Origin of the sequence: Sphingomonas sp. SORGH_AS_0870 (assembly GCF_031453175.1) — a bacterium.
Lineage (GTDB): Bacteria > Pseudomonadota > Alphaproteobacteria > Sphingomonadales > Sphingomonadaceae > Sphingomonas.
Map to the genome: position 1 here is coordinate 3,250,179 of NZ_JAVIYW010000002.1, position 53,467 is coordinate 3,303,645.

The following is a 53,467-nucleotide window of genomic DNA, read 5'->3' on the forward strand; positions in this document are numbered from 1 at the left end:
GGTCATATTGGTTGGACCAGAACCACGGCACCGCGTGATAGGCGACCTCGCGCCCGACCAGCGTCCGCGCCACGACGGTCGCCTGGTCGTTGGCGTTCTGGACCGACTCCAGCCGGATCACCGCCTCGCCCGCAAAGGCATTGGCATGCGCCGCGCAGTCGCCGACCGCGAAGACATGCGGCAGGCTGGTCCGCCCCTGCGCATCGACGGTGACGCCATTGTCGCCCGCCGCCCCCGCCGCGACCAGCGGTTCGACCGAGGGGACGATGCCGATCCCGACGATCGCCATCTGCGCGGGCAGCACCGTCCCGTCGCCCAGCCTTACGCCGCAGACCGCCGTCTCGCCCTCGATACAGGCGACGCTCTCGTTCAGCCGGACGGTGACGCCATGCGCGCGGTGTTCGGCCTCGTAGAAGCGCGACAGCGTCTCGCCCGCGACCCGCGCCAGCACCCGGTCCTGCGCCTCGACGATCGTCACCTGCTTGCCGAACTTGGTCAGCACCGCGGCCGCCTCCAGCCCGATATAGCCGCCGCCGATCACCACCACCTCGCGCACCGCCGGAAGCTCGGCGATCAGGCGGTCGACATCGGCGCGGCTGCGCACGCCGTGCACCCCCGCCAGGTCATGCCCCGCACAGGTCAGCCGCCGCGCATGGCCGCCCGCCGCCCAGATCAGCGAACCATATTCGACCATCGCTCCCGCCTCGGTCGTCAGCAGCCGCGCCTCGGCATCGACCGCGATCACCCGCTCGCCCAGCCGCAGCGTCACCGCGCGTTCGTCCCAGAAGCGTTCGGGGCGGATCAGGATACGCTCGAACGGCTTGTCCCCGGCCAGATACTCCTTGGACAAGGGCGGGCGTTCATAGGGGGGATGGGCTTCCTCGCCGATCATCGCGATCGTGCCGCCAAAGCCTTCCTGGCGCAGTGCGATCGCCGCCTGCGCGCCGGCATGGCCGGTGCCGACGATCACGACATCATAGGCGACGGGCGAAGCGGGCGCGGCGGTCTGACTCATTCCCAACTTCTAGAATGACAGGGGCACCCCTGTCACCTTCCCCCCACCAACGGACATGACAAAGCGTTGCGACGCGAAACAGCATCTTCAATCCGGCCGCGCTTGTCGCTAGGGACAGGCAAACCCCATCAGGAGACACCATGAGCAAGCTGCACCTCGTGTTCGGCGGCCGCGTCAGCGATCCGCAGACCCTCGATTTCGTCGATCCCTCCGCGCTGGAAGTGGTGGGCGTGTTCCCCGACTATGCCAGTGCCGAAAAGGCCTGGCGCGCCGCCGCGCAGCGCACCGTGGACGATGCGGAGATGAAGTTCGTCGTGGTGCACCTGCACCGCCTGCTCGAGCCGACGCTGGGTTGATCCGGGTTGCCGGGCGAGGTCGGGGGCATGGCCTTCGACTTCGCCCAGGCCGATCGGGGGTTGGGCCGCAGCCCCCGCTCCGTTAGCACCGAGCGATGCTGATGCGCGGGCTGGGTGTGTGGCGCATCTACTATGACCAGACTGATTGAGCCCGGCTCAGGCGTTACGGTAGCGCCACAGCAGCAGCGGCTTCGCGAAGACCAGCCCGGCGATGAACCCGCCGATATGCGCGCCCACCGCGATCGCGCCCATCCCCATGCCCGCAAAGCCCAGCAGCAGCTGGATGCCGATCCACCCCGCCGCCAGCCACAGGACATGGGTGAATTCGGCCGACAGCCCGGCAATCCCACGGGTCGCCCGCCGCTGCCCGAAGAGCAGCGCATAGGCACCGACGATCGCCGAGATCGCGCCGCTCGCCCCGATCATCGGCGAGGCGGAACCCGGATCGGGAAAATATTGCGCCAGCGCCGCCGCATAGGCACCGACGACATAGAGGACGACGATCCCCCGCGCGCCCAGCGCCCGCTCCGCCTGCGCGCCGCAATAGACCAGCATGACGAGGTTGAACGCGATATGCGCAAAACCGCCATGGATCAGCGTGGCGGTCAGCGGGGTCAGCAGCGTCGGCACCGCAAAGCCCAGATCGGGGGGCAGCGCCGCCCCCTCGAACCGCAACGGGATGAAACCCGCCCCGATCGCCGCATCGGGCACCAGCCCCGTGACGATCAGCAACAGCGACACGACCGCCGTCACGACCGCGATGGCCGTCGTCGCGCGTGCCGCTGCCCAATTCATCGGATCAGATGAATTCGATCTTGCTGACGAGATAATAGCGGTCGCCCGACGGCACCGTCACCTCGACCTCTTCGTCCAGCTTGCGCCCGATCAGCGCACGGCCGAGCGGTGAGTTGTAGCTGATCCGGCCGGTCTTGGCGTCCGCCTCGGTCTGGCCGACGATCTGGTACTTGACCGGCTTGTCGTCCTCGTCGAGCAGCGTGACGGTCGCGCCGAACACGATCTTGTCGCCCGACAAGTCCTTCGGATCGATGATCTGCGCACGGCTCAGCTTGTCCTCGATGTCGGCGATCGTCGCCTCCACCTGGCCCTGCCGTTCCTTGGCCGCATGATATTCGGCGTTTTCGGACAGGTCGCCGTGTGCACGCGCTTCCTCGATCGCGTCGACGATCAGCGGCCGTTCCTCTTTCAGACGCCGCAGGTCCTGGGTGAGCTTGTCATAGCCCTCCTGGAGCATCGGCATCTTTTCGACGGTCGCCATAATCCTAGTCCCCACTTCCATACGCATTCCCGGTACGGACCGCCCTCCCAACCGGGAAAGCGGTCCGCCAGCACATCATGTTCTCATGTCGGGATCAGTTGTGCGAACGCGAATAGTAGGATTGCAGGGGACGTACTTCAAGACCACGGGTGCCCGCAGCCGCAATCGCCTTGGCCGCCTCGATGCTGGCGGGGGCCGTGGTGAAGTACGGAATCTTCTGCCCCAGCGCGGCTTCGCGGATCGGCTTGGAGTCCTTCAGGCTCTGCCACCCTTCCGTGGTGTTGAAGATCAGGGTGATGCCGCCGTCCTTGATCCGGTCGACGATATGCGGCCGTCCCTGCGCCACCTTGTTGATCTTCTCGACGGTGACCCCTGCGCGGTCGAGATAATCGGCGGTGCCGCCGGTCGCGACGATCGCGAAGCCCGCCTCCGCCAGCATCCGGGCGGCGGGAACGATCTGTTCCTTGTCGCCGTCCTTCAGGCTGATGAAGACCGCGCCGCTGGTCGGCAGGACGGTGCCCGCGCCCAGCTGCGACTTGGCGAAGGCGGTGGTGAAGTCGGGGTCGATGCCCATGACCTCGCCGGTCGACTTCATTTCGGGCGACAGCACCGGATCGACACCGGGGAAGCGCGCGAAGGGGAAGACCGCTTCCTTGACCGCATAATAATCGATGTGGCGATCGATCTGCGGCAGGTCGGCCAGCTTCTCGCCCGCCATGACGCGCGCGGCGATCTTGGCGATGGGGGTGCCGATCGCCTTGGCGACGAAGGGCACGGTGCGGCTGGCGCGCGGGTTCACTTCGATCAGATAGACCTGGCCGTCCTTCACCGCGAACTGGATGTTCATCAGGCCGCGCACGTTCAGGCCGCGCGCCAGCGCCTCGGCCTGACGCTCGATCTCGGCGATGATCTCGGCCGACAGGCTGTAGGGCGGCAGCGAGCAGGCCGAGTCGCCCGAATGGACGCCCGCTTCCTCGATATGCTGGAGCACGCCCGCCACGACGACCTGGTCGCCGTCGCAGATCGCGTCCACGTCCACCTCGATCGCGTCACGCAGATACTGGTCGATCAGGACCGGGGCATCGCCCGACACCTGCACCGCCGTCTGGATATAATCCTCCAACTGCTGGGGCCCGTCGACAATCTCCATGGCGCGGCCGCCCAGCACGAAGCTGGGGCGCATCAGCACCGGATAGCCGACACGCTCGGCGACGATCAGCGCTTCCTCGCGGCTGCGCGCGATGCCGTTCTTGGGCTGGAGCAGCTTCAGCTTGTCGACCAGCGCCGCGAACTGCTCGCGGTCCTCGGCCAGGTCGATCGCATCGGGGCTGGTGCCCAGGATTGGGATACCGGCCGATTCCAGCGCGCGGGCGAGGTTCAGCGGGGTCTGGCCACCGAACTGCACGATCACGCCGACCAGTTCGCCCTTCGACTTCTCGACGTCGAGAATGGCGAGCACGTCCTCGGCGGTCAGAGGCTCGAAATAGAGCCGGTCCGAGGTGTCATAGTCGGTGCTGACCGTCTCCGGGTTGCAGTTGACCATGATCGTCTCATAGCCCGCATCCGCCAGCGCGAAGCAGGCGTGGCAGCAGCAATAGTCGAACTCGATGCCCTGCCCGATCCGGTTCGGACCGCCGCCCAGGATCACGATCTTCTTGCGGTCGCTGGGCACCGCCTCGTCCTCGGGCTCGCCGAAGGTCGGGGCCTCATAGGTCGAGTACATGTACGGCGTCTTGGCGTCGAACTCGGCCGCGCAGGTGTCGATCCGCTTGAAGACCGGACGCACGCCCAGCTTCTGGCGATGCTCGCGCACCTCCTGCTCGGTCACGCCGCCGGTCATCATCTTGACGACCTCATGGATCAGGCCCGAACCGCGCGCGATGCCGCGATCCATGCCGCGCAGGTTCGCCGATTGCAGCGCCAGATAGGCCAGCCGCTTGTCGGAGAAGCCCATCGCCTTCAGGCGGCGCATACCGGCCGCGTCCTGCGGCAGGCCGTTCTGCATCACCTCGGCCTCGGCCGCGACGATCTCGGCGATCCGCTCCAGGAACCAGGGATCGTATTTGGCGATCGCATGGACCTCGGCGACGGTGAAGCCTTCGCGCAGCGCCTGCGCCGCGACCAGCAGCCGGTCCGGGGTCGCCTTGGCCAGCGCCGCCTCGATCTCGGCACGCGGCGCGCCCGCCAGCTGCTCGACATCGTTGAAGCCGCTCAGGCCCGTCTCCAGACCGCGCAGCGCCTTCTGCATCGATTCATGGATGTTGCGGCCGATCGCCATCACTTCGCCGACCGACTTCATCGCGGTGGAGAGGACGGGCTCCGAGCCCTTGAACTTCTCGAAGGCAAAGCGCGGGATCTTGGTGACGACATAGTCGATCGTCGGTTCGAACGAAGCCGGGGTCGCGCCGGTGATGTCGTTCTCGATCTCGTCCAGCGTATAGCCGACCGCCAGCTTGGCCGCGACCTTGGCGATCGGGAAGCCGGTCGCCTTCGACGCCAGCGCGGATGAGCGCGACACGCGCGGGTTCATCTCGATGACGATCAGGCGGCCGTCCTTGGGATTGACCGCGAACTGCACGTTCGAGCCGCCCGTCTCCACGCCGATCTCACGCAGCACCGCCAGGCTGGCGTTGCGCATGATCTGATATTCCTTGTCGGTCAGGGTCAGCGCGGGCGCGACGGTGATCGAGTCGCCGGTATGGACGCCCATCGGATCGATATTCTCGATCGAGCAGATGATGATGGAATTGTCGTTGCGATCGCGCACGACCTCCATCTCATATTCCTTCCAACCGAGGAGCGACTCCTCGATCAGCACCTCGGTCGTCGGCGAAGCGTCGAGCCCGGCGCGGACGATCGCGATGAACTCCTCGCGATTGTACGCGACGCCGCCGCCGGTGCCGCCCAGCGTGAAGCTGGGGCGGATGATGGCGGGCAGGCCGACCTTCTCCAGCCCCTCCAGCGCTTCCTTCTCGGAATGCGCGATCGCCGAGCGGGCCGATTCCAGCCCGATCTTCTCCATCGCGACCTTGAACTTCTGACGGTCCTCGGCCTTGTCGATCGCCTCGGCATCGGCGCCGATCATCTGGACGCCGAACTTCTCCAGCGTGCCGTCATGGAACAGCGCCAGCGCGGTGTTCAGCGCGGTCTGGCCGCCCATGGTCGGCAGGACCGCGTCGGGGCGCTCCTTCTCGATGATCTTGGCGACGACGGCGGGCGTGATCGGCTCGACATAGGTCGCGTCGGCCAGCTCGGGATCGGTCATGATCGTCGCCGGGTTCGAATTGACCAGGACGATGCGATAGCCCTCTTCCTTCAGGGCCTTGATCGCCTGCGTGCCCGAATAGTCGAACTCGCACGCCTGACCGATGACGATCGGACCAGCGCCGATGACGAGGATGGAGGAGATGTCGGTGCGTTTTGGCATTAGTTTTTAAACCTAAATACGAAGCTGTTTGAAGGAGCTTTGATGACGCCGTCGCCGCCAAACAGCCGCGCCACACAATCTAGCTTTGCGTCCCAATCCCCGGGCTTGATGCCAAACGGTGCCTCGATGATCGACGGGCGTCCTGTCAGGAAACTTCCGCCAACCAGTTTGGCACCGTTCAGCTTGCACCGACTTTTGGCGAACGAGAATTCGCCATTCGTCATCGGACTGCCGAAAATAAGCCCGCATCCACCGAGCAGCCCATATAGGCCAACAGCGGATACAAGCCTTAAGCTATTCACCGAAGCGACCCCACGAACCGCTCGAACAGATAGAAGCTGTCCTGCGGCCCCGGCGAGGCTTCGGGGTGGTACTGGACCGAGAAGGCCGGACGGTCGGTCAGTTCCAGACCCGCATTCGACCCGTCGAACAGCGACACATGAGTTTCGCGCGCGTTGGCGGGCAGCGTCTCGCGCTCGACCGCGAAGCCGTGGTTCATGCTGGTGATCTCGACCAGACCGTCGGACAGGCGCTTGACCGGATGGTTCGCGCCGCGGTGACCCTGGTGCATCTTGGTGGTCTTGGCGCCCACCGCCAGACCCAGAAGTTGATGGCCGAGGCAGATGCCGAACAGCGGCTTACCCGTGTCGAGCAGTTGGCGGATCACCGGCACGGTATATTCGCCCGTCGCCGCCGGATCGCCGGGGCCGTTGGACAGGAAGATGCCGTCCGGGTTCAGCGCCATCACGTCCTCGTAAGAAGCAGTGGCAGGCACCACCGACACCTTCGCTCCGGCCTGGACCAGGTTGCGGAAGATGTTGTGCTTGCTGCCATAATCGATCGCGACGACGTGCGGGCGATCCTCACCCTCGGAACCGGCATAGCCGAAGCCCAGCCGCCACAACCCGCCTTCGCGCGTCTCGCCCCAGCCATAATGCAGCTCGGTCGACACGTCCTTGGCGAGGTCCATGCCCTCCAGCCCCGGCCAGGCGCGGGCCTTTTCGAGCAGTGCAGGCAGATCGAACTCGCCCGAAGCCGAATGCGCGATCACGCCGTTGGGCGCGCCGCCTGCACGGATGCGGCGGGTCAGCGCGCGGGTGTCGATGCCCGCCAGGCCGATGCGGTTGTGCCGCGCCATCCATCCGGCAAGGTTCTCCATCGCGCGGAAGTTGGACGGGGCGGTCGGGTCCTCGCGGACGATCATGCCCAGCGCGTGCGGCGCGTCCGCCTCGATATCGTCGGGGTTGGCCCCGACATTGCCGATATGCGGGAAGGTGAAGGTGATGATCTGCCCGGCGAAGGACGGATCGGTCATGATCTCCTGATAGCCGGTCATCGCGGTGTGGAAGCACACCTCTCCGACGGCATCACCCTCGACGCCGAAACCGCGCCCCCATAACACGTCTCCGTTCGCCAGAACGAGAACGCCCGTGGCGCCTTCAGGCTTTTCGGGCATGGCGAATGGCTTGGCGTCGGCCATGATCGGCGGGCACTCCTGCTAAAATGTCTGCAATGTCGCTAAGTGGCGTCCGCTAGGGCCATACGGGCGTCGCGTCAACCGGTTCACGTGATCGGTTCGGGGCGCTATCGTCTCCGCCTTTCAGACAAGACGGACAAAACATGATTCGCGACGACATCAAGGCCGCGCAGGTGGCCGCCATGAAGGCTGGCGACAAGGAAAGCCGCGCGGCGATCAGCCTGATCCAGGCCGCCATCAAGAACCGCGACATCGAACTCCGCACCGGCGAAGCGCCCGCCGATGACGACATGGTCGTGATCGAAGTGCTGCAGAAGATGGTCAAGCAGCGCCGCGAATCGATCGCCATGTACGAACAGGGCGGTCGCCAGGAACTGGCCGACCAGGAAAAGGCCGAGGTCGCGGTGATCGAGCGCTTCCTGCCGCAGACGCTGACCGAGGACGAGACCAAGGCCGCGATCGAGGCGATCAAGGCGGAGATCGGCGCGTCGGGCATGAAGGACATGGGCCGGGTGATGGCCGAACTGAAGGCGCGGCATGCGGCGGTGCTGGATATGAGCAAGGCCAGCGGGCTGGTGAAGGCGGCGTTGGCGTGATGTGATGGGGGAGTGGGGCCGGTGGATCGTTCTGATCGCGAGCGTGGTCCCCTCCCCCAACCCCTCCCGCCTGCGGGAGGGGAGCCTGTCGGGTTTCGTGGAGAGGATTGCGCTCCGCAAAGTCCGCATCCCCTCCCGCAGGCGGGAGGGGACCGAGGGGAGGGCCCCCGACCTTTCCGCGAAAACCGCCCTACGAGGCAGGCGCGAGAACTTCGCCTAAACCCGACCGATGCCGAACGCAGATTGTGGCGGGCCTTGTCGAGACGGCAGGTCGCAGGCGTTCGCTTCAATCGCCAAGTGCCGGTCGGCCCGTACATCGCCGACTTCGCCGCCCGATCGGAAAAGCTGATCGTTGAAGTCGATGGTGGCCAGCACGACGCTCAAGCCGCTTACGACGAAGCCCGGACCCGCTATCTCGACGCCCAAGGCTGGCGGGTAGTCCGCTTCTGGAACAACGACGTTCTTGGTAATCTGGAGGGCGTTGTTGCAATTATTGAGCGCACGCTTGCGGAAAGGCCCTCCCCCAGCCCCTCCCGCCTGCGGGAGGGGAGCCTGTAACGCTCGGCGGAGAGAACTGTCCTCCGCCAAATGTGCTTCCCCTCCCGCAAGCGGGAGGGGATCGAGGGGAGGGCAAACCCGGACCATCCACCCCACCCAGACCCTTGCCAAAAACCCCCTCTTTCGCTACCCATTATAATCGCGCGGACGCCATGAGCCTGACCCCGCAATTCCTTGACGAGCTTCGCGCTCGCACGAGCCTGTCGGCGCTGATCGGCAAGACGGTGAAGCTGCAAAAGGCGGGCCGGGAATATAAGGGCTGCTGCCCCTTCCATAACGAAAAGACGCCCAGCTTCTACGTCAACGACGACAAGGGCTTTTACCATTGTTTCGGCTGTTCGGCGCATGGCGATGCCATTCGCTGGATGACCGACCAGCGCGGCCTGCCCTTTATCGATGCGGTCAAGGAACTGGCGCAGGCCGCCGGGCTCGAAGTCCCCGCACAGGACCGTCGCGCCGCGCAGAAGGCGGAGCGGGCCAAGGGGTTGCACGATGCGATGGCGGACGCCGCCGCATGGTTCTCCGAACAGCTGGGCGGCCTGTCGGGCGGCGATGCCCGCGAATTGCTGACCCGTCGCCGGGTGACGCCCGAGACCGCACGCGCCTTCGGCCTGGGCTTCGCGCCCGACAGCCGGGGCAAGCTGAAGGCCGCGCTGAAGGATTATGGCGATCCGGCGCTGATCGAGTGCGGGCTGCTCATCAAGGTCGATGGCAAGGACCCCTATGACCGGTTCCGCGGCCGGTTGATGATCCCGATCCGCGACGCGCGCGGCCGGGTGATCGCGTTCGGCGGCCGGATCATCGGCGAAGGCGAGCCCAAATATCTCAACTCGCCCGACACCCCCCTCTTCGACAAGGGGCGCACGCTCTACAATCTCGACCGCGCCGCGCCTGCCGTGCGCAAGTCCGGCCGCGTGCTGGTGGTCGAGGGCTATATGGACGTGATCGCGCTGGCCCAGGCGGGGATCGCCGAGGCGGTGGCGCCGCTCGGCACCGCGCTGACCGAGAACCAGCTCGAACGGCTGTGGCGCATGGTCGACGTGCCGACCCTGTGCTTCGACGGCGACGCCGCCGGGCAAAAGGCCGCGATCCGCGCCGCGCACCGCGCGCTGCCCCTGCTCCAGCCGGGCAAGAGCCTGTCCTTCGTCACCCTGCCGCAAGGGCAGGACCCCGACGATCTGGTCCAGGAAAAGGGCGCGGCGGGCTTCGAGGCGGTGCTCACCCGCGCCACCCCGCTCAGCGACCTGCTCTGGCAGGCCGAGATCGCGCAGGCGCAGACCGACACGCCCGAGGGGCGCGCCGCGCTGAAGCAGCGGCTGGAGGAACTGGCGCAGCAGATCCCGCACAAGGATCTGGCCTACGAATATAAGCGCGCCTTGATGTCGCGCTATTTCGACGTCTTCGGCATCCGACGGGTCAATGCGGCGGCACTTCATCAGGCGGTTGCCGAGGCCAACCGACACGTTGGCCGCGGAGTTGACTATTCCCTAAAGCGCGCCTTGTTGCTGGGATTGATGCGGTACCCCCATGTTCTCTATCGATACATGGATGAGATAAGTCGCCTTGATTTGGTTGATCGATATCTTTGCAATTGGAAAAATCATCTCTTGGACATTGCGATTGACCATCCAGCTTGGTCAACAAGAGATTCCAGAGAAGTCGAAAGTCTAATCGAGGAAATCCTAGCGACAACGGACGTCGACCCGATCGACGCGCGCGACTATACCCGCGACCTCGCCTTCAGCTTCTTCAGCAAGATGTCCGACCCCGCCATCGCCGTGCGCGATCTGGAAAAGGTCATCGAGGTGATGCTGGAGGAAAGCGAGACGCGTGCGAACCGCGAGCGCGCGGTCGAGGCGTTCCGCGCCGACATGACCGAGGATCGCTTCGCCGAACAGACGCGGTGCCACGCCGCCCATGCGCAATCGCTGGACCAGCTTTATCGCTGGCTGGAGGCGGCCCGCGACCTGGCGGACAAGCAAGCCGGGGAGGCCGCTTGATACGGCTACCCCCGCGCCCCATATCCGGGGCATATTGGGCGACCCACGCCCACACTGGAAAATTACGCATGGCCCCCTCACCCGCTTGCCAAACCGGCGGCGTGCGTGAAAGAGGCCGGGCATTGAGACCCGAGGGCATTTGATGGCGAAGGCGAATATGGCGGCGGATACGACCGATACCACGGAAACGGGCGATGCGCCGCTGATCGACCTGAACGAAGCGTCGATCAAGAAGCTGATCGCGCGTGCCAAGAAGCGCGGCTACATCACCTATGACCAGCTGAACGAGGCGCTGCCGCAGGACCAGATGTCCTCCGACCAGCTTGAGGATATCATGGCCGCCCTCAACGAGATGGGCGTCAATATCGTCGAGAATGAGGAGCAGGGCGAGGACGGCGAGTCCGAGGAGGAGGCCGACGACGCCGAGGCCAGCGATGGCGACGTCGATTCCGGCCCCCAGCCCGAGGCGAAGAAGAAGGAAACCGTCGATCGCACCGACGATCCGGTCCGCATGTACCTGCGCGAAATGGGCGCGGTCGAGCTGCTGTCGCGCGAGGGCGAGATCGCCATCGCCAAGCGGATCGAGGCGGGTCGCGACACGATGATCCTGGGGCTGTGCGAAAGCCACGATCACCTTCAACGCGATCATCGACTGGTCGACCGCGCTGAACGAAGGCACGATGCAGCTGCGCGAGATCCTCGATCTCGACGCCATGCTGTCCAAGGACGCCGGCCCGGAAAATCTGGGCGAGGAGGACGAGGACGACAATGGCGAGATCAGCGCCAAGAACGCCGGTCCGCAGTTCAAGGAAGAGGAAGAGCCCGAGGAGCCCTCGATCGACGAGGATGACGAGGGCGGCGAGCGCCGTGGCCCGCGCGCCGAGGACGAGGAGGAGGACAACACCCTCAGCCTCGCCCAGATGGAGGAGACGCTCAAGCCGCAGGCGCTGGAGAAGTTCGCCAACATCACGAACATCTACAAGAAATTCTCGAAGGTCCAGCAGCAGCGCCTGGAAGCCATGGCACTGGGCGGCGAGCTGTCGGCGGCGGACGAGCGCAAGTATCACAAGCTGCGCGAAGAGCTGACCGCCGAGGTCGAGAGCGTCCAGTTCCACAACGCCAAGATCGAATTCCTGGTCGACCAGCTCTATGCCTTCAACCGCCGCCTGACCGCGCTGGGCGGCCAGATGCTTCGCCTGGCCGAGCGGCACAAGGTCAACCGCAAGGACTTCCTCGACCGTTATCTGGGTCACGAGCTGGACGAGAACTGGCTCGACACGGTGCGCGGGCTCGACAAGAAGTGGGGCAATTTCGCGTCCAACGAAGCCGCCACGGTCGACCGCATCCGCAGCGAGATCGCCGAGATTTCGCAGCAGACCGGCATGGCGCTGACCGAATTCCGCCGCATCGTGAACATGGTGCAGAAGGGCGAGCGCGAGGCGCGTATCGCCAAGAAGGAAATGGTCGAGGCCAATCTGCGCCTCGTCATCTCGATCGCCAAGAAATACACCAATCGCGGCCTGCAGTTCCTGGATCTGATCCAGGAGGGCAATATCGGCCTGATGAAGGCGGTCGATAAGTTCGAATATCGCCGCGGCTACAAGTTCAGCACCTATGCGACGTGGTGGATCCGGCAGGCGATCACCCGCTCGATCGCCGACCAGGCGCGGACCATCCGCATCCCGGTCCACATGATCGAGACGATCAACAAGCTGGTCCGTACCAGCCGCCAGTTCCTGCACGAGCAGGGCCGCGAGCCGACCCCGGAAGAGATGGCCGAACGCCTCTCCATGCCGCTGGAGAAGGTGCGCAAGGTGATGAAGATCGCCAAGGAGCCGATCTCTCTCGAAACGCCGATCGGCGACGAGGAGGATTCGCACCTGGGCGACTTCATCGAGGACAAGAACGCGGTCATCCCGGTGGATGCGGCGATCCAGGCCAATCTGAAGGAAACAGTCACCCGCGTCCTGGCCAGCCTGACCCCGCGCGAGGAGCGCGTGCTGCGCATGCGCTTCGGCATCGGCATGAACACCGACCACACGCTGGAAGAGGTAGGCCAGCAGTTCTCGGTCACGCGCGAGCGTATCCGCCAGATCGAGGCCAAGGCGCTCCGCAAGCTGAAGCACCCCAGCCGCAGCCGCAAGATGCGCAGCTTCCTCGACCAGTAAGGTCGGACGCCACGAAACGGAAAAGCCGTCGACCACCCGGTCGGCGGCTTTTTTGTGGACCATTGCCTGCCGCCCCCATCCGGACCGCGATAGACTGCCCCCATCAGCCGTCTCGCACGCTGGACCCAAGGGACTGACATGGAAATTCGCCTCGACGATCCGACCGCGCCGCATGTCGCCGATCTGCTCGCCTATCACCTGCGCGATATGCGCGGCGAGGCGGAGGAATTTTCCTTCGCGCTCGACGCCTCGGCGCTGGCCGATCTCGGTATCTCCTTCTGGACGATCTGGGACGGCCCCGCGCTGGCCGGTTTCGCCGCGCTGAAGCAACTGGACACCCGGCATGGCGAAGTGAAATCCATGCGGGTCGCGCCCGACTTTCTGGGCCGGGGCATCGGCCGTGCGCTGCTCGACCATGTCATCGCGGAGGCGCAGCGCCGCGCTTATGATCGGATCAGCCTGGAAACGGGAACCACGCCGCCCTATCAGCCCGCCGTCGCGCTGTATCGCAGCGCGGGCTTCCGATCCTGCGAGGCCTTTGCCGATTACCAGCCCAGTCCGCATAACCAGTTCTTCACGCGCGATCTGACCGCCTGATCGGGGCCGCCATTCGGCGCATCTCATGGGTTTGGGCTCCACAATCGCGGCCGGGGGCGATAATCCCCGGCGGATGAAATGCCTGCTCCCGCTGGTCGCCCTGCTGGTCGCCGCCGCGCCCGCCAACCAGAATGTCCCCCGCCCCGGCTATGTCCGGGTGCAGATCAACACCTCCGAAGGGCCGATCGTCGTCGCGCTCGACACGCGCCACGCGCCCGCGACGTCGAAGAATTTCCTGGCCTATGTCGATGACGGGCGATTCGACGGGACGGTCTTCTACCGCACCGCGCGCGACAAGCGGAACCCGAAGGAGGGCTTCGTCCAGGGCGGCATCCGCACCGACGCGCGGCGCATCCTGCCGCCCTTCCCGCTCGAGACGACGGCGAAGACCGGGCTCAAGCATCTCGACGGCACCATTTCGATGGCGCGGGGGCAGTCGCCGGACTCGGCGGGCGGCAATTTCTTCATCACGGTCGGCCCCACGCCGGGCATGGACGCGCGTCCCGGCTATCAGGGCTATGCCGCCTTCGGCCGGGTCGTGGCGGGCATGGACACGGTGAAGAAGATCCTCGCCAAGCCCTCGGGCGGCGGGCTGGACGCCATGAAGGGCCAGATGATCCTGAAGCCCGTGCGGATCATGACCGCCAAAAGGCTGGACGGCACGCCCCGGCCCACCGGCGAGCCGAAGATGTGGCTGTACAATTTCGGGGGGTAACGCCCCTTACCCATCCCCCCGTTCAGCCTGAGCGAAGTCGAAGGCCAAGGGATGCCCTTGCCCCATGAGGTGGCGAGCATTGAAGCGTGGCCTTCGACTACGCTCAGGCTGAACGGGGGGCGGTATTCTGTCGGGCTGAACGGTCATTTGGCACAAAGAAAAAGGGCGGCGGCACCGTGGTGCCACCGCCCTTTCCTGTCGAACCGCAAGCGGTACGCCGCACCGATTACTCGGCGGCAGCGGTGCCCTTGGCCGGACGCGGATCGCGACGCTCGGCGATACGCGCCGACTTGCCGGTGCGGCCGCGCAGGTAATAGAGCTTCGCACGACGCACGGCGCCGCGACGAACCACTTCGATCGAGTCGACGTTCGGCGAGTAGAGCGGGAAGACGCGCTCCACGCCCTCACCGAAGGAGATCTTGCGGACGGTGAACGACGAGCCCATGCCCTTGTTCGCGCGGGCGATGCAGACGCCCTCATAGAACTGGACGCGAGTGCGCTCGCCTTCGACGACCTTCACACCGACCTTCAGCGTGTCGCCGGGGCGGAATTCGGGGATCTTCTTCGTCTCGTTGAACTTGGCGATCTGCTCAGCTTCGATCTGCTGGATCACGTTCATGACACTATTCCTCAATCGTCGCCGCGCGCCAGAGGGCGACCGACCCGAACGCCCTCATGACGTTCCCAAAGGTCCGGCCGCCTTGACCGTGTATCCTCGCAAGCCCTGGCATGACGCCATTTTGCGATTTTCGCATGATCCCCCGATCGCAGCACTTCAGGGATCGTGCGCCCTTCCCACTCGGCGGGTCGGGTATATTGCGGATATTCGAGGAGGCCGCTTTCGAAGCTTTCCTCGACTCCACTGGAAGCCGCGCCCATTACGCCGGGAAGCAGCCGAACGCAAGCGTCGAGCAGCACCAGCGCCCCCATCTCGCCGCCCGACAGGATATAGTCGCCGATCGACACCTGTTCGATGCCGCGCGCCTCGAACAAGCGTTCGTCGAACCCCTCGAACCGGCCGCACAGCACGGTGACGCCCGGCCCCGCCGCCAGTTCGCGCACGCGCGGCTGGGTCAGGGGGCGGCCGCGCGGCGTCATCGCCAGCACGGGGCGGTCGTCGGCGACCGAGTCCACCGCCGCCGCCAGCACATCGGCGCGCAGCACCATGCCCGCGCCGCCGCCAGCGGGCGTATCGTCGACCGAGCGATGCTTGTCGGTGGCGAAGTCACGGATCTGCACCGTCTCCAGCGCCCAGCGATCCTCGCGCAGCGCCCGCCCCGCCAGCGAAGCCCCGAGCGGTCCCGGAAACATCTCCGGATAGAGTGTCAATATCGTTGCGCGAAAGGTCACAGCGTCCAATTCTCGATGGTCAGGCCGGGGATGTCGGCGAAGTCGGCCTCGTTGTTGGTCACCAGCGTCAGCCCGGTCGCCAGGGCATGCGCGCCGATCAATCGATCGAACCGCCCCCGGCGGAATGGAATCGTCGCATAGGCAGATGCGGCACGCCGGTCGAACGGCAATATCGGGACACGCTCGAAAAAGCGATCAAATGCCGCAATCGCCTCCGCGCCATGACGTTCCAGCCCGCGCATGATCTCGGCATAAGTGATCGCCGATGCCACCGCACTGCCGGGCTCGCAGGTCGCCAGATGCTGTGCGGCCCGCCCCCCTGCATCGCGCAGCACATAGATGCAGATATTCGAGTCGAGCAGATAGCGCGGCTCAATCACGGCCGAGCAGCTTTCCGTCCCAGTCCAGCTCGCGCGGTTCCATTTCGCGTTCCTCGCGCGTCAGCGGCTCCAGCCACGGCATCGACCCCGCAATCCCCGTCAGGTCGATCGTCTTGCGCGGCGCCTGGACGGGCTCGAACACATAACGCCCCTGTTCTTCGCGCAACGTCATCTCGGTCCCCTCGGTCAGGCCCAGCGCGGCGGGCAGGCGCAGCGCGAGCGAGTTGCCCGAGCGGAAGACCTTGGCCTGATAATCCTTGCCCATATCGCCTCCGTATATACACCGCGTATATACATCAAACCGCCTTTCCCGCCAAGGAACGTTGCGCCGCGTGGCGCTTTGGCTGCGCCATGGACGATTGCATCATCATCGGCGCGGGGCCTGCCGGGCTGACCGCCGCCATCTATCTCGCGCGCTATCATCTGCGCATCCGCCTGTTCGACAGCGGATCGAGCCGGGCCGCGATGATCCCGTGCACCCATAACCATGCCGGCTATCCCGACGGGATCAGCGGCAAAGCCCTGCTCGCCCGGATGTACGAGCAGGCCCGACGTTACGGCGCGCATTGCATCCCGCACCGCGTGACCGGCATCCAACCACAGGACGAGGGCTTTCGCGTCACCACCGACGGCGCGACCTATCACAGCCGCAGCGTCCTGCTGGCGACCGGCGTGGTCAATCACCGGCCCCGCCATCTGCTGCCCGAAGTCCATGACCCGGCGCTGGAGCGCGGGCTGCTCCGCTATTGCCCCGTCTGCGATGGCTATGAGGTCACGGACAAGCGGGTCGGCGTGATCGGCACCGGCGATCATGGCATGCGCGAGGCGCTGTTCCTGCGAGGCTTCACCCGTGACGTGACGCTGATCGCCCCGGAGGCCGAGCATGCGCTCGACCCCGCCTGTGCTGAGGCGCTGGACGATGCGGGGATCGCACGGGTCGACGGCCCGTGCGGCGGCTGGGCGGTCGAAGGAGACCAGCTGGCGCTCGACACCGCCAGGGGGCGGATGCGCTTCGATAGCGTCTATCCGGCGCTGGGGTCGCGTATCCGGTCGGAGCTGGCGATCGCAGCGGGCGCGAAGGCGGACCCCGGCGGTTGCCTGGAGGTCGACGACCATCAACGCACCTCGGTCCCCGGCCTGTTCGCGGCAGGGGATGTGGTGAAGGGACTGGATCAGATCAGCCACGCCATGGGCGAGGCGGGGGTCGCGGCCACGACGATCCGCAACATGCTCGACCGGCAACAGCCGATCAGGCGATAAAGGCGCGTTCCACGATCAGACGCTCGCGATCCCATTCGGGCACCGCCTCGACCTTCATCGGCACCATGAAGCGGCGGCCATCGGGTCGTTCGATCTCGAGCACGTCGCCCGCGCCGAAATTCTCGATCAGCGCGACATGGCCCAGCTCCTCGCCATCGCTGGCGATCGCGGCAAGGCCGATAATGTCGGCATGATAATATTCGCCTTCCTCCAGCGGAGGAAGCGCCGAGCGCGGCACCGTCAGTTCGGTGCCCCGCAGCGCCTCGGCGGCATTGCGGTCGGTCACCTCGGCGAAGCGCGCGATCACACCGTTCGAACCGTCACGCGCCGATTTCAGCGTCAGCGCACCGCCGTTGAATGAGCGATAGGCCGACACATCGTCGGCAAAGACCTTCAACCGAACTTCGCCGGTAATGCCATGCGCGCCGATGATGACCGCCAGCGTGACGTGCGGCTCACCCGCTGGGGGAGTCGCTTTCCCCGTTGGGGGTGTCGTCGCCGCCTTCGGCGGGGTCGGGGGCGGAGACGCCTTGGTTGGTCGCGTCGTCATGGTCGTCGGGTGCGGTCCGGGGATCGGGTTCGGTCGGCGGGGTCATGCTCTTCTCCTAAGCCATGGGCTTGGGGGAACGCATGGCCCCGCATTCCGATGCCTGGGACGGGCCCGATCGTGACCGACCGGTGCCCATCCAGGATCAAGGCCGATTAGGCCTCGGCGGTTTCGGCCGGAGCGTTGGCGGCTTCCTGAGCGGCCTTCAGCTTCTCGGCACGCTCTTCGGCGCGCTCGGTGGCCTTTTCGCCGGGCTTCGCCTTGTTCGGGTTGTTGCGCGCGGCGCGCTCACGGACACCGGCGGCGTCCAGGAAGCGGGCGACGCGGTCGGTCGGCTGCGCGCCATTGGCGAGCCAGTGCTTGGCGCGCTCGGCGTCGAGCTGCACGCGCTGCTCATTGTCCTTGGCGAGGAGCGGGTTGTAGTTGCCGATCTTCTCGATGAACTTGCCGTCGCGCGGCGCACGGGCGTCGGCCACCACGATGCGGTAGTAAGGGCGCTTCTTGGAGCCACCACGCGACAGACGAATGCTGAGAGCCATATTTCAGTCCTTGGAGTAAAAGTTCAAAATTACCGGCGTTCCGTCCGGCGCGGGGGTTATTTCTTCTTGAGAAGATTCTCGAAGCCGGGGGGAAGCTTGGGCATTCCGTCGGGCAGCTTGCCGCCGCCCAGACCACCGAGGCCGCCGCCGGGCAGGCCGTTGCTGCCCGCCTTGTTGAGCATCTCGCCCATCTGCGGACCGCCCAGCGCATTGCCCAGGCCGCCAAGGCCGCCCTTGCCCAGCATCGACATCATGCCCTTGATGCCGCCCATCTTCTTGATCTTCTTCATCGCCGTGGACATTTCCTGATGCATCTTCAGGAGCTTGTTCACGTCCTGCACCGTGGTGCCCGAACCCTTGGCGATGCGGATCTTGCGCTTGGCGTTGATCAGCTCGGGCTTGGTGCGCTCCTTGGGCGTCATCGAGGTGATGATCGCATCCATGCGGAGCAGGATCTTGTCGCCACCGGCCTCGGCCAGCGCGCCTTGCGCCTTCTTCATGCCGGGCATCATACCCGCCAGCGCGCCCAGGCCGCCCATGCGGCGCATCTGCTGGAGCTGGCCGCGCAGGTCGTCCATGTCGAACTGACCCTTGGCCATCTTCTTGGCCATGCGCTCGGCATCTTCCTGCTGGATCGTCTCGGCCGCGCGCTCGACGAGGCTGACGACGTCGCCCATGCCGAGAATGCGACCCGCGACCCGTTCAGGGTGGAAGGCTTCCAGCGCATCCATCTTTTCGCCGACACCGGCGAACTTGATGGGCTTGCCCGTGACCGCGCGCATCGACAGCGCCGCACCGCCGCGCGCATCGCCGTCCATGCGGGTCAGCACCACGCCGGTCAGCGGCACCTGCTCCGAGAAGCTGGTCGCGACGTTCACCGCGTCCTGGCCGGTCAGCGAGTCGACGACGAGCAGGATTTCCTGAGGCCGGGCGATGTCCGCCACCGCCTTCATCTCGTCCATCAGCGCCTGGTCGACGTGCAGGCGACCGGCGGTGTCGAGCATCAGGACATCATAGCCCTGGAGCTTGGCGGCCTGCATCGCGCGCCGGGCGATCTCGACCGGCTGCTGCCCGGCGATGATCGGCAGGGTCGCGACCTCGACCTGGGTGCCCAAAGTCGCCAGCTGCTCCTGCGCGGCCGGACGGTTGACGTCGAGCGAGGCCATCAGGACCTTCTTGCGCTCGCGCCCCGACAGGCTGGCGCTCGACAGCCGCTTGGCGATCTTGGCGGTCGTCGTCGTCTTGCCCGAGCCCTGGAGGCCGACCATCATCACGACGGCGGGCGGCGCCACGTCGAGCAGCAGCTCGCTGGCATCCGCGCCCAGCATCGCGACCAGCGCGTCATGGACGATCTTGACGACCTGCTGGCCCGGCGTGATCGAGCGCAGGACGTTCTGGCCGATCGCCTGTTCGGTCACCTTGTCGACGAAGTCGCGGGCGACGGGCAGCGCGACGTCGGCTTCGAGCAGCGCGACGCGAACCTCGCGCATCGCGGTGCGGACATCCGCTTCGGTCAGCGCGCCACGGCCGCGGAGGCGGTCGAAAACGCCGCCAAGCCGATCGCTCAAGCTGTCGAACATCGCCTCACCTCATTACGCCGGTCCGGGGACCGGGGTTCAAACACCAACGCCGCCCGTCCAAACGCAAAAGCGCCGGCGGGCGAAACCTCGCCGGCCAGCGTGCACCCTTGGGCGCTTCTCTTCACGTTCCGCGACGGAACTTCGGCGGGGTCCTTATGGCAAAAGCCGGACGCGCGCAAGCCATGGCCGCCACATCGCGGCGTTAACCTGTTGTACACTCCTTACATGCGAACCATTCGCCATGCGGGGTCCGTCCGACATCACAGCCAAGCCGATGGCCTCGACGCGGTTCTTCGCCATGGCCGTGGCGGGTGGCGCGCTGCTGGTCGCGATCGCCATCCTGCTGATCGAACTCGGCCATGACACACCGGCCAAGATCGTGCTGTTCGCCGCCGCGATCGCGCTGACCATCGTCTATTGGCGATTGCCCGCCAGGCGTCCGAACCGGACGAGCGTGCCGGACCAGCATGACCCGCTGACCGGACTGGCCAACCGCCCCTTCTTCCACGACGCCGGGCAACGGATGATCGCGACGGCGTATCGGCGCCAGCGCGGAGTCGCGCTGCTGCTGCTCGACATCGACCGGTTCCGCGCCATCGCCGGCTCCTTCGGCCATGAAGCGGGCGACGCGCTGCTCCAGCATGTCGCCAAGGTCCTGCGCGACGAGGCCCCGTCCGAGGCGATCGTCGCGCGGTTCGAGGGCGACTGTTTCGGCTGCCTCATACCCGTCGCGCCGCGTGGCCGCGACCGGATCGAAAGGCTGGCCGAGCGGCTCGCGATCCGCCTGGGCCAGCCCGTCCGGCTGACCGACCAGGAACTCGCCCCCCGCGCCGCGATCGCCATGGCGCAGGTCGAGGGGATGTCGGCGACGATCGACCAGCTGGTGCGCAAGGCCGATCTCGCGCTGATCGCCGCCAAGACGCGCGGAGACGGCAAACCGCTATGGTTCGACCCCGCGATGGAAAGCGCGATGGCCGAACGCAACGCGATCATCGCCGACCTGCGCATCGCGCTGGCGCACAACCACATCTGTCCGCGTTTCGAGGCGCAGGTCGATCTGGGCACCGCGCGCCTGACCGGGTTCGAGGTGTCGGGCCATTGGGATCATCCGACGCTGGGCTGTATCTCGGCCGACCGTTTCATGCCGGTCGCCGAGGCGTGCGGGCTGTCGGGCGAGGTATCGCTGGCGCTGATGCGACAGGCCATGGCCAGCGCGCGCGACTGGGACCCGTCGCTGACCCTGTCCTTCCCGCTGGCCGCCTCGCAGTTCCAGGACGCCTGGCTGGCGCAGAAGGTCATCAAGACGCTGACCGAATGCGGCTTTCCCGCGCATCGGCTGGAGATCGAGATCACCGAGCATGCGCTGTTCGCCAATATGGCGCTGGCCCAGACGATCGTGCTCAGCCTGAAGAACCAAGGTATCGCCCTGGCGCTCGACGCGTTCGGCAGCGGCTATTCCAGCCTCGCCCATTTGCGCGCGCTGCCCTTCGACCGGGTGCGGATTGATCCCGACTTCATCCGCAACATGATCGCCGACCCCGATTGCAGCGCGATCGTCACCGCCATCGTCCAGCTGGGCGACAGCCTGCACCTGCCGATCGCGGCCAAGGGCCTGCGCGACGCCGGGACCGAGGAGCGGCTGCGCGAGATCGGCTGCGCGCATGGCCAGGGGCCGCTTTACGGTCCGCCGCTTGATCTGGCGCAGGTGCGCCAGTTGCTGGCGGAGAAGCGGCTGCTGGCCGGCATCGCCGCCAGCACTTCTACCAGCCCGCGTCTGGCTGGCTGAGATAATCGCGCTCCGCCTCGGTCGTCGCCCGGCCGAGCGCCTCGTTCCGACTGGGATAGCGGCCATAGCGCCGGATGACGTCGCGGTGATCGCGCGCGAAGGCGAGATTGGTCTCGCGCCCCAGCTCGGTGAACTTGGCGACGCTCAGATCCTGCATCGCGCGCGACTCGGCATGCATCAGCGGCATATAGACGAACGCCAGCCGTTCGGGCGGGTAGCGATCCTCCCACCCCGCATCGATCGCGGTCAGGCACAGGTCGAGCGCCAGCGGATCGGCGGCAAAGGCCTGGGCAGAACCCCGATGCAGATTGCGCGAAAACTGGTCGAGCAACAGGATCGCGGCCAGCAGCGTGTCGGGATCGTCGCGCCAGCCGATCGCCTCGGTCGCCAGCACCCGGTCGCGCAAGGCTCCGAAGCGTTCGGCGATGATCCGGTCGAGTTCGTCGTCCTTCGCGAAGTGCTTCTCGGGCGGCAGACCGAACCAGAAGTCGAGAATGTCCTGCGTCTCCGCGTGGACACGTGCCTCATCCATCCCTAGATCGGCGGTCATGTCGTCCCTCCCTGGGCCCGAGATCATCAGTCTGGGCTGTCGCCTCAACATCGCCGAAAGCGAAACGATCCGCGCGCTTGCCGCTGGTCGGGGGGACATGGTCGTCGTCAATAGCTGCGCCGTCACCAACGAAGCCGTCAAGCAGACCCGCGCCGCGATCCGCCGCGCGGCCAAGGCGCGGCCCGATGCGCAGATCGTGGTCACGGGATGCGCGGCGCAGATCGACCCCGCCAGCTTCGCCGCCATGCCCGAGGTCGCGCGCGTGCTGGGCAATGCCGACAAGCTGCGCCCCGAAAGCTGGGCCTCGGCCGAACCGATGCTGGTCGCCGACCTGTCGCGCGTGGTGGAGACCGCACCGCATCTGGCCGCCGCCTTTGCGGGCCATGCGCGGGCGTTCGTGGAAGTTCAGAATGGCTGCGACCACGCTTGCACCTTCTGCATCATCCCTACCGGGCGCGGCCCCAGCCGCTCGGTCCCCGCCGGGCTGGTGATCGAGCGCATCGCACGCGCGGTCGAGCTGGGCCACCGGGAGGTCGTGCTGACCGGCGTCGACCTGACCAGCTATGGCCATGACCTGCCCGGCCAGCCCAGCCTAGGCCTTCTGGTCGAACGGATCCTGACCCACGTCCCCGCCCTGCCCCGGCTGCGGCTGTCCTCGCTCGATTCGATCGAGATCGACGACCGGCTGTTCGAGCTGGTGACGGGTGAGGCCCGGGTGATGCCACACCTGCATTTGTCGCTCCAAGCGGGCAGCGACCTGATCCTCAAGCGGATGAAGCGCCGCCACAACCGCGCGCAATCGGTGGCGATCGTCGAGCGGCTGCTGACCGCGCGACCCGATATCGCGATCGGCGCGGACCTGATCGCGGGCTTCCCGACCGAGGACGAGGCGATGGCGGCGGATACACTGGCGCTGATCGACGATTGTCGGATCGTCCATGCGCATATCTTCCCCTATTCGGCGCGCGACGGCACCCCTGCCGCGCGGATGCCGCAGGTGCCCCACCCGCTGCGCCGCGAACGCGCCGCCAAGCTGCGCGAAGCCGCCGCGCGCCGCCGCCGCGACTGGCTGGCGCGCCAGGTCGGTGCGACCCGCGACGTTCTGGTCGAGCGGCCGGGCACGCGCGGCCATGCGCCCGACTTCGCCGACATCCATTTTTCCCCCGCCGCCGAACCGGGCAGCATCGCCCGCGTTCGGATCACGGCGGCGACCGAAACCCATCTGATCGGACAATTGGCATGAGTTCTTCCTCCTCCTGGCACGAAAAGCTGCTCGGCGGTTTCCGTCGCACCTCGGATCGGCTGGTCGGCAATCTCGCCGGCCTGGGCACCGCACGGCTCGACGAGGAGACGCTGGACGAGATCGAGGAAGCGCTGATCGCCTCCGATCTCGGCCCCGAAACGGCGGGCCATATCCGCAACCGGCTGGCCGATGGCAGCTTCGAGCGGAATATGGAGGACCTCGGCATCCGCCTGGTCGTCGCCGAGGAGGTGGAGAAGGCGCTGGCCAAGGTCGCCACGCCGCTGGAGATCGACGCTTTCCCCCGGCCGCAGGTGATCCTGGTCATCGGCGTCAACGGGTCCGGCAAGACGACGACCATCGCCAAGCTGGCGCATCTGTTCATGGAGCAGGATTACGGCGTGATGCTGGCGGCGGGCGATACCTTCCGCGCCGCCGCCATCGGCCAGCTCGCCACCTGGGCCGAGCGCGTGGGCGTGCCGATCGTGTCGGGCAAGGAAGGCGGCGACGCGGCGAGCATCGTCTATGAGGCGGTGAAACAGGCGACCGCGACCGGCATCGACGTGCTGATCGTCGACACCGCCGGACGCCTTCAGAACAAGCGCGAGCTGATGGACGAACTGTCCAAGATCCGCCGCGTGCTGGGTCGCCTGAACCCCGAGGCGCCGCATGACATCCTGCTGGTCCTCGACGCGACCACCGGCCAGAACGCGCTCAACCAGATCGAGGTGTTCAAGGACGTCGCGGGCGTCACCGGGCTGGTCATGACCAAGCTGGACGGCACCGCGCGCGGCGGCGTGCTGGTCGCGGCAGCGGAGAAATACGGCCTGCCCATCCATGCGATCGGCGTCGGCGAGGGCATGACCGACCTGCGCCCCTTCGACGCCAATGAGGTCAGCCGGATCATCGCGGGCATCGAGGGAGGCCGCAAATGAGCGCCCCCGAGAAGGAGGCGAGCGCCGGCCTGAAGGCGGGGATCGAATATGGTCCGCTGGTCCTGTTCTTTGCGGTCAATTTCCTGGCGCCGATAGGACCGCTGACCCGCGTGCTGGTCGCCACCGGCGTCTTCATGGCGGCGACCGTGGTGTCGATGATCATCAGCAAGGTGAAGCTGGGGCGCATTTCGCCGATGCTGTGGCTGTCGGGCGCGCTGGTTGTCGTGTTCGGCGGGCTGACCCTCTATTTCCATGACGAGCGCTTCATCAAGATGAAGCCGACCATCGTCTATGCGATGTTCTCGGCAATGCTGTTCTTCGGGCTGGTGACCGGGCGGCCGCTGATCCAGATGGTGCTGGGCAGTGTCTATTCGGGGCTGACGCCCGAGGGCTGGCGCAAGCTGACCCGCAACTGGGCGATCTTCTTCGCCTTCATGGCGGTGCTGAACGAGGCGGTGTGGCGCAATTCGACCTGGGATTTCTGGGTCGGCTTCAAGCTGTGGGGCGCGATGCCGCTGACGCTGGGCTTTGCCGTCGCGAATATTCCGATGCTGTTGAAGCACGGGCTGAACGCCGACGCCGCCAAGGTGGACGAACCGCCGGTGGAGTGACGATCCTCCCCACTCCCGGCACGACCCCGGCGAAGGCCGGGGCCCAGTTGCGGTGAGTTGGGAGGCGCGGTCAGACTCCGCGTGGGAGGCAATGGCGGCCGGTGGCATTTGCCTCCCCCTCGCCGCTCCAGCACAACCTCGACTTGGTGGCAACTGAGCCCCGGCCTTCGCCGGGGTGGAGCACATTTTTAGGGTACAGGAACCAGAAAGGGCGGCCCCTCGCGGAGCCGCCCTTTCCTTTATCCGAACCGGATAGCCGCGAAATTACGCGACCGCCGCCTCGTACCGGCGACCGGCCTCGTCCCAGTTCACGACGTCCCACCAGGCCTTCAGATAGCCCGGACGGTCGTTCATATAGGTCAGGTAATAGGCGTGTTCCCACACGTCGTTACCCAGGATCGGCGTGCCCTTGTCGGCGACGACGTCCATCAGGGGGTTGTCCTGGTTCGGGGTCGAGGTGACCTTCAGCTTGCCCTCGGCATCCGCGATCACCCAGGCCCAGCCCGAACCGAACTGGCCCGCGCCCTTGGTGTTGAACTCTTCCTTCAGCTTGTCGAGACCGCCGAACGCCTCGATCGCCTCGGCCAGCTTGCCAGAGGGCTGGGTCGTGCCGGGCTTGGTCATGATCTTCCAGAAGAAGTCATGGTTCCAGAAGCCGCCGCCATTGTTGCGGACGACCGCCGGGGCCGACGAGATGGTCGCCAGGATCTCTTCGATCGACTTGCCCTGGAGCGACGAGTCCGCCGCAACCGCCTCGTTCAGCTTGTTGGTATAGGCGGCATGGTGCTTGTCGTGGTGGAAGGTCATCGTCTCCTTGGAGATGACCGGCTCCAGCGCGTCATAGTCGTACGGAAGGGGCGGCAGTTCGAAAGCCATCGTAAATGCTCCTTTGGGGTTTGCCTGTGGCAACGCCGGGCGTCTCAAATGGCTCCCCGAACGGAGTTACGCAACCGTTCCGATCAGATCATGGCGACGAAGCGCATGGCGAAGCTGGTCATAGGACAATCCCAGCGACTCGGCGGTCGCCCGCTGGTTGAAGCGATTGTCGGCCAGCGCCTTGGTCAGCAGCTCGCGCTCGAACCGCGCCACGCGCGACTTGAAGTCGGACGGGCCGACCTCGCATGCCGCCACCTCGTCGCCGTCATTGGGCGGCACGGGGGTGCTCCCCTGCCCCGCCCCCTCGCTTTTCGCGGCGGCGGGCGACTGGCCCTGCGGACGATAGGGCGAGCGGAACGGATCGATCTCGATCGCGTCCACCGGCCCCTCCCGGTCCCAGCGATAGACGGCGCGCTCGACCACGTTGCGCAGCTCGCGGACATTGCCGGGCCAGCGATGCTCCATCAGCGCATCGGTCGCCGCCGCGCCAAAGCCCGGCCAGTCGTTCCAGCCGATCTCGGCCGCCATCCGCCGCCCGAAATGATTGGCCAGCACCATGATGTCGCTCTTGCGCGCGCGTAAGGGGGGCAGCGTCACCACCTCGAAACACAGCCGGTCGAGCAGGTCGGCGCGGAACTGGTGCGCGGCGACCTTGTCGGGCAGATGCTCGTTGGTCGCGGCGACGATGCGGACATCGACCCGCAACGGCCGCGACGAGCCGATCCGCGTCACCTCGCCATATTCGACCGCGCGCAGCAGCCGGTCCTGCGCCGCCATCGACAGCGTGCCGAGTTCGTCCAGGAACAAAGTCCCGCCATTGGCCTCCTCGAACCGCCCCGCGCGCGCCTTGGTCGCGCCGGTGAAGGCGCCCGCCTCATGGCCGAACAATTCGGCCTCGATCAGCGACTCAGGCAGCGCGGCGCAGTTCATCACGACCAGCGGCTGGTCCCATCGTCCGCTCAGGCGGTGGAGACGCTCGGCGACCAGCTCCTTGCCGGTCCCGCGCTCGCCGATGACCAGCACCGGGCGATCGAGCGCGGCGGCGCGGCTCGCCCGTTCCAGCGCATCCAGAAAGGCCCCCGACTGGCCGATGACCTGACTCGTTCGCTCCATTCCCAACAGGTGGCGGAATTTCCCAAGCCTTGGCAAGGGCGCAATCGTTGCCGCGCCGCAACTATTTCACAAAATGTTGATTTTACGCCATTTTTGAAATTGGCACGCACCCTGCAATGCTTCTGGCATCCCGCCACCGAGCGGACCGAAACAAAGATATCAGGGAGTTTCCACCATGTTCGCCACCAACGTCACCCGCCAGATCGCCGCCATCGCCTGCACCGTCGTGATGAGCGCCACCTGCCTGCTGGGCGCCCTCGCCCCCGCGCATGTCGCCACCGCCACGGCCCCGGTTGCAGCGATCGAGACGCCGATCGCATAATCACGCATTCCGCCATCAAGGAGTATCCGATGGGCATTTTCTCCCGCACCCGCGACATCGTCGCCGCCAATTTCGCCGACCTGCTGGACAAGGCGGAAGACCCCGCGAAGATGATCCGCATGATCATCCTCGAAATGGAGGAAACGCTTGTCGAGGTGCGCGCCTCCGCCGCCCGCACGATCGCCGACCAGAAGGAAATCCGCCGCCACATCCTGAAGCTGGACCAGCTTCAGGACAGCTGGACCGAAAAGGCCGAGCTGGCGCTGTCGAAGGACCGCGAGGATCTGGCCAAGGCCGCGCTGATCGAGCGTCAGAAGGCCGCCGACATGGCCGACCAGCTAAAGGCCGAGGTCCAGGTGCTCGACGATGCGCTGCGCGCGTCGGAAGAGGATATCGCCAAGCTGCAGAACAAGCTGCGCGAGGCGCGGACCAAGCAGAATGCGGTCCAGACCCGTCTGGAAAGCGCCAACAACCGCTATCGCCTGCGCGAGATGTGGAACGGCCCCAAGACGCATGACGCATTCAGCCGCTTCGACATCCTCGAGCGCAAGGTGGACGAGGCCGAGGGCCGAGCGGAAGCGCTGGGCCTGGGTGCCAGCCCGAAGACGCTGGAGGAGGAAATCGCCGAGCTGCGCGCCTCCGACCGGGTCGATGCCGAACTCGCCGCGCTCAAGGCGCGCCTGAACAAGGGAGAGTGAGATGGACGACGTCGCTGTACCCTTCATCCTCTTCGGCTCGCTCTTCGTCGCGCTGCCTTGGCTGATCCTGCACTATGTCACCAAGTGGAAGCAGGCGCCGAAGATCACCCATGAGGACGAGCAGCTGCTCGACGAACTTCATATGCTCGCCCGGCGGCTCGAAGATCGGCTTCACACCGTCGAGCGGATCGTCGCCGCCGACAATCCCAACTTCAAACCCGGCCTGTCGCAGTCCGAATGGCGCTCCGAAAGCCGCCTCGGCCAGCACGACTACAGCCTCGATCGGAGGAATTGAGATGACCGCCAGCCGCACCAATTTCTACCTCGACAAGCAGAATGCCAAGTTCAAGGGCGTGTGCTCGGGCATCGCCGACTATACCGGCGTCGATGTGATGTGGGTCCGCGTCGCCGCGGTCCTGCTGACCATCACCGGGGTCGGCATGCCCTGGGTCCCGATCGCCTATATGCTGATCGCCTGGATGGCGAACGCCAAGCCGCTGGGCCTGTACCAGTCGGACGAGGACGCCAAGTTCTGGCAGGGCGTGCGCAGCAATCCGCGCCGCTCGACCGCCGAGGTCCGCTCGAAGTTCCGCGACATCGACCGCCGCCTCGCCGATATCGAACTGCATTACACCAGCCGCAACCGCCAGCTCGCCGACGAGATCGACAGCCTGCGCTGAGCCCGGCCTGCACATCAACTATCCTATGGGAGTATGGATTATGTCTTGGGGAGGACCGGGTTTCGTCCTGGCGATCATCGCGATGTCGACGATCGGTTGGGTCGTCACCACCTGGATCCGTGCCAAGCACGGGTACAGCCTGGACGGCGAATGGGGCGGCATGGTCGGCAAGACCGGCATGGCCGACGAACGCAAGGTCGAACTGCTGACCGCCGAGAACCAGAAGCTGGTCGGCCAGGTTTCGCGCCTCGAGGAGCGGATCGCGGTGCTGGAGCGCATCGCCACCGACCCCGCCGAGCGAACCGCCCGCGAAATCGACGCGCTGCGCGATCGCTGAGGGAGAGCGGATCATGAAGGACATCGTTCCCGTCCTCGGCATTCTGATCCCGATCCTGGGCATCAGCTGCGGCCTGGTCGCCATCATCGGCGGCGTGTTCCTGAAGCCCTGGTTCGCCTATCGCGAAAAGCGGCTGGCCACCGAAGCCTCGATGGTCGCGGAGAAGGCCGCGCAATATGCGGCCCAGACCGAGAAGCTGGAACAGCGGGTCCGGGTGCTGGAACGGATCGTCACCGATCGCGGCCTGGCGCTGAGCAACGAGATAGACGGCCTGCGCGTACCGGGCGAGACGCCCGTCCGCATCGAACACTGACAACAAGAATAAAGGGGAGTTTCCGCCATGTCCGGATCACAGTTCATGGTCGTCATGATCGTCGCGATCGTCATGATCGCCAGCATCTTCAAGTCCAAGCATCGCCGCTCGCCCGGCCTCGACATCGTCGAGCATCTGCGCGGCGAAGGCGCCCGCGACACCCAGGCGCTGCGCGGTGAAATCCAGCAGCTCAAGGAGCGTATCCAGGTTCTGGAACGCGTCATCACCGACCAGCACAAGAGCATCGATCTCGACCGCGAGATCGAACGCCTGCGCGACCGCTAATCCACCCATTGATACGGACAGGGAGCCCGGATCATGACCGACACCAATCTTTACATCGTGATCGCGACCGCAGGCCTTGCGGGGCTGGCGATGATCGTCACCGCAGGGCTGGCCGGATGGCGCGGCTGGTTGCAGCTCAAGAGCCGCGAGTTCGACCGCGCGCACGACATGCCCTACCCGCCCGCAAGCTCCGCCTCGTCGCGGATCGAAATGGCGGACCTGAAGGAACGCATCCGCAAGCTGGAAGCCATCGCCGCAGGCGTCGACCTGTAAGAAGGGGCGCGGGACAAGCGGGAATGGCCCTCCCCTTGCTCGTCCCACCACCGACCGGCGACCACCGGCTTGTCGTCGGCGCATGCACCGGGTAGCGGACATTGCCATGTCCGACCTTGCCGAAATCCGCGACGAATATGAATTCCTCGACGCCGACGATCGCTATCGCCTGCTGATCGATCTCGGCCGCGCGCTGGAGCCGATGCCCGAGGCGTTGAAGACCGACGCGACGCTGGTGCGCGGATGCTCGGCCTCGGTCTGGGTCTATCCGACCAAGGGGGATGGCGAAGGGCTGCACTTTCTGGCGGACTCGAACGCGGCGATCACCAAGGGGATCATCGCCCTCGTCCTCAAGACGGTGCAGGACCGGACGCCCGCCGACATCCTGGCGACCGATATCGAGGGCGAGCTGGCACCGTTCGACCTGAAGAACCAGCTGAGTTCGAACCGGACCCAGGGGATTCCGAACATGATCGCGCTGATCCGGGAGACGGCGGGGCGGTATTGATTTGTGGGTTGGGGCTCGGTGAGACCCCATGCCCTCCCCCATCCCCTCCCGCTTGCGGGAGGGGCGTGCTTCGTGGCTAGCGTTGTTCCCCGCCAACAGAAGCTCGGCCGCCTGACCCCCCGCCCAAGCCTCTGGCCGCTCCCCTCCCGCGCGCGGGAGGGGATGGGGGAGGGCATGGGGTCTCACCGAGCCCCCGCTAAAACCCTAAGCCCCCCGCCCCACTCGCGCCGCGATCGCCTCGACATCCTCGTCCGGCGTCACCACCAGCCATTCGCCCGGACGCCGTCCGTCGACCAGCGTGACCGCATTCTTCGGGCACAGCCCCAGGCACTTGGTCTCGATCACCCCGACCGAGGCCTTGCGCCCCTTGCCGAAGATCCGCCGCAGCGCCTTGGCCAACGGGGTCTTGCCCTTGGGGCCGAAGCCACCGCCGACCTTTTTCGAGCATTTGCCGCAGATCAGAACCGTCGCTTCCCAATCCGCCTTGGCGCGGCGGATCATTCGGGCTTCCAGCTCCGCCGCTCCTCGGCGGCGCGCAGGACCTCATAGGCGGCCTGGACCTGCTGGAATTTCTTCGCCGCGTCGGGATCGTTGGGGCGGATGTCGGGATGGTTGGCCTTGGCCAGCCCCCGCCAGGTCGCGCGGATCAGGTCGAACTCGGCATCCGCCTCCAGCCCCAGCGCCTCGAGCGCGCGCATCTCGTCGCGCGAGCGGGTGCCGTCGCCCGGCCCGGCCCAGGCCTGGTGCTTGGACTGGGCATAGCCCGCACTGGTCCGCCGTTCGGACGCCTCGCGCGCGGCGGCCTCCTCGGCGCTCAGCCCCTGAAAATAGTCCCAGCCGCGATTATACTCGGCGGCATGCGCCTCGCAGAAATACCAGCGGTCGGGGCTGTTGGGCGATTTGGGCGCGGGGCAATTGCCCGGCTGGTCGCAGCCATGCCGGTCGCAGATTCGCACGGGCTTGGCCTCCCGCGCCGCGCCATAGCTGCGCCAGCGAGGAAAGCCCCAGTCATTGGATCGGGTAGAAGATCGCGCCACCCGGCCGATTTAGGCGAGTTGCGCGGCGGTGCAAGCATCGTGGCGCTGCTTTGCGTCATGCACGGCCAAAATCGCCGTGCGAAATGCTTGACCGTCCGACCACGGCTCGTTCATGACACGGACGTCATCATATGTTCACGTCCGTATCGGGCATATGCTGCACCCACTCATTTCACGGAGCGATCGTGGCCGAGCGTCCTTCCTTCCTGGCCACCGCAAGAGCGGATGTGCCGGCCTCGATCGTGGTGGCGCTCGTCGCGCTGCCGCTCTGCCTGGGCGTCGCCGTCGCCTCGGGCGCGCCGCCCTTCGCGGGCATGATCGCCGGGATCGTTGGCGGGCTGGTCGTCGGCTTCCTGTCCAAGTCGCCGCTGTCGGTCGCGGGGCCCGCCGCGGGCCTGACCGTGATCGTGTTCGAGGCGATCGAGCGGCTGCCCAGCTTCCAGGTCTTCCTGCTGGCGGTGGTGCTGGCGGGCGTCCTCCAGCTCGCCTTTTCCTTCACGCGGTCGGGCGTGCTGGCCGAGTTCGTCCCCTCGTCGGTCATTACGGGCATGCTGGCGGCGATCGGCCTGATCCTGATCCTGAAGCAGATTCCCCATGCGATCGGCTATGACGGCGATTTCGAGGGCAGCTTCGAATATGCCAGCCGCGCGGGCGGCAACACCTTCACCGATCTGTGGTCCAGCGTCAGCCGCGACATCGCGCCCGGCGCGGTGCTGATCGGGGCGGTGTCGCTGGCCTTCCTGTTCTGGTGGGATCACGCCAAGCCCAAGCAGGGCCCGTTGCGCCTGCTCCCTGGTCCGCTGGTCGTGGTGGTGATCGGCGTGGTCGGCAACATGGTCCTGGGCGCGGTGCGGCCCGAATGGCAGCTGGCGGGCAGTCATCTGGTCCGCGTCCCGGTCGCCGGCAGCGCGTCGGAATTTGTCGGCCAGTTCCAGCTGCCCGATTTCTCCGCCATCGGCATGGGCGCGGTGTGGACCACCGCGATCACGCTGGCGATCGTCGCCAGCCTGGAGTCGCTGCTCAGCGTCAAGGCGGTGGACGAACTCGATCCGCGCCGTCGCACCACCGACAAGAACTGGGAGCTGATGGCGCAGGGCGGCGGCAACATCGTGTCGGGCCTGCTCGGCGGCCTGCCCGTCACCTCGGTGATCGTACGCTCCTCGGCCAATGTCGATTCGGGCGCGGAGAGCAAGCTGTCGACCATGCTGCACGCCACCTGGCTGCTGATCTCGGTCGCACTGATCCCGGCGGTGCTGAACCTGATCCCGCTGGCCGCGCTCGCCGCCGTGCTGATCGCCACCGGCTACAAACTGTGCAAGCCCAAGCTGTTCACCGAGCGGTACAAGCAGGGGTGGAGCCAGTTCATCCCCTTCATCGTCACCATCCTGGCGATCCTGCGCACCGACCTGCTGATCGGCATCCTGATCGGCCTGACCGTCGGCTTCGTCTTCGTCGTGGCGCGCAATTTCCGCCCGGCGCTGACCTATGCCTATGACGATGGCGACTGCCTGATCCGCGCGCGGCGCAACCTGTACTTCATCCATAAGTACGAGTTGCAGAAGGCGCTGGCCAAGGTGCCGGACGGCGCCAATCTGCTGATCGACCTGTCCTCGACCTCCTATGTCGACCTGGACAATGTCGACATCATCAATGCCTTCATCAAGGGCGCCGATTATCGCGGGATCACCGTGATCGTGCGCAGCGACGTCGCCGAACGGACCGCGCCGCTGATCAAGGCCCCATCGACCGGAGTGCGCTACGCATGAGGGAATATAAGCAGCTGCTGCTCGCCAATAAGGCCTGGGCGACCGAACTGCTCGAGGAGAAGGTCGACTTCTTCCAGCGGCAGACCGTGGGGCAAAAGCCCGATTTCCTGTGGATCGGCTGTTCGGACAGCCGGGTGACGCCCGAGCAGATGACGATGACCCCGCCGGGGGGCATGTTCCTGCACCGCAACATCGCCAACCTCGTCCATGACGACGACCTGAACCTGTTGTCGGTCGTCCAATATGCGGTCGACGTGCTGAAGGTTCGCCATGTCATCCTGTGCGGGCATCATGGCTGTGGCGGGGTTCTGGCGACGCTGAAGGGCGGCACCGAGGGGCCGGTCGACCAGTGGCTGGGCAATGCGCGCGACGTGCTCCACCGCCACCGCGAGGAAATCGACGCCCAGCCCGACGAGGCGGCCAAGGTCAACCGGCTGGTCGAGGTCAATGTCATGGAGCAGCTGCGCCATCTCGCCCGGCTGAACACCATCCAGAAGGCCTTTGCCGAGAAGCGCGAGCTTTGGCTGCACGGCTGGGTCTATGACATTCGCGACGGACATATCAAAACCCTGCTGGAGATCGACGCCGACACCGATCTCGACGGGCTGGAGCGACCGGACAAGGTCCTGGTCTGACCGTGCTTGATCGCGGTCCGGGGAGCGCCTAGCCTCCGCGTCATCCATGGGGGAGGATGACATGCGGTTCTGGTATGGCGCGGCGCTGGCGGCGGCGATGGTGGCGGGGACGGCTTCGGCGCGCGATCTGGCGGTTCCGGCCGACAAGGGCTGGATGCACGCCCAGACGCGGCTGATCGTCCGGTCCAGCGTCGCCGGGCTGAACCGGGTCGCGATCACCGACGCCACCACCACCGAGCATGACATTGCGGTCAAGCTGGAAAGCCCGGACAAGAGCGTCTTCGCCACGCTGTTCCTGTTCCACCCGGCGGTGCCCAGCGTGCCGCTATGGTTCGACCGCTCGCGCATCGCGATCGAGGAGCGCCGGAATTTCGACAAGGGCGCCCCCGCCAGCGCCGATCCGATCGCCTTCGCGCCGAGCGGCTCGGGCCCGGCGGTGGCCTTGCGCCAGAGCTGGTCGCTGCTCAGCAGCCCCTATCGCAGCACCTCTCTGGCGGTCATGCCGATCGGCGAATGGTTGCTGGTCGTGCGGCTGACCGCCGAAAAGCTGACCGCGAACGCGCTCGACGCCAGGATGGACGAGATGATCGCCGCGCTGAAGCCCGCCATCGCGACCACCCCCGCCTATCCGGGCCCGGCGGCGCCGGTCGCCGCTTGCGCGACGCAGACCGACTTCGCGCATCTGCCCAAGGCCAAGCTGGAAAAGTCGAGCAGTTCCAATCCGCTGTTCACCCTCCTGATGAACGCGGCCGTCATGGATCAGGCCGAAAAGGACAAGGCGAACCCCAAGGCCGAACCCGTCACGCCGGCTGCCCCGCTCTGCCGCGACGGCATCGCCACGACCATGTTCGGGGTGTATCGCCGGGAGGGGGAAGACAGCGACGGCTATATGATCGCGCTCGCGGATGCCGGACGGACGGTCGACGTCTTTCCCGACCTGATGAGCCAGATCGAAAAGCGCAAGACCAAGTCGTACACGGTGCGGCTGAACGATGTCGACGCCAGCGCGAGCAGCTATCCCTCGTTCAACGCCCTGCCCCGCCCCGACCAGGTCGTCGACCTGATCGCCAAGGGCTCGCCCACGGCCAAATCGCAGGGCAAGAATATCATCATCAATTCCAGCACGCTGGGCTCCTGATCGGGGCCCGTTCGCAAGGATCAGCCAGAGGGCCTGTAAGCCGGGTTCTGTCCACCGGCCAAGCCGGATGGGCGACCATTCTTCTAGGACGATGCTTGCACATCGCCTCAAGCAACCAACCCGGACAGCGGGTGGGAACACACCCCGACGCCTAAAGGCGCCATGCCGTCCCTATTCGGTCTTGCTCCCGGTGGGGTTTGCCATGCCGTTTCCGTTACCGGACCCGCGGTGCGCTTTTACCGCACCCTTTCACCCTGACCTGGCCGAAGCCGTGGCCGTCTGCTCTCTGTGGCACTGTCCCTGGGGTCACCCCCGCCGGGCGTTACCCGGCACCGTCGTTCCGTGGAGCCCGGACTTTCCTCGCCCCCGGTTTCCCGAGGCCGCGGCCGCCCGGCCCTCTGACTGGGGGTGCGTGTAGCGGGAATGGGCGGGAGGGCAAGGGGTTTGTGGGCGGCGGCGGGGCGTGGCCTTCGACTTCGCTCAGGCTGAACGGCGTTATGTATCAATCCAAAGAGCCGTTCAGGCTGAGCGTAGTCGAAGCCCACGTCCCGGCCCCTCAATCATCCCCCTGCGGCCTGGGCAGCAGCAGCGCGAGCAGGATCATCCGGCACTCCGCATCGATCTCGCCGTCGATCAACTCGGGGCGGAAGCGCCGCTGGAACGCCATGATCGCCGCCATCCGGTCGGTCACGTCATAGCCGAACCGCTCCAGCGCCAGGCAGAAGCCCGCCTCGGTCCACATCGGGTCCATCAGGTTCTTGGTCGGGCGCGGCAGCGCCAGCCGCCGACGGGCCAGCGCACCCCAGGGGAACAGCTCGCCGGGATCGCGCTTGCGGGCAGGCGCTATATCCGAATGACCGACGATGTTGCCGCGCGTGATGCCGTGGCGGCGCTGGATGTCGGCGACCAGTTCCATCACCGCCGCGATCTGTTCGTCGGGAAAGGGCCGATAGCCCCAGTCATGGCCGGGATTGACGATCTCGATCCCGATGCTCGCCGAATTGACGTCCTCGATCGCGCGCCAGTGCGAACGCCCTGCATGCCAGGCGCGCTTGTCCTCGTCGACCATGCGCATCACCGTGCCGTCCTCGGCCACCAGATAATGGCACGACACCTTGGCCTCCGGATCGCGCAGCCGGGCGATCGCCGATTCCGCGTCCTGCATCCCGGTATAGTGCAACACGATCATCGTTACGGGCAGTTGACGCGCGTCGAAATTGGGTGACGGCGTATCGACGATCGTCATGCAACCTCCTGAACAACCCCGCTGGGCCGCCCCTGTTAGCGGCATCGGAGCATCAAGGATATGACTTCATAGGCTCCTTATGGGATCGTCGGGATCGCATTTCTCGTAAACGCCGCGCCCGGCCGGATTGAGCTGGAACAGGTCGGTCTGGCCGATCACCGTCTCGCCCGCGCCCAGAATCAGTCCGCCCGAGGGCCGCATCGCGGCGGCCAGCGTCTGAAAGGCGCGGCGCTTGGGGGCGGGCGAGAAATACAGCATGACGTTGCGGCACAGCACCAGATCGAAGGCGCCGCCCGGTGGCGGGTCGAGCACCAGGTTCATGTGGCGAAAAGCGATGTGGCGCAGCAGGTCGGGCCGCGCGGCGAATTCATTGTTGGGCCGCCCTTCGAACCAGCGGACGAGATGCCGGATCGGCAGCCCGCGCTGCACCTCGAACTGGGTGTAGCAGCCGCTGCGCGCCCGGGCGAGCGCCGCCTCGCAGACATCGGTGGCGACGATCTCCGGCATCGCCGCCCCGCTCACCTGCTGACGCTCGGCAAAGATCATCGCCAGCGACAGGGGCTCCTGCCCGGTCGAACATCCCGCGCTCCAGATCCGCGCGCGGCGGCCGCTGCGCTCCACCTCGGCGACGATCTCGACGATCTGGTCGAAGACATGCTGGTCGCGGAAGAACGACGTCTCGCAATTGATCAGCGCATCGACCACCCGGCCCGCCAGATGCGGGTCGCGCCCGTCGAGCAGCGCGAGGACCAGCTGGTCCAGCGTCTCCAGCCGCCGTTCGCGCATCAGCGGCAGCAACACGGTGTCCACGCGGGTCGAACGGTGGCTGACGATCTGTTGCCCCGTGCGCGCCTCGAGCAACGCGGCCAGGACGGTCAGCGCCTGGCGGGAGGCGGGCTCGGCGGCGGGGTTGGAGCGGATCGGCATCGCGCGGGGGCTGTGGGGCACGGACGCCATCATGGCTGCGCGGCCTTGGCCGCACCCGCGGCCAGCATCGCGCCGATCGCCTCGGGCGGCAGGACCTGATCGGCCAGGTGGCGGCGGACGACCGCGCCGGGCATGCCCCAGACGACCGAACTGGCCTGATCCTGTGCGATGATCCTTCCCCCCGCCGCCTTCAACATCCGCGCGCCCTCCATCCCGTCACGCCCCATGCCCGTCAGCACGATGCCCCAGGCCCGGCTGCCCCACAGCTCCGCCATCGAGGCGAACATCGGGTCGACCGAGGGCAGGCAGCCGCTGCTCGCCCGGTCATGCTTCAGCCGGATCGACGCGCCGCCGTCGGGCAGCCCGACAAAGGTGACATGCGCATCGCCCGGCGCGATCAGGATCCGGCCCGGCCGCAACCGCATCCGGTCCTCGGCAATGTCGCAGGGCCGCCGCGCCACCGCCGCCAGCTGCGCGGCGAAATAGGACATGAAGGACGCGGGCAGGTGTTGGGTGACGACGATCGGCACCGACATGCTGGCGGGCACCCGTTCCAGGAGCTTGGCCAGCGCGTGAATGCCGCCCGTCGACGCCCCGATCCCGATCATCTCGGGCAGCGCCGCACCCCGTGCCGATGCCGGGGCGATCGGCGCGGCGGCGGCGGGCGGCGACGATGCATCGCCCTCCCCCACCCCGGCTCCGGACCCGGTCCCGGCCAGCGCATCGAGCTTGTGCCGCAGGATCTCGCCGAACTCGGCCAGCCTCTGGGGCAGCGGCTTGACCAGCGTGTCGGCCGCGCCGTGCGCCAGCGCCTGCACCGTCGCCGCGCCGCCCTTGGGCGTGGAGGCCGAGACGATGATGATCCGCGCGCCGCGCCCCGCCGCCAGCATGCGCGGCAGGGCGGAGATGCCGTCCTGTCCGGGCATCTCGACATCCAGCAGGATGATGTCGACCCGGTTCTGGGCCAGAAAGGTCAGCGCACCTTCGACATGGGTCGACTGCCCCGCAAGCACGAAGCGGTCATGCCCGGCGATCTGCCCGGCGATCAGCGCGCGCGCGACCGCCGAATCGTCGACGATCAGGATGCGGCTGGCCGGTCGCGGCGCGATATCGGGTTGGAGGAAAGACGCCATGGCGCTGCGCATGGGCGGCCGGTCGGCGGGGCTCAGATGACGCCGACCAGCTGGAGCTTGCTCTCCAGCGTGTCGCGGTCGAACGGCTTCATGATATATTCGTCCGCCCCGGCATCGATCGCCGCGCGGATATGCGCCATACCGTTTTCGGTGGTGCAGAACACGATGCGCGGCCGCCGGTCCAGATTGGCCTCACGCAACGCGCGCAGGAAATCCATCCCGCTCATCACCGGCATGTTCCAGTCGAGCAGGACCACGTCGGGCACCGATTCCAGACAGGCGTCCAGCGCCTCGCGCCCATCGCCCGCCTCGCGCACCTGAAGGTCCAGCGTCTCCAATATATGTCGGGCGACCTTGCGGATCACCTTGGAGTCATCGACGACGAGACAGGTTTTCATGGGGCACGCCTTGTTACAGCAAAGACCCCAGCGGGATCCCGAAGGCCATCTAACCCTGCGAAAGTAAGAGCCGGGTTAATGGCTCAGGCGGCCGCCGCCGCGGGCGGCGGGACCAGCCGGGCCAGGTCGAGCACCAGCAGCGGCTCGCCATCGCGCACCACCATGCCGCCCGCCGCGCGCGACCAGCGCCCCTCGCGCGGCGGCGCATGCGGCATCGGGCGGGTCTCGAACGTCTCGATATCGTCCAGCGCATCGACCAGCATGGCGTAATAATGGCCGTCCTGCCGGGTGATGACCGCGCGGCGGATATGGTCGGCGGTCGGCTCCAGCCCCAGCGCCAGCCGGGTGTCGACCACGGTGATGACACGGCTGCGCAGCGCGGTCAGCCCGCGTACCGACGGCTCGGCACGGGGCACCGCCACGACCTCGCCGATATCGACCACCGAATCGACCTGGTCGGCGTCGAACACCACGCCCTGGTCGGCGATGCGGGCGATCAGGAACAGCGGCATCAGCGGCCTCCCCGGCGCGCATGGCTGGCCAGCGCGGCGATCAGCGCGGGGCGGTCATAGCGATAGACGCTGTCGGCATCGGACGCCGCATCGCGCTCGCGGCGCAGTCGCACCACCGGCGCGCCCGAGGCATCCTCGGGCAAGGGCTCGTCCTCCATCATCAGGCGGACGGCAGGAACCTCGTTGTCCGCCGCCTGAACCGCGCAGCGATAGCCATTGGCCTCCAGCACCGGGCGCAGGAAACGGTCCATCCAGGCCGCCCCAGCCCCGTCGAGCAGGCAGAGGAGCGGGCCATGGTCGCCCACCCCGCTCGCCGTGCCGCCGAACAGCGCCAGCGGGTCGAGGATCTCGATCGGCTCGCCCTGCCACACCGCGACGCCCAGCACCGTGCCGTCCCCAGGCGACGGAGCGATATCGGCGGGCAGCTGAATGATCTCCAGCGCGGCGGCGATCGCATAGGCGCATTCGGCCTCGCCATCGGTCAGGCGCAGCACCTCGATCTCGCCCCCCACGGTCGCGCGGTCGAGCGCCCGGGCATCGACATGGTGCAGCGGCATCGTCGTCTCGCCCACCACCAGCCGGACGCGGCCGCCCGAATGATGGACCGCCGCCGCCTCGGCCTTTTCGACCCGGTCGATCGCGCCCAGCGGCATCGCGCGGCGGCAGCCATCCAGATCGTCGAACAACAGCGCCGGGATCGCCGCTTCGTCGGCATCGTCCTCGCTCGCCGCGATGACCTCGCGGTGGAAACGGAGCCCGGCCGCCTGCGCCAGCCCGCCGCCGTCGAGCAGCAGCATCGGCAGGCCGCTGTCGGGCAGCGTCTGTCCGGCGTAAAGGCCGCTGCCCATCACCGCCGGGGCGGCGGGCTTGACCACCACCTCCTCGGTATCCAGCACATCGTCCACCCCCAGCGCATAGTCGCCGTCGCGGGTCGATATGATGACCAGCGTCATGGGCTCGGCGGGACCGACGCCCAGGAAACGGCCCAGCGGCAGCATCGGCAGACGCCGTCCGCGCACCGTCGCGACCTCGACCGCGCCGACCGGATCGATGCGGACCTGATCGCCGCGAATCTTGACGATCTCCTCGATCGACTGGCGCGCGATGGCGAAACGCTGGTCGCCGACCGCGACGACGATGGTCGACATGATCGACAGGGTCAGCGGCACCTGGATGGTGATCGCCAGCCCCCGGCCCGGCCGGTTGTCCAGCGCGACGCGGCCGCCGACATGCTCGATATTGGCGCGAACCACGTCCATGCCGACCCCGCGTCCCGACATGGTCGACACCGTATCGCGGCTGGACAGGCCCGGCTCGAAGACCAGCTTCTGCTTGTCGGCGGCGGTCATCGCGGCGACCTCACCCGCGCTATGGACGCCGCTCGCCACCGCTTTGGCGGCGATGCGTGCGACGTCGATCCCGGCGCCGTCATCCTCGATCTCGATCAGGATCTGGTTGCCCGACTGGCGCGCGGCGACGCAGATCTGCCCGGTCTCCGGCTTGCCCAGACGGCGACGCTCGGCGGGGGTCTCGATGCCATGGTCGATCGCGTTGCGGATGATGTGGACCAGCGGGTCGCGCATCATCTCGATCATCTCGCGGTCCAGGTCGACATCCGCCCCCTCGATGCGCAGCGCCACCGCCTTGCCCAGTTCGGCGGCGGTGTCGCGGACCATGCGCGGCAGGGCGGAGAACAGCCCGTCGACCTTCTGCATCCGCGTCCGCGTCACCGTGTCGCGCATGTCGGCGACGGTCAGCGACAGCCGGTCGAGCGCCGCCTCGACCCGCGGGTCGAGCACGGAGTCGCGAAGCCGCCGCGCGAGTTCGTTGCGCGCCAGCACCATGTCGGACATGCCGCTCATCATCCGGTCGAGCAGGTCGACATTCAGGCGGATGCTGCGCGGTGCGGCGCGGCTCGGCACCGCCACCCTGGCGACGGGGGCGACCGGCGCGGTTTCCGTCCGGGTCAGCGCGGCGATCAGCGCGTCGTCGTCCGAATCGTCCAGCCCGGTCCCCGTCGCGATCGCCTCGACCACCGCGCCGATCCGGTCGACGATCCCCAGCACCGCATCGACCAGCGCGGTATCGGGCGTCCGGCTGCCGTCGCGCGCCGCCGCCAGCACGTCCTCGGCGGCATGGCTGAGCCGGGCAAGGCGCGGCAGGTCCAGAAAGCCGCAGCTTCCCTTGACGGTATGGACGAAGCGGAAGATCGCATCGAGCCGCGCCCGGTCGGCGGGCGCCGCTTCCCAGGCCACGATCTCGCCGGACAGCGCCTCCAGCGTCTCGCGCGTCTCGGCGATGAATTCCTGCAGCAGATCGTCCATAAATCCCCGAGGGCGCGTCCTTTCCGCTCCCTCTTGCCGCCACAAGATTAAAAGGGCGTTTACCCCGCCCGGATGGCCGCCCCCAGGATCATCGTACTGGGCGCAGGCTCATGGACCAGTGTCATGCCGCCATGTTCGTGGGTCAGCGTATGGACCAGGAATGCGGGTGCGGTGCGCGAGCCCAGCGGCTCACTCCCCTGCCCCTCCATCAGCGTGCGGCGAATTTCGGGGTCGAGCAGGATGCGCGGCCCCTCGATCCGGATCGCGATCTCGATCGCCTCGCGCCCCGCCTCGGCCCCGATGTCGATCGTGCCGCCGCGCGCCAGCGCCTCGGCCGCGATCAGCGTCAGGTTCATCAGGATGCGCACCGCAGGCTTGGGCAGGCTGGGCTGTTCGACCAGCCAGCCCAGCGTCGTGCGGCGATTGTCGACCAGCAGCCCCTCGATCGCCGCCTTCGCCTCGCCCATGTCGACCCGCTCGGCAAAGCCGCCGCCCGCGCCAAAGGCCAGGCGGAAGAATTTCAGCTTGTTGGCCGAGGCGCGCGCGCTGTCGGCCAGCAATTCCATGCAGCGTTCGCGCATGGCGGGGTCGGTCTCGTCGGCCAGCAGCTCCAGCCCGTTATTGAGCGCCCCCACCGGGGACAGGAGATCGTGGCACAGTCGCGAACACAACAGGCTCGCGAAATCCACCGGGCTGACGGTCATGAAAAATCCCTCGACAAACTGGCCCTTTGTGACGTGGGCATTCGCTATGCGCAAGCAAGTGCGAGCGGATCGAACCGGCCATGGCGCTCACCCGCCGCGACCGCGCGCCAGGCGGTGACCCGTCCGCCCCCCGCGATCAGCCAGATACTGCCGTCGGGCGCGGCGTCGGCGGCGTCGCGCGGCGACGGTTCAGCCAGCCCGGTCGGGTGCGAGTGATAATGACCGATCACCGCCGCCCCGCCGCCCCGCGCCGCGCGGTGCGCCGCGATCAGCGCGGCCGGATCGATCTCGAACCGGTGCCAGGGCTCGGCCGCGACATTGGTGCAAGGCACGAGCCGGTCGATGCGATCCCCCTGTCCCAGCAGCAGCCCGCAAACCTCCCGATCGGGCGAAGCGGCGGCGGTTATCAACAGGAAGTCCAGCGTATCGCTTGAAATCGTTACGGTCATGCCCAATTTACTAGGCCATGGACCGGGGGGTTTCCATCATCGATGCGCGGATCGCGCCCACAGCGGATGGCTGGCGGTTGGACCGTGCGCTGGCCGATGCGGTGCCGACCCTGTCGCGCGAACGGCTGAAGGTGCTGATCGCCAGCGGCGCGGTGACGCGCGACGGCGTGATGGCGCGCGACCCCGCCAAGCGGGCGGCGGCGGGCGATCTGTTCCAGGTCGCGGTCCCCGCGCCCACCCCTGCGCATAACGAGGCGCAGGATATTCCGCTCGTCATCGCCTATGAGGACGAGCATCTGATCGTCATCGACAAGCCCGCCGGGTTGGTCGTGCATCCGGCGGCGGGCAATCTGGACGGCACGCTCGTCAACGCGCTGCTGCATCATTGCGGCGGATCGCTGTCGGGGATCGGCGGCGTGGCGCGGCCCGGCATCGTCCACCGGATCGACAAGGACACCTCCGGCCTGATGGTCGCGGCCAAGACCGACCGCACCCATGAGGGGCTGGCCAAGCAGTTCGCGGCGCATTCTATCGACCGCCGCTACCGCGCGATCACCGGGGGCATTCCGCGACCCGCCGACGGCAGCGTGGACGCGCCGCTGGCCCGCAGTCCGCAGAACCGCAAGAAGGTGGCGATCGTGCCGGGCGGCAAGCGCGCCGTGACCCATTACCGCACCATCGAAAAGCTCAACAACGCCGCGCTGGTCGAATGCCGCCTGGAGACCGGCCGCACGCATCAGGTTCGGGTGCATATGCAGTCGCTGGGCCACGCCTTGCTGGGCGACCCAGTTTATGGTAGAGCAAAGGGTGCTCAAAAAGCCCTGCTCGATGAACTCGATTTCCGGCGCCAAGCCCTGCACGCGGCGCATCTGGGTTTCATTCATCCCATAAGCGGCCACGCTTTGGCGTTTGAGAGCCCGATGCCGCCCGACATGCAGGAACTGTTCAGTCGGCTTCACGTATAGCAGAAGACCGCCTCGCGCCCGACGACGGGGCGAAACGGAATGACGCTCCAGAAAGGGAGATAAGGATCATGGCAAAAGGCAGCAACGTCCCGGCGACGATTCCTGCGCTCGGCGGGGAGCAGTCGCTCAACCGCTATCTGGCCGAGATCAAGAAATTCCCGATCCTTGCCCCGGAGCAGGAATATATGCTCGCCAAGCGCTTTCAGGAGCATGGCGACCCCGAGGCGGCGGCGCAGCTCGTCACCTCGCACCTGCGTCTCGTGGCGAAGATCGCAATGGGCTATCGCGGCTATGGCCTGCCGACCTCCGAGCTGATCTCGGAGGGCAATATCGGTCTGATGCAGGGCGTGAAGAAGTTCGAGCCCGATCGTGGCTTCCGCCTCGCCACCTATGCGATGTGGTGGATCCGCGCCTCGATCCAGGAATATATCCTGCGCTCGTGGAGCTTGGTGAAAATGGGCACCACGGCGGCGCAGAAGAAGCTGTTCTTCAACCTGCGCCGGATGAAGTCGAAGCTCGACGCGTTCGAGGACGGCGACCTGCGGCCCGAGGACGTGACCAAGATCGCCACCGATCTGGGCGTCAACGAGGACGAGGTCATCAGCATGAACCGCCGCATGGCGATGGGGGGCGACACCTCGCTCAACGTCTCGATGCGCGAGGATGGCGAGGGCCAGTGGCAGGACTGGCTGGCCGATGACGCGCCGCTTCAGGACTCGGTCGTCGCCGAGCAGCAGGAGGCGGATGTCCGCCACGACATGCTGGTCAGCGCGATGGACGACCTGAACGACCGCGAGAAGCACATCCTGACCGAGCGTCGCCTGACCGACGATCCCAAGACGCTCGAGGAACTGAGCCAGGTTTACGGCGTCAGCCGTGAGCGCGTCCGCCAGATCGAGGTGCGCGCCTTCGAGAAGCTGCAAAAGGCGATGATGCGCATCGCCGGTGAGAAGCGGTTGCTGGCGGCGGCCTGACCATGACCGGCCGCACCGTCGTCATCGGCGGCGGCGCGGCCGGGATCGCGGCGGCGCGGACGCTGCACGATGCGGGGTGCGAGGTCCTGCTGATCGAGGCGGCGGACCGGCTGGGCGGGCGGGCGCAGAGCGTGCGAATGCCGACCGGTCATGTGGTCGATCATGGCTGTGGCTGGCTCCATTCGGCGGGGCGCAATCCCTGGACCGCCATCGCCGAGCAGGCGGGCTTCACCATCGACCGCCGCTCGCCCAACTGGCAGGTCCAGTGGAACGAGCTGGGCTTTCCCGCTGACCAGAAGCGCGCCTCGGGCGAGGCCTATGCCCGGTTCGAGGATGCGGCGATGGCCGCGCTCGACGGGCCGGATCGTCCGCTGTCCGACTTCGTAGGCGATGACGATCCCTGGCGGCCGATGATCGACGCGATCTCGGGCTATGCCAATGGCGCCTCGCTGGCCGAGGTGTCGCTGCACGACTGGGCGGCCTATGAGAATGCCGCGACCGACGACAATTGGGCGGTGGTCGAGGGCTATGGCACGGTCGTCGTGCATCATGCGGCGAATGTGCCGGTGCGGACCGGCGTCACCGCGACGCGCATCGACCATCGCGGCCAGACGATCCGTATCGAAACCTCAGCCGGGACCATCGAGGCGGATCACGTTATCGTGGCCGTCCCCACCCCGGTCCTGGCGGAAGGCAAGTTGACCTTCGACCCGCCCCTCCCCGCCAAGCAGGAGGCCGCCGCCGCGCTGCCGCTCGGGATAGCGGACAAGGTCTTCCTGTCGGTCGAAGGGCCCCTGCCCTGGCCCGCTCATGCGCATCTGACCGGCAATCCGTATAGCGCCTGCACCGCCAGCCACCGGCTATCCCCCTTTGGCTGGCCGATCATCGAGAGCTTCTTCGGCGGCCCCTGCGCCGAGGCGCTGGAGGAAGACGGCGCGGCGGCGGCCTTCGCCATCGACGAACTGGTGGCCCTGCTGGGCAGCGACTGGCGGCGGCGCTTCACGCCGATAGGCGCGACCCGGTGGCGACGCATGCCGCTGATCGGCGGCAGCTATAGCCATGCCAGGGTCGGCCATGCCGATGCGCGGGGCAGACTGGCCGGGTCGGTCGACGGTCGCCTCTTTTTCGCGGGCGAGGCCTGTTCGCGCGAGGATTTCTCCACCGCGCACGGGGCCTATGAAACGGGTACGCTGGCAGGCCAAAGCCTCCGATGTAGCACTGCAAATATATAGTGCTGCAGTCGATAAAAGACGGACATTCCGAGACATAGCGGGGTGATTTAGATGAACAAGTATTACACGAAAATCACCGGCATTACCGAACTAGCGAAGGCAACCGGATCAAATATACAAATAGAAGATAAGTTCTACGAATTATCTTCGAAATTAATAAGCAAGTGCTCTTATTTTCAGAAATTAATGCAAGATGTATTGTATGATGCGCACAAAGAAGACGTATATCGCGCTGCGCAACGGATAAAAGATTTATCAAGCCCCAAGAAGAGGTCAGAATTTTTGAATTCTCATAACAATATTACACACGATAATGAAATTTTATCAATATTTAGATACACTAAAGAAAAATTTATCGAGATATATGAATTTCGGAACTGCTTAGCTCATGAGATTTGGCAATCTAGCTCGCAATTTCCCAATTTACTTCTTCTTTCGAAAATTGATGAAGAAGCAAAGCTCCTTTTCGCCTCTCGCAAGTTAGAGTACATCGAGCAAAATAAGACAGTCGACACCTTTAATTCTATCATAGAATACATCAAGAATGTTAAGCTAGTTTCTATTCAAGATCTATATCGGGCAGATAGCGCCATAGAAATTTGCAATTGGTGCATGATGCAAATATCGTTTTTTCTACGGGAAACAGATCCACAAAAGGCACTCGATTTGAAAGAAGGCTTTTTCATATTTGGTGGCGTTTCCCACCTTTTCCCGGGCAGAGCCAAGCCGAAAGAAACGATGTCTTGGGAATCAAAAAGGGAAAAATATAGAGAGGGTTAAAGCGACAAACACCAGCAGAAAGCTTACAAGGCAATTGAAACAAAGAATTCCGGCTTTCGCCGGAATCCCTTACAGTTTTCCATTCTCACCGGATCGGCGAGTTCGGATCCAGCCGCATGTCGAGATAGCGGTCCACCGACCCCATCAGCTCGGGCATTTCATGCTCGAAGAAATGGTTCGCCTTGGGGATGGTGTCGTGATGGATGGTGATGTGCTTCTGCGTGCGCAGCTTGTCGACCAGCTTCTGGGTCGCCGCCGGGGTCGCGACCTCGTCGGCCTCGCCCTGGATGATGATGCCCGAGGAGGGGCACGGCGCCAGGAAGGTGAAGTCGTACATGTTGGCGGGCGGCGCGACCGAGATGAAGCCGCGAATCTCCGGGCGGCGCATCAGCAGCTGCATCCCGATCCACGCGCCGAAACTGACGCCCGCGATCCAGGTGGTCGAGGCTTCGGGGTGGAAGCTCTGCACCCAGTCGAGCGCCGAGGCCGCGTCGGACAGTTCGCCAATGCCGTTGTCGAACGTGCCCTGGCTCTTGCCCACGCCGCGGAAGTTGAAGCGCAGCGTGGCGAAGCCGCGCCGCTGGAAGGTCTTATAGAGTTCCTGCACGATCCGGTTGTTCATCGTGCCGCCCGCATTGGGATGCGGGTGCAGGATCATGGCGACGGGCGCGCGCGGACGCGGAGCGGGAGCGAAACGGCCTTCGAGGCGGCCTTCGGGGCCGGGAAAAATGACTTCGGGCATCAAAACTCGCCGATCTGGATCGCGCTGGTGGAGCGCCGGGAACGTTGCGCTATATAGGCGGGAAGGCCCTTTTCGCAATTGTTCGATCATTCCAGCTAGGGAACGAACCCTGTCCCGTCTTTACCTCGATCATGCCGCCACCACCCCGATGACCGATGCCGCGCGTGCGGCGCTGGCACAGGGATGCGCAGCCTGGGCCAACCCCTCCTCCCCCCATGCGGAGGGACGCGCGGCCAAAAGGCTGCTGGAGGATGCCCGCTCGGCCATCGCGCGGGCGCTGGGCTGGTCACATGAGATCCTGTTCACCAGCGGGGCCAGCGAGTCGCTGTCGATCGCGCTGACCCGGTCGATGGCGGAGCGGCGCTTCGTCGGCGCGATCGACCATGACGCGGTGCTGCGCGCCGCCCCGGATGCCGTGGTGATGCCGGTCGGGCCGGACGGCGTGCTGCGCCTGCCTGACCTCAGCGGTCCGCGCGCGGTCGTGACGGTGCAATGGGCCAATAGCGAAACCGGCGTGCGCCAGCCGATCGCCGAACTGGCCGAGGCGATCCACGCCGCCGGGCACATCCTGCTGGTCGACGCCGCGCAGATGCCGGCGGGCGCGGACCGCGCGGTGATCGACCATGCCGACCTCGTCGCGCTGTCGGCGCACAAGCGCGGCGGGCCGCCCGGCATCGGCGCGCTGCTGGTCCGCAACCTGGCGGTGCTGGCCCCGACCGGCGGGCAGGAGCGCGGCTATCGCCCCGGCACCGAGAATATGCCCGGCGTGGTGGGCTATGCGGCGGCGCTCGCGGAGCCGGAGCCGGACCATACCGCACTTCGCGCCTATTGCGACGATGCGATCCGGCGCTCGGGCGGGATCGTGGTCGCCGATGCCAGCCGCCGCCACCCGGCCATCGCCAGCTATCACATGCCCGGCAAGCCCTCCGCGGCGCAGCTGATCCAGTTCGATCTCGCACATATCTCGGTCTCGGCAGGCAGCGCCTGCGCCAGCGGCAGCCTGAAGCCCAGCCACGTCCTGTCCGCGCTCGGCTGGAGCGAGGAGGCGGGGCGCGAGGTGGTGCGGGTCAGCTTCGGCCGCTCCACGACGCGCGAGCATGTCGACCGCTTCGTCACCGCCTGGCGCGCCATCGCGCGGGGGACGCGCGTCGCATGATCTATCTCGACTATCAGGCGACGACCCCGCTCGCGCCCGAGGCGCTGAAGGCGATGCTCCCCTGGCTGGAGCAGGGCCATGCAAATCCCCATTCCCCCCACCGCGCCGGGCGACAGGCGCGTGCCGCCGTCGAGGTCGCGCGCGATCAGGTGGCGGCGCTGCTGCCCTCGGGCGGGCGGGTAGTGTTCACCAGCGGCGCGACCGAGGCGCTGAACTGGGCGATCAAGGGCGCGAACGGCGGCATCGTCACGACGGCGATCGAACATGCCGCCGTGCTCGACACCGCCCACGCGACGGGGCGCGACCTGACCATCCTGCCGGTCGATGACGAGGGGCTGGTCGCGCCCGCATCCGCCGCGTCGGGCGTCGCGCCGGGCACCGGACTGGTCGCGGCGATGCTGGTCAACAACGAGATCGGCACCGTCCAGCCCATCGCCGCGCTGGCCGAAGAAGCACATCGCGTCGGTGCCTGGATGCTGTGCGATGCGGTGCAGGGCTATGGCCGGATCGCCATTCCCGACGGCGTCGATCTGATCGCGCTGTCGGCGCACAAAATCCATGGACCCAAGGGCATCGGCGCGCTGTGGATCAGGGACGGCATCACCCTGCCCTCGCTGCTCCATGGCGGCGATCAGGAGGGCGGCCGCTCGGGCACGCTCAGCCCCGCTTTGTGTGCCGGGTTCGGCGTGGCGGCGAAGCTGATGGCGGCGCGTGCCGAGGAGGACATGGCGCATGTCGAGCGGCTCTGGGCGGTGGCGATCGCGCAGCTGGGGCCGGACTGGACGATCAACGGGTCGACCGACCGGCGCTATCGCGGCAATCTGAACATCCGGCGCGAGGGGCTGGATGTCGCGCGACTGATGTCCGACTGCCGCGACATCGCCTTTTCGGCGGGAAGCGCCTGCGCCAGCGGATCGGGGCGGACCAGCCATGTGCTGCGCGCGCTGGGCCTGGGCGATGCGCAGGCCAGATCCTCGATCCGGCTGGGCTTCGGCCGCTATACCACCGAGGCGGACCTGACGGCCGCCATCGCCCGGCTCGACGCCGCCGCCAGGGCGCAGCGGCCATGATCGGCCTGACCTTTATCGACCGCCGGGGGGATGCGGTTTCGACCCAGGCCATGCCCGGCGAGACGCTGCTGCGCGCCGGGCAACGCGCGGGCCAGCCGATGGAGGGCACGTGCGGCGGACAGATGGCATGCGCGACCTGCCATGTCCTGATCGATACGGCCTATCTCGACCGGATCGCGCCCCCCTTGGCGGAGGAAGAGGATATGCTCGATCTGGTGCCCGATGCGACCCGGTCCAGCCGCCTGGCCTGTCAGGTCCTGCTGACCCCCGAACTCGACGGGCTGACCGCGCGGCTTCCCTGAACGTGCGATAACCAACTGGTTCAGCACGCAATCATCGCCGGTTCGGCAATATCCTCCCATGCTCGCCGAAGGGCGGGCCTACCGGGAGTAAAGCGTTATGAAACTTCTTGCTGTCTTGGGCGCCGGCCTGATCGCCGTTTCGGGTATCGCCGCCGCCGCGCCTGCCGCCGCCGCACCGCATGGGCCGCACGACCGCTGGGGTCCGGGACCGGGGCGTGGACCGGGCTGGGACCGTGGGCCGGGCTGGCATGATCGCGGCCCCGGCTGGAACCGGGGTCCGGGCTGGGACCGTGGACCCGGCTGGCATCGCGGCAACAGCTGGGATCGCGGTCCGGGCTGGCGCGGTTACGGACGCCCGCGCGTCGTGTGCCGCTGGGTCCACACCTGGGATGGACCGCAGCGTCAGTGCTTCCGTCGCTGACCCTCTGACATGACGAACGGGGCCGGTGGGATAAGGGCTTGATCCCCCGGCTTCGTTTCGCCATATGCGCGGCGGGAGTCGGGCGGACGTAGTCATCGCCAACCCGGTCAGGTCCTGACGGAAGCAGCCGCAACGATTTCGCTGCGGGTCGTCCCGGCTCCCACCTTTCCAGCATTTCGGAACCGCGCGACGCAGCGTCGCCCCAGCGCAGGCTGGGGCCTTTTCGCGTTGGCGGGATGCACTGGCCAAAGGCCCCAGCCTGCGCTGCGGCGACGGTTGTGTGTGTGCCCTAACACACGATTTGACCTGACGCGGCGCGCCCGAGCGCCTATGTTGGTCGGCGATGCTTTCCCCTATCCCGACCACCCAGACCCGGCATGGCTGATTCGTTCGACCTGGGCGAACCGCCCCAGCCCGCCAAAGCGGAGGCGTATCGCGTCCTCGCGCGCAAATACCGGCCGCAGACCTTTGACGCGCTGATTGGGCAGGATGCCATGGTCCAGACGCTGGGCAATGCGATCAAGCGCGACCGGCTGGCCCATGCGTTCCTGATGACCGGCGTGCGCGGGGTCGGCAAGACCTCGACCGCGCGGCTGATCGCCAAGGCGCTCAACTGCGTCGGCCCGGACGGTAACGGTGGCCCGACAATCCAGCCCTGCGGGCAATGCGAGCCGTGCCGCGCCATCGCCGAGGGCCGCCATATCGACGTGATCGAGATGGACGCCGCCAGCCATACCGGCGTCGACGACGTGCGCGAGATCATCGAGGCGTCGCGCTATGCCGCCGTCTCGGCGCGCTTCAAGATCTATATCGTCGACGAAGTCCACATGCTCTCCAAGAACGCCTTCAACGCGCTGTTGAAGACGCTGGAGGAGCCGCCCGCGCATGTGAAATTCCTGTTCGCCACCACGGAAGTGAACAAGGTCCCGATCACCGTCCTGTCGCGCTGCCAGCGTTTCGACCTGCGGCGGATCACGGCGGACAAGCTGGCTGCGCATTTCGCCGACATCTGCGTGAAAGAAGGCGTCACCGCCGAGGAGGAGGCGTTGATGCTGGTCGCGCGCGCGGCGGAAGGCTCGGCGCGCGACGGCCTGTCGATCCTCGACCAGGCGATCGCCCATGCCGATCTGGAGGGCGGCGGCGTCACCGCGGCGGCGGTCCGCGAGATGCTGGGCCTGTCGGATCGCGGCGCGGTGCGCGACCTGCTGGGACTGGTGCTGAACGGCGACGGCGCGGGGGCGCTTGCCTCGCTGCGGCGGCAATATGACTATGGCGTCGACCCGCAATCGGTGCTGCGTTCGCTGCTGGAGACGGTGCACGGCATCACCCTGACCAAGGTCGGGACGCCGCATGATGCCGCCCAGCCGCTGGAGGAACGCGCCGCGCGCGAGGAATGGGCGGGGTCGCTCAGCTTCCCGGCGCTGCACCGGCTGTGGCAGCTGTTCCTGAAGGGCCATGACGAGGTCGCCCGCGCCGCCCTGCCGATCGAGGCGGCGGAGATGGCGCTGCTGCGCGCCATCCATGCCTCGACGCTCCCCGATCCGGGCGAGCTGGCGCGGCAGATTCGCGATGGCGGCGTTTCCGTACCCAGCGCTCCGGCGGCGGTGCCACAGGCCGCGCCCACACCCGCGCCAGCCGCCATGGCCCCGCCCCCTCCCCCCGCCGAGCCCGAGCCGCCCAAGCTGCCCGACAGCTTCGTCGCGATGATCGACCGGCTGGACGATATGGGGCAGCTGGCGCTCGCCGCGCGGTTGCGCCACGGGGCGCGTCTGGTGCGTTATACGCCCCCGGAGATGGTGTTCAGCGGATCGCGACCGATCGCGGCGGATACGCTGAGCGAGCTGATCGCGGCGCTGAAGACGGCGACGGGCCAGGTCTGGCGCGTCACGCTGGAGGATGTGCCCGGTGAGCCGACGCTGCACGAGCAGCAGGTCGCCGCCGAGGAAGCGATCAAGACCGCCGCGTGGGAGTCGGACATGGTCCGCGCCGCCCGCGAGGCTTTCCCCGAGGCCGAATTGATGGAATGGCCCGGCAAACGCAGTGTGAACGGAGCATGATGTGAAGAATCTCGACGAAATCCTGGCCATGGCCCAGAACGTCCAGAACGAACTGGAAAAGGCGCAGGCCAATCTCGACACGATCGAGGTCGAAGGCGTCTCGGGCGGCGGTCTGGTCAAGGTCAAGGCGTCGGCCAAGGGGCGGATCATCGGCATCACCATCGACGATTCGCTGATGCAGCCGTCGGAAAAGGGCATGCTGGAGGATCTGCTGGCCGCCGCGATCAACGATGCGCGGACCAAGGCGGATGCCGCTTCGGGCAGCGAAATGTCCAAGATGACCAGCGGCCTGTCGCTGCCGCCGGGCTTCAAGCTGCCCTTCTGATCCGCTTCCAGTCGTTTCGGGAACGGTATGGCGGTCATGGCGTTGCCCCCTCCATAATCAAGAGGAGGGAATGTCATGGCCGATGAACGTGTTACCGAAACCTATGGCACCCAGCAGCCGCATACCACGGTGATCGAGCGGCGTAGCGGCGGCGGTGGCGGCATGGCGATCGCCATCGTGCTGCTGATCGCGGTGCTGGTCGGCGGCTTCTATCTGTTCAGCCGGGGCGGCGCGGAAAACCGCCGGGACGCGGCCGTCACCTCGGCCGCCAAGAGCGTCGGCGATACCGCCAAGAAGGCGGGCGACGCGATTTCGGGCGACGCCAAGTAAAGCGATCTGCGACCGGCCGGGCCTATCGACGCCCGGTCGGTTGCGACGATGGCGGGTCGATCTCCGCATCCGGGTCGATCAATCGGGTCAGCACCTTGCTGCCGACGGTCAGCGGATCGCGGCCCCCGCCATAGCCCGCCCGCCAAGCCTCGCCGGTCGTGCAGCGTCTTTGCCCGGCATGGATGCCGCAGGGACCCGTGCCACCCAGGATATTCGCACCGCTCAGCCCCGCGCCCGCTTCGTCCGCCATGCCGGAGGGTCCACGCGCGGATGGCGGTATCAGATAGCGTTCGGCCGCATCGTGGCGACCGCATATCACGATCTCGTCTTGGGTCCGGGGACATTCGGATCGCGGCGTGATGCGGGGCAACGGAAGAGCCGAGGGCACGGCCTGGAGCAGTAGCAGTCCGATTGCGGCAGGCAGCGCATGGGTTCCCCCTCGAATCCCCGCAATCGTCGTGGAAGACCGTGGCTTT

The 53,467-nt window shown here is 66.6% G+C and carries 62 protein-coding genes, 2 other RNA genes and 2 pseudogenes (1 of these 66 running past the window's edge); 36 read left to right on the forward strand and 30 right to left on the reverse strand.

Translation table 11 applies throughout. The features are described from left to right. Window positions 1–1,015, reverse strand: partial view of an FAD-dependent oxidoreductase gene (locus QE363_RS14985; RefSeq protein WP_309696514.1) — the 5' portion only. It extends 242 nt beyond the left edge of the window; 1,015 of the gene's 1,257 nt are visible here — the first part of the coding sequence; the start codon lies at window positions 1,013–1,015; its stop codon lies beyond the left edge, outside the window. 140 nt (window positions 1,016–1,155) lie between these two features. Here QE363_RS14985 and QE363_RS14990 point away from each other — a divergent pair, with 140 nt between their 5' ends. Continuing rightward, a complete protein-coding gene (locus tag QE363_RS14990) occupies window positions 1,156–1,371 on the forward strand; it encodes a DUF4170 domain-containing protein (protein WP_307099894.1) in 216 nt (71 codons plus the stop codon). A gap of 156 nt (window positions 1,372–1,527) precedes the next feature. Here QE363_RS14990 and QE363_RS14995 read toward each other — a convergent pair whose 3' ends face one another. The 5 genes from QE363_RS14995 to carA all read right to left on the reverse strand — a co-directional run bounded on the left by QE363_RS14995 (window position 1,528) and on the right by carA (window position 7,554). Next, a complete protein-coding gene (locus tag QE363_RS14995) occupies window positions 1,528–2,166 on the reverse strand; it encodes a rhomboid family intramembrane serine protease (protein ID WP_309696517.1) in 639 nt (212 codons plus the stop codon). A gap of 4 nt (window positions 2,167–2,170) precedes the next feature. Further along, on the reverse strand, window positions 2,171–2,647 hold the full coding sequence (gene greA, locus QE363_RS15000) for a transcription elongation factor GreA (RefSeq protein ID WP_183953050.1): 477 nt from the start codon (window positions 2,645–2,647) through the stop codon (window positions 2,171–2,173). Window positions 2,648–2,741: 94 nt separating this feature from the next. Then, window positions 2,742–6,074, reverse strand: a complete 3,333-nt coding sequence (gene carB, locus QE363_RS15005; protein ID WP_309696520.1) for a carbamoyl-phosphate synthase large subunit — start codon at window positions 6,072–6,074, stop codon at window positions 2,742–2,744. Beyond that, window positions 6,074–6,298, reverse strand: coding sequence for a hypothetical protein (locus tag QE363_RS15010; protein ID WP_309696521.1), 225 nt, complete (start codon window positions 6,296–6,298; stop codon window positions 6,074–6,076). The genes carB and QE363_RS15010 overlap by 1 nt, the downstream gene beginning before the upstream one ends. A gap of 74 nt (window positions 6,299–6,372) precedes the next feature. Continuing rightward, window positions 6,373–7,554 carry a glutamine-hydrolyzing carbamoyl-phosphate synthase small subunit gene (gene carA / locus QE363_RS15015; protein ID WP_309696524.1) on the reverse strand — a complete coding sequence of 394 codons (1,182 nt, stop codon included), beginning with the start codon at window positions 7,552–7,554 and terminating at the stop codon, window positions 6,373–6,375. A gap of 140 nt (window positions 7,555–7,694) precedes the next feature. Here carA and QE363_RS15020 point away from each other — a divergent pair, with 140 nt between their 5' ends. The 6 genes and pseudogenes from QE363_RS15020 to QE363_RS15045 all read left to right on the forward strand — a co-directional run bounded on the left by QE363_RS15020 (window position 7,695) and on the right by QE363_RS15045 (window position 14,185). Further along, window positions 7,695–8,147, forward strand: a complete 453-nt coding sequence (locus QE363_RS15020) for a GatB/YqeY domain-containing protein (protein WP_261270902.1) — start codon at window positions 7,695–7,697, stop codon at window positions 8,145–8,147. Between the two features lie 243 nt (window positions 8,148–8,390). Further along, window positions 8,391–8,705, forward strand: coding sequence for an endonuclease domain-containing protein (locus QE363_RS15025; protein WP_309696527.1), 315 nt, complete (start codon window positions 8,391–8,393; stop codon window positions 8,703–8,705). Between the two features lie 152 nt (window positions 8,706–8,857). After that, window positions 8,858–10,705: a DNA primase gene (gene dnaG, locus QE363_RS15030; protein ID WP_309696529.1), complete on the forward strand. Its 1,848-nt coding sequence runs from the start codon at window positions 8,858–8,860 to the stop codon at window positions 10,703–10,705. Window positions 10,706–10,847: 142 nt separating this feature from the next. Next, window positions 10,848–12,873: pseudogene (gene rpoD / locus QE363_RS15035) on the forward strand (RNA polymerase sigma factor RpoD). Between the two features lie 138 nt (window positions 12,874–13,011). Continuing rightward, the gene (locus QE363_RS15040) at window positions 13,012–13,470 is read left to right on the forward strand and encodes a GNAT family N-acetyltransferase (RefSeq protein WP_309696531.1); all 459 of its coding nucleotides are present in this window, start codon (window positions 13,012–13,014) and stop codon (window positions 13,468–13,470) included. A 73-nt stretch (window positions 13,471–13,543) separates the two neighbouring features. Continuing rightward, a complete protein-coding gene (locus QE363_RS15045; RefSeq protein ID WP_309696534.1) occupies window positions 13,544–14,185 on the forward strand; it encodes a peptidylprolyl isomerase in 642 nt (213 codons plus the stop codon). Between the two features lie 226 nt (window positions 14,186–14,411). Here QE363_RS15045 and rplS read toward each other — a convergent pair whose 3' ends face one another. The 4 genes and pseudogenes from rplS to QE363_RS15065 form a co-directional block, all read right to left on the reverse strand. Continuing rightward, on the reverse strand, window positions 14,412–14,804 hold the full coding sequence (gene rplS, locus QE363_RS15050) for a 50S ribosomal protein L19 (protein ID WP_058733020.1): 393 nt from the start codon (window positions 14,802–14,804) through the stop codon (window positions 14,412–14,414). 15 nt (window positions 14,805–14,819) lie between these two features. Beyond that, window positions 14,820–15,535 (reverse strand): annotated as a pseudogene (gene trmD, locus QE363_RS15055) (tRNA (guanosine(37)-N1)-methyltransferase TrmD); the annotation flags it as partial. Then, window positions 15,532–15,915 (reverse strand): type II toxin-antitoxin system VapC family toxin, encoded by a 384-nt coding sequence (locus QE363_RS15060; protein WP_309696536.1) that lies wholly within the window; start codon window positions 15,913–15,915, stop codon window positions 15,532–15,534. The pseudogene trmD and the gene QE363_RS15060, both read right to left, overlap by 4 nt. Continuing rightward, window positions 15,908–16,180 (reverse strand): AbrB/MazE/SpoVT family DNA-binding domain-containing protein, encoded by a 273-nt coding sequence (locus QE363_RS15065; protein ID WP_309696538.1) that lies wholly within the window; start codon window positions 16,178–16,180, stop codon window positions 15,908–15,910. Before QE363_RS15065 ends, QE363_RS15060 begins: the two co-directional genes overlap by 8 nt. Before the next feature lie 86 nt (window positions 16,181–16,266). Here QE363_RS15065 and QE363_RS15070 point away from each other — a divergent pair, with 86 nt between their 5' ends. Next, window positions 16,267–17,175: an NAD(P)/FAD-dependent oxidoreductase gene (locus QE363_RS15070; protein ID WP_309696539.1), complete on the forward strand. Its 909-nt coding sequence runs from the start codon at window positions 16,267–16,269 to the stop codon at window positions 17,173–17,175. Here QE363_RS15070 and rimM read toward each other — a convergent pair. The 4 genes from rimM to ffh form a co-directional block, all read right to left on the reverse strand. Beyond that, entirely contained in the window at window positions 17,165–17,617 is a 453-nt protein-coding gene (rimM, locus tag QE363_RS15075; protein WP_309698220.1) for a ribosome maturation factor RimM, read from the reverse strand. The genes QE363_RS15070 and rimM overlap by 11 nt on opposite strands. A 13-nt stretch (window positions 17,618–17,630) precedes the next feature. Further along, a complete protein-coding gene (locus QE363_RS15080; protein WP_309696541.1) occupies window positions 17,631–17,771 on the reverse strand; it encodes a hypothetical protein in 141 nt (46 codons plus the stop codon). A gap of 106 nt (window positions 17,772–17,877) precedes the next feature. Beyond that, window positions 17,878–18,261 (reverse strand): 30S ribosomal protein S16, encoded by a 384-nt coding sequence (gene rpsP, locus QE363_RS15085; RefSeq protein WP_307099925.1) that lies wholly within the window; start codon window positions 18,259–18,261, stop codon window positions 17,878–17,880. A 56-nt stretch (window positions 18,262–18,317) separates the two neighbouring features. Continuing rightward, window positions 18,318–19,841, reverse strand: a complete 1,524-nt coding sequence (gene ffh / locus QE363_RS15090) for a signal recognition particle protein (protein ID WP_309696544.1) — start codon at window positions 19,839–19,841, stop codon at window positions 18,318–18,320. Between the two features lie 241 nt (window positions 19,842–20,082). Between ffh and QE363_RS15095 the strand changes: the two genes are divergently transcribed. Beyond that, entirely contained in the window at window positions 20,083–21,627 is a 1,545-nt protein-coding gene (locus QE363_RS15095; protein ID WP_309696546.1) for an EAL domain-containing protein, read from the forward strand. On the opposite strand, the gene QE363_RS15100 is transcribed toward QE363_RS15095, so the two are convergent. Then, window positions 21,602–22,177 carry a DUF924 family protein gene (locus QE363_RS15100; RefSeq protein ID WP_309696548.1) on the reverse strand — a complete coding sequence of 192 codons (576 nt, stop codon included), beginning with the start codon at window positions 22,175–22,177 and terminating at the stop codon, window positions 21,602–21,604. The genes QE363_RS15095 and QE363_RS15100 overlap by 26 nt on opposite strands. Between QE363_RS15100 and mtaB the strand changes: the two genes are divergently transcribed. The 3 genes from mtaB to QE363_RS15115 are packed head-to-tail and all read left to right on the forward strand — an operon-like array spanning window position 22,176 to window position 24,963. Next, window positions 22,176–23,420, forward strand: a complete 1,245-nt coding sequence (gene mtaB, locus QE363_RS15105) for a tRNA (N(6)-L-threonylcarbamoyladenosine(37)-C(2))-methylthiotransferase MtaB (protein WP_309696550.1) — start codon at window positions 22,176–22,178, stop codon at window positions 23,418–23,420. The genes QE363_RS15100 and mtaB overlap by 2 nt on opposite strands. Then, entirely contained in the window at window positions 23,417–24,352 is a 936-nt protein-coding gene (gene ftsY / locus QE363_RS15110) for a signal recognition particle-docking protein FtsY (protein WP_309696552.1), read from the forward strand. The genes mtaB and ftsY overlap by 4 nt, the downstream gene beginning before the upstream one ends. After that, window positions 24,349–24,963 carry a septation protein A gene (locus tag QE363_RS15115; protein ID WP_309696554.1) on the forward strand — a complete coding sequence of 205 codons (615 nt, stop codon included), beginning with the start codon at window positions 24,349–24,351 and terminating at the stop codon, window positions 24,961–24,963. The genes ftsY and QE363_RS15115 overlap by 4 nt, the downstream gene beginning before the upstream one ends. Window positions 24,964–25,227: 264 nt before the next feature. Here QE363_RS15115 and QE363_RS15120 read toward each other — a convergent pair whose 3' ends face one another. After that, on the reverse strand, window positions 25,228–25,839 hold the full coding sequence (locus tag QE363_RS15120) for a superoxide dismutase (RefSeq protein WP_309696556.1): 612 nt from the start codon (window positions 25,837–25,839) through the stop codon (window positions 25,228–25,230). A gap of 66 nt (window positions 25,840–25,905) precedes the next feature. Continuing rightward, window positions 25,906–26,952, reverse strand: a complete 1,047-nt coding sequence (pspF, locus tag QE363_RS15125; protein WP_309696558.1) for a phage shock protein operon transcriptional activator — start codon at window positions 26,950–26,952, stop codon at window positions 25,906–25,908. Window positions 26,953–27,127: 175 nt separating this feature from the next. On the opposite strand from pspF, the gene QE363_RS15130 reads away from it, so the two are divergent. The 9 genes from QE363_RS15130 to QE363_RS15170 all read left to right on the forward strand — a co-directional run bounded on the left by QE363_RS15130 (window position 27,128) and on the right by QE363_RS15170 (window position 30,368). Next, window positions 27,128–27,274, forward strand: coding sequence for a hypothetical protein (locus QE363_RS15130; RefSeq protein WP_309696560.1), 147 nt, complete (start codon window positions 27,128–27,130; stop codon window positions 27,272–27,274). A gap of 29 nt (window positions 27,275–27,303) precedes the next feature. Continuing rightward, complete coding sequence (gene pspA, locus QE363_RS15135; protein WP_307099944.1) at window positions 27,304–27,972, forward strand: phage shock protein PspA; 669 nt, start codon at window positions 27,304–27,306, stop codon at window positions 27,970–27,972. A gap of 1 nt (window position 27,973) precedes the next feature. Next, entirely contained in the window at window positions 27,974–28,267 is a 294-nt protein-coding gene (gene pspB / locus QE363_RS15140; RefSeq protein WP_307099945.1) for an envelope stress response membrane protein PspB, read from the forward strand. Between the two features lies 1 nt (window position 28,268). Then, window positions 28,269–28,652, forward strand: coding sequence for an envelope stress response membrane protein PspC (gene pspC, locus QE363_RS15145; protein WP_307099947.1), 384 nt, complete (start codon window positions 28,269–28,271; stop codon window positions 28,650–28,652). Between the two features lie 40 nt (window positions 28,653–28,692). Beyond that, on the forward strand, window positions 28,693–28,989 hold the full coding sequence (locus QE363_RS15150) for a hypothetical protein (RefSeq protein ID WP_307099949.1): 297 nt from the start codon (window positions 28,693–28,695) through the stop codon (window positions 28,987–28,989). Between the two features lie 13 nt (window positions 28,990–29,002). Further along, window positions 29,003–29,302: a hypothetical protein gene (locus QE363_RS15155; RefSeq protein ID WP_309696564.1), complete on the forward strand. Its 300-nt coding sequence runs from the start codon at window positions 29,003–29,005 to the stop codon at window positions 29,300–29,302. A 27-nt stretch (window positions 29,303–29,329) separates the two neighbouring features. Next, on the forward strand, window positions 29,330–29,587 hold the full coding sequence (locus tag QE363_RS15160) for a hypothetical protein (RefSeq protein WP_307099954.1): 258 nt from the start codon (window positions 29,330–29,332) through the stop codon (window positions 29,585–29,587). Window positions 29,588–29,620: 33 nt separating this feature from the next. Further along, on the forward strand, window positions 29,621–29,860 hold the full coding sequence (locus QE363_RS15165; RefSeq protein ID WP_307099956.1) for a hypothetical protein: 240 nt from the start codon (window positions 29,621–29,623) through the stop codon (window positions 29,858–29,860). Window positions 29,861–29,966: 106 nt separating this feature from the next. Then, window positions 29,967–30,368 (forward strand): SufE family protein, encoded by a 402-nt coding sequence (locus QE363_RS15170; protein ID WP_307099959.1) that lies wholly within the window; start codon window positions 29,967–29,969, stop codon window positions 30,366–30,368. Between the two features lie 204 nt (window positions 30,369–30,572). On the opposite strand, the gene QE363_RS15175 is transcribed toward QE363_RS15170, so the two are convergent. Next, window positions 30,573–30,869 (reverse strand): (2Fe-2S) ferredoxin domain-containing protein, encoded by a 297-nt coding sequence (locus tag QE363_RS15175; RefSeq protein ID WP_309696568.1) that lies wholly within the window; start codon window positions 30,867–30,869, stop codon window positions 30,573–30,575. Continuing rightward, a complete protein-coding gene (locus tag QE363_RS15180) occupies window positions 30,866–31,405 on the reverse strand; it encodes a J domain-containing protein (RefSeq protein WP_307099963.1) in 540 nt (179 codons plus the stop codon). The genes QE363_RS15175 and QE363_RS15180 overlap by 4 nt, the downstream gene beginning before the upstream one ends. A gap of 185 nt (window positions 31,406–31,590) precedes the next feature. Between QE363_RS15180 and QE363_RS15185 the strand changes: the two genes are divergently transcribed. The 3 genes from QE363_RS15185 (at window position 31,591) to QE363_RS15195 (ending at window position 34,944) form a co-directional block, all read left to right on the forward strand. Beyond that, window positions 31,591–33,171, forward strand: a complete 1,581-nt coding sequence (locus tag QE363_RS15185; RefSeq protein WP_309696571.1) for a SulP family inorganic anion transporter — start codon at window positions 31,591–31,593, stop codon at window positions 33,169–33,171. Next, window positions 33,168–33,806 (forward strand): carbonic anhydrase, encoded by a 639-nt coding sequence (locus QE363_RS15190; RefSeq protein ID WP_309696573.1) that lies wholly within the window; start codon window positions 33,168–33,170, stop codon window positions 33,804–33,806. Before QE363_RS15185 ends, QE363_RS15190 begins: the two co-directional genes overlap by 4 nt. Before the next feature lie 61 nt (window positions 33,807–33,867). Next, on the forward strand, window positions 33,868–34,944 hold the full coding sequence (locus tag QE363_RS15195; protein WP_309696575.1) for a hypothetical protein: 1,077 nt from the start codon (window positions 33,868–33,870) through the stop codon (window positions 34,942–34,944). Window positions 34,945–34,964: 20 nt separating this feature from the next. On the opposite strand, the gene rnpB is transcribed toward QE363_RS15195, so the two are convergent. The 9 genes from rnpB to QE363_RS15240 all read right to left on the reverse strand — a co-directional run bounded on the left by rnpB (window position 34,965) and on the right by QE363_RS15240 (window position 42,637). After that, an RNA gene (rnpB, locus tag QE363_RS15200) (RNase P RNA component class A) lies at window positions 34,965–35,346 on the reverse strand. A 154-nt stretch (window positions 35,347–35,500) separates the two neighbouring features. Next, complete coding sequence (locus QE363_RS15205) at window positions 35,501–36,190, reverse strand: N-acetylmuramoyl-L-alanine amidase (protein WP_307099972.1); 690 nt, start codon at window positions 36,188–36,190, stop codon at window positions 35,501–35,503. 66 nt (window positions 36,191–36,256) lie between these two features. Beyond that, window positions 36,257–37,150, reverse strand: a complete 894-nt coding sequence (locus QE363_RS15210) for a protein-glutamate O-methyltransferase CheR (RefSeq protein ID WP_309696578.1) — start codon at window positions 37,148–37,150, stop codon at window positions 36,257–36,259. Further along, window positions 37,147–38,250, reverse strand: a complete 1,104-nt coding sequence (cheB, locus tag QE363_RS15215) for a chemotaxis-specific protein-glutamate methyltransferase CheB (RefSeq protein ID WP_309696580.1) — start codon at window positions 38,248–38,250, stop codon at window positions 37,147–37,149. The genes QE363_RS15210 and cheB overlap by 4 nt, the downstream gene beginning before the upstream one ends. Window positions 38,251–38,282: 32 nt before the next feature. After that, a complete protein-coding gene (locus QE363_RS15220; RefSeq protein ID WP_307099978.1) occupies window positions 38,283–38,648 on the reverse strand; it encodes a response regulator in 366 nt (121 codons plus the stop codon). A gap of 83 nt (window positions 38,649–38,731) precedes the next feature. Next, window positions 38,732–39,160, reverse strand: a complete 429-nt coding sequence (locus tag QE363_RS15225) for a chemotaxis protein CheW (RefSeq protein ID WP_309696583.1) — start codon at window positions 39,158–39,160, stop codon at window positions 38,732–38,734. Then, window positions 39,160–41,484, reverse strand: a complete 2,325-nt coding sequence (locus QE363_RS15230) for a chemotaxis protein CheA (RefSeq protein ID WP_309696585.1) — start codon at window positions 41,482–41,484, stop codon at window positions 39,160–39,162. Before QE363_RS15230 ends, QE363_RS15225 begins: the two co-directional genes overlap by 1 nt. Window positions 41,485–41,543: 59 nt before the next feature. Further along, window positions 41,544–42,188, reverse strand: a complete 645-nt coding sequence (locus QE363_RS15235) for a histidine phosphotransferase family protein (RefSeq protein WP_309696587.1) — start codon at window positions 42,186–42,188, stop codon at window positions 41,544–41,546. A 44-nt stretch (window positions 42,189–42,232) separates the two neighbouring features. Further along, window positions 42,233–42,637: a M67 family metallopeptidase gene (locus QE363_RS15240; protein WP_309696589.1), complete on the reverse strand. Its 405-nt coding sequence runs from the start codon at window positions 42,635–42,637 to the stop codon at window positions 42,233–42,235. Between the two features lie 17 nt (window positions 42,638–42,654). Here QE363_RS15240 and QE363_RS15245 point away from each other — a divergent pair, with 17 nt between their 5' ends. The 4 genes from QE363_RS15245 (at window position 42,655) to QE363_RS15260 (ending at window position 46,588) form a co-directional block, all read left to right on the forward strand. Beyond that, window positions 42,655–43,602: an RluA family pseudouridine synthase gene (locus QE363_RS15245; RefSeq protein ID WP_309696591.1), complete on the forward strand. Its 948-nt coding sequence runs from the start codon at window positions 42,655–42,657 to the stop codon at window positions 43,600–43,602. Between the two features lie 68 nt (window positions 43,603–43,670). Continuing rightward, the gene (gene rpoH, locus QE363_RS15250; RefSeq protein WP_007404166.1) at window positions 43,671–44,576 is read left to right on the forward strand and encodes an RNA polymerase sigma factor RpoH; all 906 of its coding nucleotides are present in this window, start codon (window positions 43,671–43,673) and stop codon (window positions 44,574–44,576) included. Between the two features lie 2 nt (window positions 44,577–44,578). Then, on the forward strand, window positions 44,579–45,808 hold the full coding sequence (locus QE363_RS15255; RefSeq protein ID WP_309696597.1) for an NAD(P)/FAD-dependent oxidoreductase: 1,230 nt from the start codon (window positions 44,579–44,581) through the stop codon (window positions 45,806–45,808). 51 nt (window positions 45,809–45,859) lie between these two features. After that, window positions 45,860–46,588: a hypothetical protein gene (locus tag QE363_RS15260; RefSeq protein WP_309696599.1), complete on the forward strand. Its 729-nt coding sequence runs from the start codon at window positions 45,860–45,862 to the stop codon at window positions 46,586–46,588. An 85-nt stretch (window positions 46,589–46,673) separates the two neighbouring features. Here the strand turns inward: QE363_RS15260 and QE363_RS15265 are convergent, their stop codons facing one another. Next, window positions 46,674–47,330, reverse strand: a complete 657-nt coding sequence (locus QE363_RS15265; protein WP_007404127.1) for an alpha/beta hydrolase — start codon at window positions 47,328–47,330, stop codon at window positions 46,674–46,676. A gap of 109 nt (window positions 47,331–47,439) precedes the next feature. Between QE363_RS15265 and QE363_RS15270 the strand changes: the two genes are divergently transcribed. From QE363_RS15270 to QE363_RS15305, 8 genes are all read left to right on the forward strand, one after another. Then, window positions 47,440–48,486 carry an aminotransferase class V-fold PLP-dependent enzyme gene (locus tag QE363_RS15270; RefSeq protein ID WP_309698221.1) on the forward strand — a complete coding sequence of 349 codons (1,047 nt, stop codon included), beginning with the start codon at window positions 47,440–47,442 and terminating at the stop codon, window positions 48,484–48,486. Then, window positions 48,483–49,556, forward strand: a complete 1,074-nt coding sequence (locus QE363_RS15275; protein ID WP_309696603.1) for a cysteine desulfurase family protein — start codon at window positions 48,483–48,485, stop codon at window positions 49,554–49,556. The genes QE363_RS15270 and QE363_RS15275 overlap by 4 nt, the downstream gene beginning before the upstream one ends. Beyond that, the gene (locus tag QE363_RS15280) at window positions 49,553–49,858 is read left to right on the forward strand and encodes a 2Fe-2S iron-sulfur cluster-binding protein (RefSeq protein ID WP_309696605.1); all 306 of its coding nucleotides are present in this window, start codon (window positions 49,553–49,555) and stop codon (window positions 49,856–49,858) included. Before QE363_RS15275 ends, QE363_RS15280 begins: the two co-directional genes overlap by 4 nt. 97 nt (window positions 49,859–49,955) lie before the next feature. Beyond that, window positions 49,956–50,279: a hypothetical protein gene (locus QE363_RS15285; protein ID WP_309696607.1), complete on the forward strand. Its 324-nt coding sequence runs from the start codon at window positions 49,956–49,958 to the stop codon at window positions 50,277–50,279. A gap of 70 nt (window positions 50,280–50,349) precedes the next feature. Then, window positions 50,350–50,447: signal recognition particle sRNA small type (gene ffs, locus QE363_RS15290), an RNA gene on the forward strand. A gap of 209 nt (window positions 50,448–50,656) precedes the next feature. Beyond that, entirely contained in the window at window positions 50,657–52,336 is a 1,680-nt protein-coding gene (locus tag QE363_RS15295) for a DNA polymerase III subunit gamma/tau (protein WP_309696609.1), read from the forward strand. A 1-nt stretch (window position 52,337) separates the two neighbouring features. Next, window positions 52,338–52,661 carry a YbaB/EbfC family nucleoid-associated protein gene (locus QE363_RS15300; protein WP_307100000.1) on the forward strand — a complete coding sequence of 108 codons (324 nt, stop codon included), beginning with the start codon at window positions 52,338–52,340 and terminating at the stop codon, window positions 52,659–52,661. Window positions 52,662–52,736: 75 nt separating this feature from the next. Continuing rightward, entirely contained in the window at window positions 52,737–52,991 is a 255-nt protein-coding gene (locus QE363_RS15305; RefSeq protein WP_219020342.1) for a hypothetical protein, read from the forward strand. Window positions 52,992–53,013: 22 nt separating this feature from the next. Here QE363_RS15305 and QE363_RS15310 read toward each other — a convergent pair whose 3' ends face one another. After that, the gene (locus QE363_RS15310; RefSeq protein WP_309696613.1) at window positions 53,014–53,241 is read right to left on the reverse strand and encodes a hypothetical protein; all 228 of its coding nucleotides are present in this window, start codon (window positions 53,239–53,241) and stop codon (window positions 53,014–53,016) included. Window positions 53,242–53,467: the final 226 nt, after the last annotated feature.

Bases quoted from the DNA above. Each gene is read 5' to 3' on its own strand.
- rplS (WP_058733020.1), bottom strand. From the start codon at position 14,804: ATGAACGTGATCCAGCAGATCGAAGCTGAGCAGATCGCCAAGTTCAAC.
- QE363_RS15165 (WP_307099956.1), top strand. From the start codon at position 29,621: ATGACCGACACCAATCTTTACATCGTGATCGCGACCGCAGGCCTTGCG.
- QE363_RS15240 (WP_309696589.1), bottom strand. From the start codon at position 42,637: ATGACCGTAACGATTTCAAGCGATACGCTGGACTTCCTGTTGATAACC.
- QE363_RS15280 (WP_309696605.1), top strand. From the start codon at position 49,553: ATGATCGGCCTGACCTTTATCGACCGCCGGGGGGATGCGGTTTCGACC.
- QE363_RS15310 (WP_309696613.1), bottom strand. From the start codon at position 53,241: ATGGCGGACGAAGCGGGCGCGGGGCTGAGCGGTGCGAATATCCTGGGT.
- QE363_RS15100 (WP_309696548.1), bottom strand. From the start codon at position 22,177: ATGACCGCCGATCTAGGGATGGATGAGGCACGTGTCCACGCGGAGACG.
- QE363_RS15190 (WP_309696573.1), top strand. From the start codon at position 33,168: ATGAGGGAATATAAGCAGCTGCTGCTCGCCAATAAGGCCTGGGCGACC.
- carA (WP_309696524.1), bottom strand. From the start codon at position 7,554: ATGGCCGACGCCAAGCCATTCGCCATGCCCGAAAAGCCTGAAGGCGCC.
- QE363_RS15020 (WP_261270902.1), top strand. From the start codon at position 7,695: ATGATTCGCGACGACATCAAGGCCGCGCAGGTGGCCGCCATGAAGGCT.
- QE363_RS15210 (WP_309696578.1), bottom strand. From the start codon at position 37,150: ATGATGGCGTCCGTGCCCCACAGCCCCCGCGCGATGCCGATCCGCTCC.
- QE363_RS15230 (WP_309696585.1), bottom strand. From the start codon at position 41,484: ATGGACGATCTGCTGCAGGAATTCATCGCCGAGACGCGCGAGACGCTG.
- QE363_RS15080 (WP_309696541.1), bottom strand. From the start codon at position 17,771: ATGACCCCGCCGACCGAACCCGATCCCCGGACCGCACCCGACGACCAT.
- QE363_RS14990 (WP_307099894.1), top strand. From the start codon at position 1,156: ATGAGCAAGCTGCACCTCGTGTTCGGCGGCCGCGTCAGCGATCCGCAG.
- QE363_RS15295 (WP_309696609.1), top strand. From the start codon at position 50,657: ATGGCTGATTCGTTCGACCTGGGCGAACCGCCCCAGCCCGCCAAAGCG.
- QE363_RS14995 (WP_309696517.1), bottom strand. From the start codon at position 2,166: ATGAATTGGGCAGCGGCACGCGCGACGACGGCCATCGCGGTCGTGACG.
- pspA (WP_307099944.1), top strand. From the start codon at position 27,304: ATGGGCATTTTCTCCCGCACCCGCGACATCGTCGCCGCCAATTTCGCC.
- QE363_RS15170 (WP_307099959.1), top strand. From the start codon at position 29,967: ATGTCCGACCTTGCCGAAATCCGCGACGAATATGAATTCCTCGACGCC.
- pspB (WP_307099945.1), top strand. From the start codon at position 27,974: ATGGACGACGTCGCTGTACCCTTCATCCTCTTCGGCTCGCTCTTCGTC.
- QE363_RS15160 (WP_307099954.1), top strand. From the start codon at position 29,330: ATGTCCGGATCACAGTTCATGGTCGTCATGATCGTCGCGATCGTCATG.
- pspC (WP_307099947.1), top strand. From the start codon at position 28,269: ATGACCGCCAGCCGCACCAATTTCTACCTCGACAAGCAGAATGCCAAG.
- QE363_RS15275 (WP_309696603.1), top strand. From the start codon at position 48,483: ATGATCTATCTCGACTATCAGGCGACGACCCCGCTCGCGCCCGAGGCG.
- ffh (WP_309696544.1), bottom strand. From the start codon at position 19,841: ATGTTCGACAGCTTGAGCGATCGGCTTGGCGGCGTTTTCGACCGCCTC.
- QE363_RS15010 (WP_309696521.1), bottom strand. From the start codon at position 6,298: ATGACGAATGGCGAATTCTCGTTCGCCAAAAGTCGGTGCAAGCTGAAC.
- QE363_RS15220 (WP_307099978.1), bottom strand. From the start codon at position 38,648: ATGAAAACCTGTCTCGTCGTCGATGACTCCAAGGTGATCCGCAAGGTC.
- QE363_RS15065 (WP_309696538.1), bottom strand. From the start codon at position 16,180: ATGGGCAAGGATTATCAGGCCAAGGTCTTCCGCTCGGGCAACTCGCTC.
- QE363_RS15255 (WP_309696597.1), top strand. From the start codon at position 44,579: ATGACCGGCCGCACCGTCGTCATCGGCGGCGGCGCGGCCGGGATCGCG.
- QE363_RS15260 (WP_309696599.1), top strand. From the start codon at position 45,860: ATGAACAAGTATTACACGAAAATCACCGGCATTACCGAACTAGCGAAG.
- QE363_RS15040 (WP_309696531.1), top strand. From the start codon at position 13,012: ATGGAAATTCGCCTCGACGATCCGACCGCGCCGCATGTCGCCGATCTG.
- QE363_RS15245 (WP_309696591.1), top strand. From the start codon at position 42,655: ATGGACCGGGGGGTTTCCATCATCGATGCGCGGATCGCGCCCACAGCG.
- QE363_RS15235 (WP_309696587.1), bottom strand. From the start codon at position 42,188: ATGACCGTCAGCCCGGTGGATTTCGCGAGCCTGTTGTGTTCGCGACTG.
- ftsY (WP_309696552.1), top strand. From the start codon at position 23,417: ATGAGTTCTTCCTCCTCCTGGCACGAAAAGCTGCTCGGCGGTTTCCGT.
- QE363_RS15070 (WP_309696539.1), top strand. From the start codon at position 16,267: ATGGACGATTGCATCATCATCGGCGCGGGGCCTGCCGGGCTGACCGCC.
- QE363_RS15205 (WP_307099972.1), bottom strand. From the start codon at position 36,190: ATGACGATCGTCGATACGCCGTCACCCAATTTCGACGCGCGTCAACTG.
- QE363_RS15045 (WP_309696534.1), top strand. From the start codon at position 13,544: ATGAAATGCCTGCTCCCGCTGGTCGCCCTGCTGGTCGCCGCCGCGCCC.
- QE363_RS15265 (WP_007404127.1), bottom strand. From the start codon at position 47,330: ATGCCCGAAGTCATTTTTCCCGGCCCCGAAGGCCGCCTCGAAGGCCGT.
- mtaB (WP_309696550.1), top strand. From the start codon at position 22,176: ATGTCGTCCCTCCCTGGGCCCGAGATCATCAGTCTGGGCTGTCGCCTC.
- QE363_RS15095 (WP_309696546.1), top strand. From the start codon at position 20,083: ATGCGGGGTCCGTCCGACATCACAGCCAAGCCGATGGCCTCGACGCGG.
- QE363_RS15305 (WP_219020342.1), top strand. From the start codon at position 52,737: ATGGCCGATGAACGTGTTACCGAAACCTATGGCACCCAGCAGCCGCAT.
- QE363_RS15150 (WP_307099949.1), top strand. From the start codon at position 28,693: ATGTCTTGGGGAGGACCGGGTTTCGTCCTGGCGATCATCGCGATGTCG.
- QE363_RS15195 (WP_309696575.1), top strand. From the start codon at position 33,868: ATGCGGTTCTGGTATGGCGCGGCGCTGGCGGCGGCGATGGTGGCGGGG.
- dnaG (WP_309696529.1), top strand. From the start codon at position 8,858: ATGAGCCTGACCCCGCAATTCCTTGACGAGCTTCGCGCTCGCACGAGC.
- QE363_RS15120 (WP_309696556.1), bottom strand. From the start codon at position 25,839: ATGGCTTTCGAACTGCCGCCCCTTCCGTACGACTATGACGCGCTGGAG.
- QE363_RS15155 (WP_309696564.1), top strand. From the start codon at position 29,003: ATGAAGGACATCGTTCCCGTCCTCGGCATTCTGATCCCGATCCTGGGC.
- QE363_RS15285 (WP_309696607.1), top strand. From the start codon at position 49,956: ATGAAACTTCTTGCTGTCTTGGGCGCCGGCCTGATCGCCGTTTCGGGT.
- QE363_RS15225 (WP_309696583.1), bottom strand. From the start codon at position 39,160: ATGCCGCTGTTCCTGATCGCCCGCATCGCCGACCAGGGCGTGGTGTTC.
- rpoH (WP_007404166.1), top strand. From the start codon at position 43,671: ATGGCAAAAGGCAGCAACGTCCCGGCGACGATTCCTGCGCTCGGCGGG.
- cheB (WP_309696580.1), bottom strand. From the start codon at position 38,250: ATGGCGTCTTTCCTCCAACCCGATATCGCGCCGCGACCGGCCAGCCGC.
- pspF (WP_309696558.1), bottom strand. From the start codon at position 26,952: ATGGAGCGAACGAGTCAGGTCATCGGCCAGTCGGGGGCCTTTCTGGAT.
- rpsP (WP_307099925.1), bottom strand. From the start codon at position 18,261: ATGGCTCTCAGCATTCGTCTGTCGCGTGGTGGCTCCAAGAAGCGCCCT.
- QE363_RS15115 (WP_309696554.1), top strand. From the start codon at position 24,349: ATGAGCGCCCCCGAGAAGGAGGCGAGCGCCGGCCTGAAGGCGGGGATC.
- QE363_RS15130 (WP_309696560.1), top strand. From the start codon at position 27,128: ATGTTCGCCACCAACGTCACCCGCCAGATCGCCGCCATCGCCTGCACC.
- greA (WP_183953050.1), bottom strand. From the start codon at position 2,647: ATGGCGACCGTCGAAAAGATGCCGATGCTCCAGGAGGGCTATGACAAG.
- QE363_RS15175 (WP_309696568.1), bottom strand. From the start codon at position 30,869: ATGATCCGCCGCGCCAAGGCGGATTGGGAAGCGACGGTTCTGATCTGC.
- carB (WP_309696520.1), bottom strand. From the start codon at position 6,074: ATGCCAAAACGCACCGACATCTCCTCCATCCTCGTCATCGGCGCTGGT.